Origin of the sequence: Asticcacaulis sp. (assembly GCF_035497195.1) — a bacterium.
GTDB lineage: Bacteria > Pseudomonadota > Alphaproteobacteria > Caulobacterales > Caulobacteraceae > Asticcacaulis.
Genome location: NZ_DATJDZ010000019.1, coordinates 230,687 through 285,992 on the forward strand (window position 1 = coordinate 230,687; position 55,306 = coordinate 285,992).

56 protein-coding genes (1 of these 56 only partly in view) are annotated in these 55,306 nt (G+C 59.3%); 30 read left to right on the forward strand and 26 right to left on the reverse strand.

What is annotated here, in order from left to right:
* The 4 genes from VL130_RS11970 to VL130_RS11985 all read left to right on the forward strand — a co-directional run.
* Positions 1 to 586, forward strand: partial view of a peptidoglycan-binding domain-containing protein gene (locus VL130_RS11970; protein ID WP_325363151.1) — the 3' end only. 695 nt of this gene lie to the left of the window's left edge; the window shows 586 of its 1,281 coding nt (coding positions 696-1,281); its start codon lies off the left edge, out of view; it ends in the stop codon at positions 584 to 586.
* Positions 587 to 674: 88 nt separating this feature from the next.
* Positions 675 to 3,551 carry a beta-galactosidase GalA gene (gene galA, locus VL130_RS11975; protein WP_325363152.1) on the forward strand — a complete coding sequence of 959 codons (2,877 nt, stop codon included), beginning with the start codon at positions 675 to 677 and terminating at the stop codon, positions 3,549 to 3,551.
* A 52-nt stretch (positions 3,552 to 3,603) separates the two neighbouring features.
* Positions 3,604 to 4,047, forward strand: coding sequence for a hypothetical protein (locus VL130_RS11980; RefSeq protein ID WP_325363153.1), 444 nt, complete (start codon positions 3,604 to 3,606; stop codon positions 4,045 to 4,047).
* A 241-nt stretch (positions 4,048 to 4,288) separates the two neighbouring features.
* Positions 4,289 to 4,549, forward strand: coding sequence for a hypothetical protein (locus VL130_RS11985; RefSeq protein ID WP_325363154.1), 261 nt, complete (start codon positions 4,289 to 4,291; stop codon positions 4,547 to 4,549).
* Here the strand turns inward: VL130_RS11985 and radC are convergent.
* A complete protein-coding gene (gene radC, locus VL130_RS11990) occupies positions 4,546 to 5,307 on the reverse strand; it encodes a RadC family protein (RefSeq protein WP_325363155.1) in 762 nt (253 codons plus the stop codon). The two genes, VL130_RS11985 and radC, sit on opposite strands and share 4 nt — an antisense overlap.
* A 21-nt stretch (positions 5,308 to 5,328) precedes the next feature.
* Positions 5,329 to 6,147 carry a type I methionyl aminopeptidase gene (gene map / locus VL130_RS11995; RefSeq protein WP_325363156.1) on the reverse strand — a complete coding sequence of 273 codons (819 nt, stop codon included), beginning with the start codon at positions 6,145 to 6,147 and terminating at the stop codon, positions 5,329 to 5,331.
* 160 nt (positions 6,148 to 6,307) lie between these two features.
* Here map and VL130_RS12000 point away from each other — a divergent pair, with 160 nt between their 5' ends.
* Together VL130_RS12000 and VL130_RS12005 are read left to right on the forward strand one after the other, a co-directional pair.
* Positions 6,308 to 7,159 carry a division plane positioning ATPase MipZ gene (locus VL130_RS12000; protein ID WP_325363157.1) on the forward strand — a complete coding sequence of 284 codons (852 nt, stop codon included), beginning with the start codon at positions 6,308 to 6,310 and terminating at the stop codon, positions 7,157 to 7,159.
* Positions 7,159 to 7,620, forward strand: coding sequence for a molecular chaperone DnaJ (locus tag VL130_RS12005; RefSeq protein WP_325363158.1), 462 nt, complete (start codon positions 7,159 to 7,161; stop codon positions 7,618 to 7,620). Before VL130_RS12000 ends, VL130_RS12005 begins: the two co-directional genes overlap by 1 nt.
* A gap of 143 nt (positions 7,621 to 7,763) precedes the next feature.
* Here the strand turns inward: VL130_RS12005 and VL130_RS12010 are convergent, their stop codons facing one another.
* Complete coding sequence (locus VL130_RS12010; protein WP_325363159.1) at positions 7,764 to 9,206, reverse strand: D-alanyl-D-alanine carboxypeptidase; 1,443 nt, start codon at positions 9,204 to 9,206, stop codon at positions 7,764 to 7,766.
* A 540-nt stretch (positions 9,207 to 9,746) separates the two neighbouring features.
* Between VL130_RS12010 and VL130_RS12015 the strand changes: the two genes are divergently transcribed.
* From VL130_RS12015 to VL130_RS12035, 5 genes are all read left to right on the forward strand, one after another.
* Positions 9,747 to 10,184 carry a TIGR01841 family phasin gene (locus tag VL130_RS12015; RefSeq protein WP_325363160.1) on the forward strand — a complete coding sequence of 146 codons (438 nt, stop codon included), beginning with the start codon at positions 9,747 to 9,749 and terminating at the stop codon, positions 10,182 to 10,184.
* A gap of 297 nt (positions 10,185 to 10,481) precedes the next feature.
* Positions 10,482 to 10,811, forward strand: coding sequence for an ATP-dependent Clp protease adapter ClpS (gene clpS, locus VL130_RS12020; protein ID WP_325363161.1), 330 nt, complete (start codon positions 10,482 to 10,484; stop codon positions 10,809 to 10,811).
* Positions 10,812 to 10,989: 178 nt separating this feature from the next.
* Complete coding sequence (gene clpA / locus VL130_RS12025) at positions 10,990 to 13,305, forward strand: ATP-dependent Clp protease ATP-binding subunit ClpA (protein ID WP_325363162.1); 2,316 nt, start codon at positions 10,990 to 10,992, stop codon at positions 13,303 to 13,305.
* A gap of 156 nt (positions 13,306 to 13,461) precedes the next feature.
* A complete protein-coding gene (locus VL130_RS12030) occupies positions 13,462 to 14,658 on the forward strand; it encodes a hypothetical protein (RefSeq protein WP_325363163.1) in 1,197 nt (398 codons plus the stop codon).
* A gap of 71 nt (positions 14,659 to 14,729) precedes the next feature.
* On the forward strand, positions 14,730 to 15,728 hold the full coding sequence (locus VL130_RS12035; RefSeq protein ID WP_325363164.1) for an LLM class flavin-dependent oxidoreductase: 999 nt from the start codon (positions 14,730 to 14,732) through the stop codon (positions 15,726 to 15,728).
* On the opposite strand, the gene VL130_RS12040 is transcribed toward VL130_RS12035, so the two are convergent.
* Genes VL130_RS12040 through VL130_RS12050 form a run of 3 tightly spaced genes read right to left on the reverse strand, consistent with a single transcriptional unit; the run spans position 15,729 to position 18,579 of the window.
* Positions 15,729 to 17,480, reverse strand: a complete 1,752-nt coding sequence (locus VL130_RS12040) for a DUF4153 domain-containing protein (RefSeq protein WP_325363165.1) — start codon at positions 17,478 to 17,480, stop codon at positions 15,729 to 15,731.
* 47 nt (positions 17,481 to 17,527) lie between these two features.
* A complete protein-coding gene (locus VL130_RS12045; RefSeq protein WP_325363166.1) occupies positions 17,528 to 18,151 on the reverse strand; it encodes a histidine phosphatase family protein in 624 nt (207 codons plus the stop codon).
* Positions 18,151 to 18,579, reverse strand: coding sequence for an HIT family protein (locus VL130_RS12050; RefSeq protein ID WP_325363167.1), 429 nt, complete (start codon positions 18,577 to 18,579; stop codon positions 18,151 to 18,153). The genes VL130_RS12045 and VL130_RS12050 overlap by 1 nt, the downstream gene beginning before the upstream one ends.
* 76 nt (positions 18,580 to 18,655) lie before the next feature.
* Here VL130_RS12050 and crcB point away from each other — a divergent pair, with 76 nt between their 5' ends.
* The 4 genes from crcB to VL130_RS12070 all read left to right on the forward strand — a co-directional run bounded on the left by crcB (position 18,656) and on the right by VL130_RS12070 (position 21,600).
* Positions 18,656 to 19,063, forward strand: coding sequence for a fluoride efflux transporter CrcB (crcB, locus tag VL130_RS12055; RefSeq protein WP_325363168.1), 408 nt, complete (start codon positions 18,656 to 18,658; stop codon positions 19,061 to 19,063).
* Positions 19,060 to 20,067, forward strand: a complete 1,008-nt coding sequence (locus VL130_RS12060) for an RluA family pseudouridine synthase (protein ID WP_325363169.1) — start codon at positions 19,060 to 19,062, stop codon at positions 20,065 to 20,067. The genes crcB and VL130_RS12060 overlap by 4 nt, the downstream gene beginning before the upstream one ends.
* Positions 20,068 to 20,165: 98 nt before the next feature.
* The gene (locus VL130_RS12065) at positions 20,166 to 20,852 is read left to right on the forward strand and encodes an HAD-IA family hydrolase (protein WP_325363170.1); all 687 of its coding nucleotides are present in this window, start codon (positions 20,166 to 20,168) and stop codon (positions 20,850 to 20,852) included.
* Position 20,853: 1 nt separating this feature from the next.
* A complete protein-coding gene (locus tag VL130_RS12070; protein WP_325363171.1) occupies positions 20,854 to 21,600 on the forward strand; it encodes an ATP12 family chaperone protein in 747 nt (248 codons plus the stop codon).
* Between the two features lie 74 nt (positions 21,601 to 21,674).
* Here VL130_RS12070 and VL130_RS12075 read toward each other — a convergent pair whose 3' ends face one another.
* Both VL130_RS12075 and VL130_RS12080 read right to left on the reverse strand, forming a co-directional pair.
* Positions 21,675 to 22,004 carry a DUF962 domain-containing protein gene (locus tag VL130_RS12075; protein WP_325363172.1) on the reverse strand — a complete coding sequence of 110 codons (330 nt, stop codon included), beginning with the start codon at positions 22,002 to 22,004 and terminating at the stop codon, positions 21,675 to 21,677.
* 46 nt (positions 22,005 to 22,050) lie between these two features.
* Positions 22,051 to 23,190 carry a GNAT family N-acetyltransferase gene (locus VL130_RS12080; protein ID WP_325363173.1) on the reverse strand — a complete coding sequence of 380 codons (1,140 nt, stop codon included), beginning with the start codon at positions 23,188 to 23,190 and terminating at the stop codon, positions 22,051 to 22,053.
* Between the two features lie 123 nt (positions 23,191 to 23,313).
* Here VL130_RS12080 and VL130_RS12085 point away from each other — a divergent pair, with 123 nt between their 5' ends.
* Positions 23,314 to 23,967: a tetratricopeptide repeat protein gene (locus tag VL130_RS12085; protein WP_325363174.1), complete on the forward strand. Its 654-nt coding sequence runs from the start codon at positions 23,314 to 23,316 to the stop codon at positions 23,965 to 23,967.
* Between the two features lie 20 nt (positions 23,968 to 23,987).
* Here the strand turns inward: VL130_RS12085 and VL130_RS12090 are convergent, their stop codons facing one another.
* Positions 23,988 to 24,458: a RidA family protein gene (locus tag VL130_RS12090; RefSeq protein ID WP_325363175.1), complete on the reverse strand. Its 471-nt coding sequence runs from the start codon at positions 24,456 to 24,458 to the stop codon at positions 23,988 to 23,990.
* A gap of 248 nt (positions 24,459 to 24,706) precedes the next feature.
* On the opposite strand from VL130_RS12090, the gene VL130_RS12095 reads away from it, so the two are divergent.
* Complete coding sequence (locus VL130_RS12095; protein ID WP_325363414.1) at positions 24,707 to 25,072, forward strand: response regulator; 366 nt, start codon at positions 24,707 to 24,709, stop codon at positions 25,070 to 25,072.
* A 3-nt stretch (positions 25,073 to 25,075) separates the two neighbouring features.
* The gene (locus VL130_RS12100; RefSeq protein ID WP_325363176.1) at positions 25,076 to 26,449 is read left to right on the forward strand and encodes a PleD family two-component system response regulator; all 1,374 of its coding nucleotides are present in this window, start codon (positions 25,076 to 25,078) and stop codon (positions 26,447 to 26,449) included.
* Between the two features lie 177 nt (positions 26,450 to 26,626).
* On the opposite strand, the gene rpmG is transcribed toward VL130_RS12100, so the two are convergent.
* A complete protein-coding gene (gene rpmG / locus VL130_RS12105) occupies positions 26,627 to 26,794 on the reverse strand; it encodes a 50S ribosomal protein L33 (RefSeq protein WP_018079812.1) in 168 nt (55 codons plus the stop codon).
* A 213-nt stretch (positions 26,795 to 27,007) separates the two neighbouring features.
* Between rpmG and VL130_RS12110 the strand changes: the two genes are divergently transcribed.
* The gene (locus VL130_RS12110; protein ID WP_325363177.1) at positions 27,008 to 27,577 is read left to right on the forward strand and encodes a hypothetical protein; all 570 of its coding nucleotides are present in this window, start codon (positions 27,008 to 27,010) and stop codon (positions 27,575 to 27,577) included.
* Between the two features lie 286 nt (positions 27,578 to 27,863).
* Positions 27,864 to 29,441, forward strand: coding sequence for a hypothetical protein (locus VL130_RS12115; RefSeq protein ID WP_325363178.1), 1,578 nt, complete (start codon positions 27,864 to 27,866; stop codon positions 29,439 to 29,441).
* Positions 29,442 to 29,447: 6 nt separating this feature from the next.
* On the opposite strand, the gene rnr is transcribed toward VL130_RS12115, so the two are convergent.
* Positions 29,448 to 31,832 carry a ribonuclease R gene (rnr, locus tag VL130_RS12120; protein WP_325363179.1) on the reverse strand — a complete coding sequence of 795 codons (2,385 nt, stop codon included), beginning with the start codon at positions 31,830 to 31,832 and terminating at the stop codon, positions 29,448 to 29,450.
* Positions 31,833 to 31,881: 49 nt separating this feature from the next.
* The gene (locus tag VL130_RS12125) at positions 31,882 to 32,352 is read right to left on the reverse strand and encodes a response regulator (RefSeq protein ID WP_325363180.1); all 471 of its coding nucleotides are present in this window, start codon (positions 32,350 to 32,352) and stop codon (positions 31,882 to 31,884) included.
* A gap of 158 nt (positions 32,353 to 32,510) precedes the next feature.
* Here VL130_RS12125 and VL130_RS12130 point away from each other — a divergent pair, with 158 nt between their 5' ends.
* Together VL130_RS12130 and VL130_RS12135 are read left to right on the forward strand one after the other, a co-directional pair.
* The gene (locus tag VL130_RS12130) at positions 32,511 to 33,998 is read left to right on the forward strand and encodes a sensor histidine kinase (RefSeq protein ID WP_325363181.1); all 1,488 of its coding nucleotides are present in this window, start codon (positions 32,511 to 32,513) and stop codon (positions 33,996 to 33,998) included.
* Positions 33,999 to 34,022: 24 nt separating this feature from the next.
* Positions 34,023 to 34,478 (forward strand): response regulator, encoded by a 456-nt coding sequence (locus VL130_RS12135; protein WP_325363182.1) that lies wholly within the window; start codon positions 34,023 to 34,025, stop codon positions 34,476 to 34,478.
* Between the two features lies 1 nt (position 34,479).
* On the opposite strand, the gene VL130_RS12140 is transcribed toward VL130_RS12135, so the two are convergent.
* Positions 34,480 to 35,175, reverse strand: a complete 696-nt coding sequence (locus tag VL130_RS12140; RefSeq protein WP_325363183.1) for a DUF1345 domain-containing protein — start codon at positions 35,173 to 35,175, stop codon at positions 34,480 to 34,482.
* Between the two features lie 95 nt (positions 35,176 to 35,270).
* Between VL130_RS12140 and VL130_RS12145 the strand changes: the two genes are divergently transcribed.
* The 3 genes from VL130_RS12145 (at position 35,271) to bla (ending at position 38,848) form a co-directional block, all read left to right on the forward strand.
* Positions 35,271 to 35,723: an SRPBCC family protein gene (locus VL130_RS12145; RefSeq protein WP_325363184.1), complete on the forward strand. Its 453-nt coding sequence runs from the start codon at positions 35,271 to 35,273 to the stop codon at positions 35,721 to 35,723.
* A gap of 99 nt (positions 35,724 to 35,822) precedes the next feature.
* Positions 35,823 to 37,910, forward strand: a complete 2,088-nt coding sequence (locus VL130_RS12150; RefSeq protein WP_325363185.1) for a S9 family peptidase — start codon at positions 35,823 to 35,825, stop codon at positions 37,908 to 37,910.
* Positions 37,911 to 37,942: 32 nt separating this feature from the next.
* Positions 37,943 to 38,848 carry a class A beta-lactamase gene (gene bla, locus VL130_RS12155; RefSeq protein ID WP_325363186.1) on the forward strand — a complete coding sequence of 302 codons (906 nt, stop codon included), beginning with the start codon at positions 37,943 to 37,945 and terminating at the stop codon, positions 38,846 to 38,848.
* On the opposite strand, the gene VL130_RS12160 is transcribed toward bla, so the two are convergent.
* From VL130_RS12160 to VL130_RS12170, 3 genes are read right to left on the reverse strand one after another with little or no spacing between them, the layout of a single operon-like run.
* Positions 38,845 to 40,227, reverse strand: a complete 1,383-nt coding sequence (locus VL130_RS12160) for a protein adenylyltransferase SelO family protein (RefSeq protein WP_325363187.1) — start codon at positions 40,225 to 40,227, stop codon at positions 38,845 to 38,847. The two genes, bla and VL130_RS12160, sit on opposite strands and share 4 nt — an antisense overlap.
* Complete coding sequence (locus VL130_RS12165) at positions 40,220 to 40,603, reverse strand: hypothetical protein (RefSeq protein WP_325363188.1); 384 nt, start codon at positions 40,601 to 40,603, stop codon at positions 40,220 to 40,222. Before VL130_RS12165 ends, VL130_RS12160 begins: the two co-directional genes overlap by 8 nt.
* The gene (locus VL130_RS12170; protein WP_325363189.1) at positions 40,594 to 40,965 is read right to left on the reverse strand and encodes a cystatin domain-containing protein; all 372 of its coding nucleotides are present in this window, start codon (positions 40,963 to 40,965) and stop codon (positions 40,594 to 40,596) included. The genes VL130_RS12165 and VL130_RS12170 overlap by 10 nt, the downstream gene beginning before the upstream one ends.
* 56 nt (positions 40,966 to 41,021) lie before the next feature.
* Here VL130_RS12170 and nhaA point away from each other — a divergent pair, with 56 nt between their 5' ends.
* The gene (nhaA, locus tag VL130_RS12175) at positions 41,022 to 42,221 is read left to right on the forward strand and encodes a Na+/H+ antiporter NhaA (RefSeq protein WP_325363190.1); all 1,200 of its coding nucleotides are present in this window, start codon (positions 41,022 to 41,024) and stop codon (positions 42,219 to 42,221) included.
* On the opposite strand, the gene VL130_RS12180 is transcribed toward nhaA, so the two are convergent.
* Complete coding sequence (locus tag VL130_RS12180) at positions 42,218 to 44,023, reverse strand: long-chain-acyl-CoA synthetase (RefSeq protein WP_325363191.1); 1,806 nt, start codon at positions 44,021 to 44,023, stop codon at positions 42,218 to 42,220. The two genes, nhaA and VL130_RS12180, sit on opposite strands and share 4 nt — an antisense overlap.
* A 206-nt stretch (positions 44,024 to 44,229) precedes the next feature.
* Here VL130_RS12180 and VL130_RS12185 point away from each other — a divergent pair, with 206 nt between their 5' ends.
* Entirely contained in the window at positions 44,230 to 44,667 is a 438-nt protein-coding gene (locus VL130_RS12185; protein ID WP_325363192.1) for a glycine zipper domain-containing protein, read from the forward strand.
* A gap of 221 nt (positions 44,668 to 44,888) precedes the next feature.
* Here VL130_RS12185 and VL130_RS12190 read toward each other — a convergent pair whose 3' ends face one another.
* The 4 genes from VL130_RS12190 to VL130_RS12205 all read right to left on the reverse strand — a co-directional run bounded on the left by VL130_RS12190 (position 44,889) and on the right by VL130_RS12205 (position 47,475).
* Entirely contained in the window at positions 44,889 to 45,434 is a 546-nt protein-coding gene (locus VL130_RS12190) for a hypothetical protein (RefSeq protein ID WP_325363193.1), read from the reverse strand.
* Between the two features lie 204 nt (positions 45,435 to 45,638).
* Positions 45,639 to 46,136: a GNAT family N-acetyltransferase gene (locus tag VL130_RS12195; RefSeq protein ID WP_325363194.1), complete on the reverse strand. Its 498-nt coding sequence runs from the start codon at positions 46,134 to 46,136 to the stop codon at positions 45,639 to 45,641.
* The gene (locus VL130_RS12200; protein WP_325363195.1) at positions 46,136 to 46,417 is read right to left on the reverse strand and encodes a DUF1778 domain-containing protein; all 282 of its coding nucleotides are present in this window, start codon (positions 46,415 to 46,417) and stop codon (positions 46,136 to 46,138) included. The genes VL130_RS12195 and VL130_RS12200 overlap by 1 nt, the downstream gene beginning before the upstream one ends.
* A gap of 140 nt (positions 46,418 to 46,557) precedes the next feature.
* Complete coding sequence (locus VL130_RS12205; RefSeq protein ID WP_325363196.1) at positions 46,558 to 47,475, reverse strand: hypothetical protein; 918 nt, start codon at positions 47,473 to 47,475, stop codon at positions 46,558 to 46,560.
* Between the two features lie 285 nt (positions 47,476 to 47,760).
* Between VL130_RS12205 and gatB the strand changes: the two genes are divergently transcribed.
* Positions 47,761 to 49,320, forward strand: coding sequence for an Asp-tRNA(Asn)/Glu-tRNA(Gln) amidotransferase subunit GatB (gene gatB, locus VL130_RS12210; RefSeq protein WP_325363415.1), 1,560 nt, complete (start codon positions 47,761 to 47,763; stop codon positions 49,318 to 49,320).
* A gap of 110 nt (positions 49,321 to 49,430) precedes the next feature.
* On the opposite strand, the gene VL130_RS12215 is transcribed toward gatB, so the two are convergent.
* On the reverse strand, positions 49,431 to 49,649 hold the full coding sequence (locus VL130_RS12215; protein ID WP_325363197.1) for a hypothetical protein: 219 nt from the start codon (positions 49,647 to 49,649) through the stop codon (positions 49,431 to 49,433).
* A gap of 158 nt (positions 49,650 to 49,807) precedes the next feature.
* On the opposite strand from VL130_RS12215, the gene VL130_RS12220 reads away from it, so the two are divergent.
* Together VL130_RS12220 and VL130_RS12225 are read left to right on the forward strand one after the other, a co-directional pair.
* Entirely contained in the window at positions 49,808 to 50,746 is a 939-nt protein-coding gene (locus tag VL130_RS12220) for an ABC transporter ATP-binding protein (RefSeq protein ID WP_325363198.1), read from the forward strand.
* Positions 50,739 to 52,064 carry an ABC transporter permease gene (locus VL130_RS12225; RefSeq protein WP_325363199.1) on the forward strand — a complete coding sequence of 442 codons (1,326 nt, stop codon included), beginning with the start codon at positions 50,739 to 50,741 and terminating at the stop codon, positions 52,062 to 52,064. The genes VL130_RS12220 and VL130_RS12225 overlap by 8 nt, the downstream gene beginning before the upstream one ends.
* Positions 52,065 to 52,155: 91 nt before the next feature.
* On the opposite strand, the gene VL130_RS12230 is transcribed toward VL130_RS12225, so the two are convergent.
* The 4 genes from VL130_RS12230 to VL130_RS12245 all read right to left on the reverse strand — a co-directional run bounded on the left by VL130_RS12230 (position 52,156) and on the right by VL130_RS12245 (position 54,968).
* Entirely contained in the window at positions 52,156 to 52,431 is a 276-nt protein-coding gene (locus VL130_RS12230; RefSeq protein ID WP_325363200.1) for a hypothetical protein, read from the reverse strand.
* Between the two features lie 286 nt (positions 52,432 to 52,717).
* Positions 52,718 to 53,188, reverse strand: a complete 471-nt coding sequence (locus tag VL130_RS12235; protein ID WP_325363201.1) for a hypothetical protein — start codon at positions 53,186 to 53,188, stop codon at positions 52,718 to 52,720.
* Between the two features lie 38 nt (positions 53,189 to 53,226).
* On the reverse strand, positions 53,227 to 53,787 hold the full coding sequence (locus tag VL130_RS12240) for a hypothetical protein (RefSeq protein WP_325363202.1): 561 nt from the start codon (positions 53,785 to 53,787) through the stop codon (positions 53,227 to 53,229).
* A 158-nt stretch (positions 53,788 to 53,945) separates the two neighbouring features.
* Positions 53,946 to 54,968, reverse strand: a complete 1,023-nt coding sequence (locus tag VL130_RS12245; RefSeq protein ID WP_325363203.1) for an RcnB family protein — start codon at positions 54,966 to 54,968, stop codon at positions 53,946 to 53,948.
* Positions 54,969 to 55,306 lie beyond the last annotated feature (338 nt).

Sequence of the window (55,306 nt, forward strand, 5' to 3'; positions counted from 1 at the left end):
CCTGAGCTGGCCCGGCAAATATCAGGACGGGACGCCGGAAGCGGCCAGCTATGAGCCGCGCGACCCGTCGATCTGGTGCCTGAAGGTCGTGCCGGGCGTCTATGAAGACCGCACCACGCGCGTCGAGGTGGCGCCGGCCAGCATCCGCCGTATCGAAATCCCGGCGGAGACGCGTCAGGTCCGCCATACAGTGATCGATGCGCCGGAACGCTACGAAGAAGTGGTTATTCCCGCCGTGATGGAAAAGCGCCGCGTCCGCCGGGTGACGCAGGAAGCCCGCACGGAAACCTATACCGTGCCGGCCGCCTATGATGATGTGACCCGCGAGCGCATCGTCGGCGCGGCGGAACCGGTGTGGCGCGAAGTCATCTGCGGCAAGAACACTTCGCAGCAGAAGGTCATGGAGGTGCAGCGCGCCCTGGCCGCCAGGGGCTATAATCCCGGCCCGATCGATGGCCAGCTTGGCCGCCAGACGGTTAGCGCCATGCAGAAGTTCCAGGCCGATAACGGCTTGCCGCAGGGGCAGCCTTCGGTCGAGGCCGTGCAGATGCTCGGCGTGCCGCTGGTGCCGCTCAATCGGAATTAAAATACTACAAAAAGGGGGCCGCGGCGCGTTTTGGGGTTCAAAACGCGCCGTTTCCATGTCTATCCTCTGGAAAAAAGGGAGCGGACATATGAATCGTCGGGAACTATTCAAGAGCGCCAGCGCACTGGCCGTGGCCGGATTTCTGCCGAAAATGGCCTTTGCCAGCACGAACGGACCGGACGACCCCAATACGGGACCGCGCGAAACCCTGTTGCTCGACAAGGGCTGGCGGTTCCATGATGGCGATATCCCCATGCCGGTGCTGATCACCCACGACCAGACCTATAATGCCGCCAAGGCCGGCCGGGCGCTCGGCGCCGCCAGCCCATCCTATGACGACAGCGACTGGCAAGAAGTCACCCTGCCGCACGATTTCGTCAGTTTCCAGTCGATCGAAAACGGCACCAATGTCGACCAGGGGTACCGCCGGCGCGGCATCGTCTGGTATCGCAATCACCTGAAGTTCTCGAACGCCGATCGGGGCAAGCATATCGAACTACAACTCGACGGCATCGCCACCTTCGCCACGATCTGGTTCAACGGCACGCTGGTGGCGCGCAACTGGAGCGGCTATAATTCGACCTATATCGACCTGACGCCCTATGTGATCTATGGCGACGGCGACAATTCGCTGGTGGTTCGTGTCGACGCCACGGCCATGGAAGGCTGGTGGTATGAAGGCGGCGGCATCTACCGCGACGCCTGGATCGTCAAACGCAACCCGGTCCATATCGTGACCGACGGCGTGTTCGCGCATCCGGTGCCTGACCCGAAAAGTCCGGCGGACTGGAAAATCCCTGTTGAAGTCATGCTCAATAATGCCGGCAAGTCCGCCACCGAGGTGACGGTGGTGAGCGAACTGTGGGATGGCACCATCGGCCTGCTGGCGACGGAAAAGACAACGGCGACAGTCGCGCCGCTTGGTAATGCCGTGGTCCGACTTGATCTCTTCTATAATCGTCCGCGCTTGTGGAGTCCTGCCGATCCTCAGCTTTATAGAGTCGAAACCTATATCCTGAACGGCGACAAACGCCTTGATGCCGTCACCGCCACCTGCGGCTTCCGCACCGAGCGCTTCGACGCCAAAACCGGCTTCTATCTCAATGACAAGCCGCTCAAGATCAAGGGCGTCTGCCTGCACCAGGATCATGCCGGGGTTGGCTGCGCCGTGCCGGAAGGTGTGCTCGATTTCCGCCTGCGCAAGCTGAAGGAATTGGGCGCCAACGCCATCCGCTTCTCGCACAACGCCCAGAACAAGACCCTGATGGACGCCTGCGACCGCCACGGCTTCCTCGTCATGGCCGAGAATCGCAACTTCAACGCCTCGCCGGCTTATCTCGAACAACTTGAATGGCTGGTCCGCCGCGATCGCAATCACGCATGCGTCTTCCTGTGGTCGGTGTTCAATGAAGAACCGATGCAGGGCACCGAGCAGGGCTATGAGATGGTCCGCCGCATGAGCGCGGTGGTGAAGGCGCTCGATACCTCGCGTCCGGTCACCGCCGCCATGAATGACGGCCTGTTCACCGCGCTCAATGTCTCCGATGCGGTGGATGTCGTTGGCATCAATTACCAGCAGCATCAGTATGACGCCTTCCATGCAGCGCACCCCGATATCCCGATGTTCTCCTCGGAAGACACCTCCGCCTTCATGACGCGCGGCGAGTATAAAACCGATACCCAAAAGCACATCATGGCCAGCTATGATGATGATGACGATGCCGCGCCGTGGGGCGAGACGCATCGTGCCGCCTGGAAGGAGATTTCGGCGCGTCCCTTCGTCGCCGGCACCTTTGTATGGACCGGCTTCGATTACCACGGCGAGCCGACGCCGCATACCTGGCCGACCAACAGTTCCTTTTTCGGCATCATGGATCTGTGCGGTTTCGAGAAAACCGCCTTTTCTATCCATCAGGCGCAGTGGATCGATGACAAGCCGGTGCTGGGACTGGCGCCGCACTGGAACTGGCAGGCGGGCGATAAGGTGCGGGTCATGGCCTGTTCGAATCTCGATGAGGTCGAACTATTCGTCAATGGCAGGTCCGCCGGTCGGCAGGCCGTTGACCGGCTGAACATGAATTACTGGACGGTCGATTATGCGCCTGGCTTTATCGAGGTGCGCGGCTATAGGGGCGGCAAGGTCGTGTCGAAAGTACGCAACGAGACAACCGGAAAAGCTGTCGCGCTAAGGCTTGTGAAAGACCGCCAGACCCTGACCGGCGATGGCCGGGATGCCATGCCGGTTCGTGTGGAAGCGATTGACGCCAAGGGTCGGGTGGTGCCTGACGCCAATCATAAGGTGACGTTCGGCGGCACGGCGGCGATCATTGGCCTCGGCAATGGCGACCCCAACTGCCTGGAAGCCGAGAAGGGCGATACGCGCTCATTGTTCAATGGCCTGGCGCAGGTCATCATCCAGGCACCGGATATGGCCGGTAATCCGGCCGGGCTTGTCAATCTTGTGGCGAAAGCTGACGGACTGAAGCCGGCCAATATCGAAATCCGGTTGGACGCGCCCAAAGTCGCGATCCCGCATCAGCCAACGACGGCGCCGATGATGGTGCTCGATAGCTGGTTCCGCGCGCCGGACGCCACTGAACGCCCCGACCCCAACCAAAAGGCCGCCGATACCGATATGAATTCCTGGGCGTGGTTCCGGCCCGGAGAGCTTTTCGGTGCGGCGAAAGCTGACGGTTACAGTCTGGTGGCGGCCAACTATACGCCCTTCGCCAGTGTGCAGAAAGCGGGCGGCAGGATCACATTCGCCAGCATTACCGGCGCCTGCGAAGTCTATCTCGATGGCCAGCCGATCGGTAAAAAGGATGACCCGGCGCCGGGGCCGCTGACCGTCACGATCCCGCCCTTCGCGGGTGCGCGCCGCCTGAGTATCCTGTTCAAGGTGACGACGGGGGCGCCTTTCGGCTTTGGCGATCTTATTCGCGTCGGTGGGCCACCAGGTGCTTGAAACAGGTTTGTCAGGGGACTAGCCTCGGTCGAGTCGTTTTGGAGTGTCCCGCATGTTTGATCTCAACAGTCTCGATCCGTTCATCGGTTACTGGTCTGGTGAGAGCGAAATCGCTCCCAATCCCTGGTCGACAGGCGGCACGAAACGCGGGCGTTGGGGGGTTCGCTTCGACACTGCCCGCAAGAACGTGATTTTTAATTACGAACAGAGTGGGGCGGACGGCGCGGGTTTCGATGGGCACGGTGTTTTTTGCGCCGATCCGGATTCCGAAAACCTGTACGGATTCTGGTTCGATGACCGGGGCTTTCCCCCTTTCAATCCCTTGCGGGGACAGTGGCAGGATAACCGCCTGGTCCTGCTCAATGAGACGCCACGCGGGCATGGGCGCTGGACCCTGTATGTCGAACAAACCGTGCTTCACTATGAGATTGAAGGGCATATGCCTGAGCAAGAGGCCTATTCGGATATATTGCGTGGGCAGTATCATCGCACTTAGGGTAATGCGGAGAACGCCTTGTCTGTAAGGCTTTTAACCGTCCTGACCAGGCGTTTTTGGGGTGGAAATGAATATTTTGTGTCTGGCCCTGGGCGGTTTCGCTATCGCCACCGCATCAAATACGGGCTAGAGTCCGCCATGCTGGCCTCATCCTCCCCGAAGCCGGCGATAGCGTAACTGTCAGAATGGCCGGCGCTTTAGCGCTTTGCCGTTGGGCCGGGCTAATTTCACGAGGATTACAGTGAGCACCAGATTATACGATACGGCCTGGGTCAGTGTTGAAGGCGTAGAACAACCTCTCCAGGTACAAAAGGACCGGCGCAATCCGGCGGCCTTTATCGTTGGCGACTATTCATACGACATCGATGGGCGGCCTTTGGCGTCGCAAGGCGCGGTGCCGAAGATACTGAACCTGCACAGCCTGCAATCCGCCAAGGAAGCCGGCCTGAAGATCAATATCGATGTCGGCGCGGCCTATCCTGAACCGCGGGACTTCCTTTAAAACGCCCCGATTTGTTTGAGGCTGGCCACGCCTTCGCGGCCGATGATCAGGTGATCATGCACGGTGATCTTGAGGGGTTTGCCGGCCGCCACGATCTGCTTGGTCATATCGATATCGCCCTGGCTGGGCATCGGATCACCACTTGGGTGGTTATGGACCAGGATCACCGAGCTTGACGACAGTTCCAATGCGCGGCGCATGATCTCGCGCGGGTAGGCCGGTGCGTGATCGACTGTGCCGTGCCCCATGATTTCGTCGGCGATCAACTGGTTTTTCTTGTCAAGAAACAGGATGCGGAATTGCTCGCGCGGTTCATGGGCCAGTGTCACTTTCAGGTAAGAGACCAGCGCCGACCATGAAGATATCACGGTCGAGCGTTTCAGCGGTTCGGCCACCATGCGGCGGGTCGCCTCGAACATCAGCGCCAGATCGAGCGCGATATCGGCGGTCATGCGCAGGGCCTTGCCCTTGTTATCGACCGCCGAAACCTGCAACATGTCTTCGAGCGGCGCCGAAAGCGCGGCGGGCAGCGAACCGAAGCGCGCCAGCAGCGCCTTGGCCAGCGGCTTGACGTCGCGCTGCGGGATCGAGCGGAAGAGAAACAGTTCCAGCAGTTCGTAATCGGGCAGGGCGGACACGCCGCCAAGCCGTGCCCGGTGGCGCAGACGATGGCGATGGCCGCCATGATCGGGCAGGGGGATCGGCTCCGCTGCCGTATCAAAGAAGCTCGCGGCTTCTTCCAGTGCGTCGTCGGCCATGATCCCCCCCGTTTCGACGTTTTATCCCAGGACGGGGAGCGGCCTGAACTGGCCGGTGGGCGAGGCGGTGAACAGTTCAACGCCGTCGTCCGTCACGCCGCAACTATGTTCGCATTGAGCGGTCAGCATCTTGTCGCGCGTCACGGCGGTCCAGCCATCGTTCAGCACCTTCACATCCGGCTTACCGAGATTGATCATCGGCTCGACGGTGAAGAACATACCTTTTTTAAGCACCGGACCGGTGCCGGCCTTGCCGAAGTGCAGGACATTGGGATTGTCATGGAACACGCGACCGACGCCGTGGCCGCAGAAATCACGCACCACCGAACAGCGCTGTCCTTCCGCATATTTCTGGATGGCGGCGGCGATATCACCAAAGGTATTACCCGGCTTGATCTGCGCCAGGCCGAGCGCCATGGCGTCGTAGGTGACATCGATCAGGCGCTTCGCCTTGGGCGCCACAACGCCGACCTCATACATGCGCGAGGTATCGCCGTGCCAGCCGTCGACGATGCAGGTGACGTCGATATTGGCGATGTCGCCTTCGCGCAGCGGCTTGTCCGACGGGATGCCGTGGCAGACGACGTGGTTGGGCGAGATACAGACCGTATGCTGGTAGCCGCGATAAAACAGGCAAGCCGACAGCCCGCCATGGTCGGCGATGAATTCCCGCGCCAGGTCGTCGAGGTACGCGGTTTTCACGCCGGGCACCACATGGGGGATGAGCATGTCGAGGCATTCGGCGGCGACGCGGCCGGCCTTTCTCATGCCGGCAAAATCCTCATCAGTGTGGATTCGGATCGTTTCGGAGCGGAGCATATAGTCGGAATCTGTGTTCATGGTGGCAATATAGTCCGGTCGCGACACTAAATCCAGTGGCCAACAAGACAACTTACCCACGTCAAAATTTAACCTTTGGTTAACCGGCCTCTGGCGGCAGGACACGGATCAGCCTAAATGAGGCGGTACCACTGGGGTGTAAGGTGGGCGGGAGCGAATAATGTCTGATGCGCGTATTCTGGTATTCGGTAATGAAAAAGGCGGGGCGGGGAAATCGACCGTCGCCATGCACGTCGCTGTGCATCTGTTGCATCAGGGCAAGCGCGTGGCCTTTATAGATCTCGATCTGCGCCAGCGGTCGCTCGGCCGTTTCTTCTCCAATCGCGCCAAGTGGGCGACGGCCAACGAGAAAGACCTGCCGATGGCTTTCGAGCCGCACCTGCACGACAAGCCGGCGTCTCTGCTGACCGTGCCGGAAGCCGAGGCGCGTCAGGCGTTTGATCGCGCGCTCGATGAAGCCATTGAAAACGCCGACTATATCATCGTCGATACGCCGGGCGGTGATCACGTCCTGTCGCGCCGCGCCCACGCCGTGGCGCATCTGATCATCACGCCGATGAATGACAGCTTTATCGATTTCGACCTGCTGGGTGAGGTCGATCCGGTGACGCTCGATGTCAAGCGGCCGTCGATCTACGCCGAGACCGTATGGAATTCACGCAAGCAACGTGCCGTCTGGGATGGCAAGTCGATCGAGTGGATCGTCCTGCGCAACCGTCTGGCCGCCAACGAGGCGCGCAATCGCAAGCGGGTGGACGAGCGGGTTCAGGCGCTCGGCAAGCGCGTCGGCTTTGAGGTACTGGCCGGTCTGCGCGATCGCGTGATTTACCGCGAGTTGTTTCCCTTCGGCCTGACCGTGGCCGATCTGTCCGGTGATATCCGGCCGGTGGCGGTGTCGCTGAGCCATATTGCGGCGCGGGCTGAACTGCGCGCGCTGATGGGATCGCTTGGCCTCGAAGCCGGCGAGGAAGTGCCGCATGAGGCCGGCGACCTGGAGGCGGCGGACGCCTGATGGTGTGGGTAGTCGGGGCCATCGCTGTTTTCCTGTTCCTGGCCTGGGTCGGGAAGCAATCGCGTCTCGGCAAGATTGGTGTCGGGCCGTGGATTCGCCAGTTCCGCACCCTGCGCAGTGTGATCAGCATGGGGCTGCTGGTTCTGGGTGTGACCATGCTGATGCGCGGCCTGGTGTGGCAAGGGCTTGTGGCGTTTCTGGTGTCGTTCGTTTTGGGCGGCAGCGTGCGTTATCAGACCTACTTCCGCCAACCGCAGGCACCGGCGACGGCTGCCAGCTACAGCCCTGAAGAGATCAAGGCTTACAACACGCTGGGCCTGGCTATCGGCGCCGACAAGAAGACTGTCAAGGACGCGTGGAAGCGCCTGATGAAGGCCGCGCATCCGGATCAGGGCGGCGATGTGGCTCGCGCCAGTGCGCTGAACGCGGCGCGGGATGTGTTGCTGAAACGCCGTCGCTAAACGAATGGGGTTTGGGGCCCGCGGCCCCAAGTCTTCTCTCTTTCCAAATAAAAGCCCGGTCCAAAAAGACCGGGTTTTTCTTTGGAATAAGGCAAGATTTATGGGGGCACAGCCCCCGGGGGCGCCGAGCCAAACCCCATTCGTTAGGCGTCAGGCTTGATCACCATGCAGTCGAGGTGTTTGGCCGAGATGCTCTTGCAGGCCGCCGACGCCTGCGCCTTGGTCAGGGTGGCGAAGCGTGTGCGATACCAGCCGTTATCGTTCTTGCTGATGTCGGTGGTGCCGGTGGCCAGATGCTGACTGAACTTCGACTTCATCTTCTTAGCCCAGTCAGTGGCCAGGCTCCTGTCCTTGAAGGCGCCGATCTGCACAGCATAAACCGCTGTCGGGTCCTTCTTTTTCTTGCCCTTGGCGGCCTTGGCCGCAAGTTCGGCCTTCTTCGACTTGGCCGTCGGCTTATCCGCCGTGGCGACCTTCACTGCCGGCTTCTTGACGAGGGCAACAGTGTTGGTGGCGGCGCTCAGGGTCTGGACCACGGCCGGCGCCTTGATCGTTGCGCTGGCGCGCTGGACATTATCGTCCGTCGCATTGGCCTGTTCGCTGCCTGCCAGGGTTTCACGCAGTTGCGCGTCGCTGAGGGGCGAACGTCCGCCGACAGTCTGACCATTGTCGGCCAGGATCGTGTAGGGCTGAGGGCCGTCGGGCATCCGCGCTTCGGCATCCATTGCGCGGGTAAATTCGTTCTGAGCGATCTCGATCTTCTCGCCGCGATCCCGGCGCGCGATGACCTCGAAACCGGTGTTCATCAAGGCGGTGACGTGCTCGCGGCGCTGGGTCTTGTTGGAACCGCCCAGCATGACCGCGATCAGGCGGTGGTTATTGCGCACGCCGGAAGCAACCAGGTTATAGCCGGCGGCATTGGTGTAGCCGGTCTTCATGCCGTCGATGCCCGGCATACTGCGCAGCGGGTTGTGGTTGACATAGGTGCGGCCGCGGAATTCCTGCGAGGGCAGGTTGAAATAGTCGTAATACTGCGGATAGTCGCGCATGACGGCGCGCGCCAGAATGGCCAGGTCGCGGGCGGAAGATATCTGGCGCGGATCAGGCAGGCCGTTGGCGTTGACGAAACGCGTCTGCGTCATGCCCAGGTTCTGGGCGCGGATGGTCATCATGGCGGCGAAACGCTCTTCGGTGCCGCCGACCTTCTCAGCCAGGGCCACTGCCAGGTCATTGGCCGAATAAAGCGCGATCAGCCGCATGGCGGTATCGACATCGATGGTGTCGCCGGGCTTGAGATAGACCTTCACCGGCGCTTGCGAAGCGGCGTGGGCGCTCATGGTGATCTGGTCGGTCGGCTTGAGGGTGCCGTGCGCCAGGGCGTCGAACGCCATGTAGAGCGTCATGATCTTGGTCAGCGAAGCGGGATAACGGGCCGAGTCGGCGCGCTGAGCGTAAAAGACCTCGCCGCTCTGCGCATCGACCACGATGGCGGCGTAGCGGGCATTGCCCGTCAGATCCTGAGCGGCGGCCATCTGCGGCAGGGCGACCACGAATATAGCCGCCATCATGAGCGCAGCGGTTTTCACGCGGTTGCGCCCGTTTGAAAGTGTCTCGCCAGCCCGTTTAAATATCCGCCCGATTATACGCATCAAAGCTATCCTCAACTCGTTACACACGCGATTAGTTTGCCGCCGGACGCCCTAAAACAAGAAAACCCGTTCTTAAAAATAAGAAAACCCAATTCCTAAAAATAAGAAAACAATGTGTTCTCAATGTGAGCGCTATAACATCATAACGTCAGAGGGTTATTCTGTCGTGAATTTTCCTTAACCAAACCTTAAGCTCACCGCATCGTGACCGTTCCCGGGCCATTCGGCGCTGGTTCTGCGGGTTTCACCATGCGATACAACCAGCACGTTCATCAAGATGCCAAGAAACTCCCATATGAGGGGAATTCTACTGTTGCGTTGATTGTAAACTTTTTGTGCACCGCAACATAAAGCTTGACCGTATGTTGCAACTGCGTTATATCAACCATCAACCGGGCAGAAGGTCCGATATCCAAGCGTAATGTTCAGGGATGTCGGGGGATTGGCCCACGCATCATATATGAAAAGGAGTTACCTATGTCGGAAGCTGCTGAAACCGTAAAAGCCACTGTCGAAAAGTTCACCACCGCCGGTAACCAGGCGTTCAAGGACGGCGTTGAAAAGACCCTCGCCGGCATCAACGAAGCCAATGGCCTTGCCAAGGGCAATGTTGAAGCCGTTGTCGAGAGCCTGACCGCCGCCACCAAGGGCGCGGAAACGGTCGGCGCGCAAGCCATCGCCTTCTCCAAGAAGAACTGGGAAGAAGCCGTGACGGCCGCCAAGACGCTGCAAGGCGCCAAGAGCATCCAGGAAGTCATCGAGCTGCAATCGAAGTATGCCAAGTCTTCGATGGAAGCCTATGTCTCCGAACTGAACCTGCTGACCGAAACCCTGTCGGCCTCGTTCAAGGACACCTTCAAGCCGATCAACGCGCGCATGACCGCCGCTGTTGAGAAGTTCCAGTCTTATCGTTAAGACTTCGACCTTCGGGTCCGGTGATTTTAAAAACCCCGCGCCTTGATTGGCGCGGGGTTTTTCCTATTTGGGACTTTCGCTGGCGCGGGCGGACACATGATCTGTCATGCGAGATAGCAATCTGTGATCGCATCCCATTATGTTTTTGAATTTAGGCTCTTAACAGCGCGGCCATTTGGACTATCTTGTAATCAAGCGACTCCGTCATATCTATTAGCGGAGGGTGCGATAAGCACCACAGACACAGAACATATTGAGATGAGACGGGTTTTGACAGACAAACGGCAAGAGACAGTCATGGCGGCTGACAAGGGCACGGTGACGCGCCCCGGCCAGGCGCCCGGCCTGCTGATCGACACCAAGCCCAAGCCGCAAAAGCCCTCACTTTATCGTGTTTTGATCCTGAACGACGACTACACGCCAATGGAGTTTGTGGTTTACGTGCTTGAGCGATTCTTCAATAAATCACGTGAGGAGGCGACGCTGATCATGCTGCACGTCCACCAGACCGGGGTAGGGGTCTGCGGCGTGTATACCTACGAAGTGGCGGAAACCAAGGTGGCGCAGGTCGTCGATATGGCCCGCCGCCATCAACATCCGCTTCAATGTACTATGGAGAAGGATTGAAGAGGGGAAGAGTATAAAGACGGCCGGGATTTTATCTGAATTCTATCTACAGAATTCAGATCAGGTTCAGACTGAAAGGGCCAGGATCAGCATGGTTAATGTCTTAAACCACGCGTTAAGATTTTGGGCACAGAGTTTGAGTTGAGTAACAGCGTTTCAAGTTTTATCGGAGGTCGTCATGCCGTCATTTTCCAGCGCATTAGAAGAGACCCTGCACCGCGCAGTGGGTCACGCCAATGCCCATCATCATGAATATGCGACGCTTGAGCACCTCCTGTTGGCCCTGATCGACGATGTCGATGCGGCGGCCGTCATGAGTGCCTGCAACGTCGATCTCGCCAAGCTGCGCACCGCGCTTGACGCCTACATCGAAACCGACCTGAAATCACTGGTCGAGCCGCAGTCGGAAGAAGCCAAGCCGACGGCCGGTTTCCAGCGCGTCATCCAGCGCGCCGTGATCCATGTCCAAAGCTCAGGGCGCGATGAAGTGACCGGCGCCAATGTCCTGGTCGCCATCTTCTCCGAACGCGAATCGCACGCCGCCTTCTTCCTGCAAGAGCAGGAAATGACGCGCTATGATGCGGTCAACTATATCGCCCACGGTATCGCCAAGAAGCCCGGCGCCTCCGAACCCCGCGTCGTGCGCGGCGCAACGGAAGATAACGCCGGCTCGGAAGACAAGGCCAAGGGCGGCTCCACCGATGCGCTCGCCGCCTATTGCGTCGATCTGAATGAAAAGTCACGCCACGGTAAGGTCGATCCTTTGATCGGTCGCGCCGCCGAGGTCGAACGCGCCATCCAGATCCTGTGCCGCCGCACCAAGAACAACCCGCTGCTGGTGGGTGATCCGGGTGTCGGCAAGACGGCCATCGCCGAAGGTCTGGCCAAGAAGATCGTTGACGGTGAAGTGCCTGACGTTCTGGCCGGCGCCACCATCTACTCGCTCGACATGGGCACGCTTCTGGCCGGCACCCGCTATCGCGGTGACTTCGAGGAACGCGTCAAGCAGGTCGTCAAGGAACTGGAAGCGCACCCCAATGCCGTCCTGTTCATCGATGAGATCCATACGGTTATCGGCGCCGGCGCCACCTCCGGCGGGGCGATGGATGCGTCCAACCTGCTGAAACCGGCGCTGGCGGCTGGTTCGCTGCGCTGCATGGGATCGACCACCTATAAGGAATATCGTCAGCACTTCGAGAAGGATCGGGCGCTTGTCCGCCGCTTCCAGAAGATTGACGTCAACGAGCCGACGCTCGACGATACGGTCAAGATTCTGCGCGGCCTCAAGCCCTATTACGAGACCTTCCACCATCTGAAATACACCGACGCCGCCATCAAGTCGGCGGTGGAGCTGTCGGCGCGTTACATCACTGACCGCAAGTTGCCCGACAAGGCGATCGACGTGATCGATGAAGCCGGCGCCTTGCAGATGGTCCTGCCGGAAAACAAGCGCCGCAAGGTGATTGGTCCGAAGGAAATCGAGTACGTCGTCTCCAAGATCGCCCGCATCCCGTCGAAGTCCGTCTCGCGTGACGACACCACGGCCCTGCGTGACCTGAAGGCCGACCTCAACCGCACCGTTTTCGGTCAGGACGAGGCCATCGAGCAACTGTCAACGGCCGTCAAGATGGCCCGCGCCGGCCTGCGCGACCCGCAAAAGCCGGTGGGCTGCTATCTGTTCTCCGGCCCCACCGGCGTCGGCAAGACCGAGGTCGCCAAGCAACTGGCCGCCACTATGGGCGTCGAACTCCTGCGTTTCGACATGTCGGAATATATGGAGCGTCACACCGTGTCACGTCTGATCGGCGCGCCTCCGGGCTATGTCGGCCATGACCAGGGCGGTTTGCTCACCGATGCCGTCGATCAGCAACCCCACTCGGTTGTCCTGCTCGATGAAATCGAAAAGGCGCACCCGGATATCTACAATATCCTGCTCCAGGTCATGGATCATGGCCAGTTGACGGATGCGGTTGGCAAGAAGGTCGATTTCCGCAATGTCATCCTGATCATGACCACCAATGCCGGTGCTTCGGATAACCAGAAGAACTCGATCGGCTTTGGCCGCGAGAAGGTGACGGGCGAAGACGAACAGGCCATCAAGCGCCTGTTCACCCCGGAATTCCGCAACCGTCTCGACGCCATCGTCACCTTCAAGCAATTGAAGCCGGAAGTGATTTCGCAGGTTGTCCAGAAGTTCATCATGCAACTGGAAATGCAACTGGCCGACCGTCACATCTCGATCGAACTGACCGACGAAGCGGCCGCCTGGCTCAGCGAAAACGGTTACGACGAACTGTATGGCGCCCGTCCGCTGGCTCGCGTCATCCAGGAGAACATCAAGAAGCCGCTGGCCGACGAAATCCTCTTCGGCAAGCTGGTCAAGGGTGGTCATATCCTCGTCAAGCTGACCGATGGCAAGATTGCTTTCGACATCACGCCCTCGCAAAAAGGCGGTGCCGACAAGGCCGGTTCCAAGGCCGAAATCGTAGAGTAGGGGCAGCAGGGGGCCTGCCCCTGCACCCGATACGCTGACAGCGTGTGTTGAAACGTTGGTGGTTAAGTAACAAAAGCCCTTCGGTGCAAACCGGAGGGCTTTTTTGTCGCCAAGCTGTGGGCAATCTGGCAGACATGTCATAAGCGGAGGGGGAATATGGCCGGGACAATTATTTATCCGAGAATCTATGCCTACGGGCTGGTAGCCAAGAGCCTATGGGGCGCTTCATCATGCCTGCTTTTTGTTGGCGGTGTTGCTGGTGTTATGTTTGCCCACCAGATATTTCCCGAAACGAAGGTGTTGTGGATTGCTCAGGCAGGTTGCGCCTTCTTGTTGTTGGTTGGCTTGGGAGCTTTGCTATCGACCTTTCGCGGAAAACTTGTTCTTTATGCCGACCGATTGAAATACTACGGCATGTGGCGTACAAGAATAGTTCGCTTGTCTGAAATCGAGCGTACTGAGCGTGCTTTACAGCAATATGGTCACTTTAACATTACGCTTGTGCTGAAAAACCGCCGTAACGTGCGCATCTGCGATTTTGGCAAGATGGACGATGTTTTGGCGGATTGGCTGAACGCCTTGCCAAATGCAGAAGTTGAAGCTGAGGTAAATCGGCAGGAGCGTTTACTGGCCAACCCGGCATTTGGTGACACACCGGAAGAGCGTGAGCATAGGATAAACCGTGAAGCCAAACTGATCAGCTATGCAGGCTATGCGGGGTGGGGTATCGGTCTTTGGGGCTTCGTGCATCCTCAACCTTATAATATCTGCCTGCTCTCCATGATCACGGTGCCTGGCTTGGCTCTAATTCTCTTGATTTTTGGTCGGCGGCGCTGGTTGTTGAATGAAGACAGCGAAAGCGGCCGATTGGGACTCAGCCAGATCGTTTTTTTACCGGTCCTAGCTCTGTTCTTGCGCGTATTCCTTGACGAGCAATTGTTGGACTGGAGGTCGCCACTTTTGATAGTTGCGGTTGTCACTCTGTTGCTGATCATCTTGGTTAGCTGGATCGAAAACCGGTTTAATCCCAAAGTGATGTGGGCGACCGCAATCATGTACGGCCTCTATGCGTGGTCCAGTCTGGTATTTCTGAATGACTACCTTGATCACGAGAAGCCAAAGACGGTGACGGCGCAGGTACTGGACATGAGCATTTCCACGGGAAAAACGACGACATATACGCTGAACCTGACAGCTTGGGCGCAACATAAAAGCAGTGACGAAGTGACAGTATCATCAACAATTTATAAGCGCCTCCATAAGGGCGATCAGGTATGTATCAAGTTATACCCGGGTAAGTTTGGTTGGGCCTATTACTATGTTAATACGTGTCCTGTATCGCGCAGGCCATGATGAATGATCGCGGTCGTCTCTCGCAATCGTAACCGAAACGCCTACATAAGCTCCACACAATGGAGCTTCGCATGATACCCTTTTCCATCCTCGACCTGTCGCAGATTTCCGAAGGCAGTAGCATTTCCGATGCGCTGGCTAATTCGGCAAGGATGGCGCAGGGCGCGGAAAGCGCGGGATATAAGCGTTACTGGCTGGCCGAACACCACGGCATGCCCGGTATCGCCTCTGCGGCGACGGCCATCGTTATCGCCCATGTCGGCGCGGCGACCAAAACCATCCGCATCGGTTCTGGCGGCATCATGCTGCCGAACCATTCGCCACTCGTGATCGCCGAGCAGTTCGGCACGCTGGAAGCGCTCAATCCTGGCCGTGTTGACCTAGGCATCGGCCGCGCGCCGGGCACCGATATGATGACGGCCCGCGCTCTGCGCCGCAATATGGACGCCGGCGTCGAGAGTTTCCCGAACGATATCATGGAATTGCAAAAACTTCTTGGCGAACCGGATGAAGGTCAGCGCATTCTGGCCGTGCCGGGCGCCAATAGCCATGTGCCCATCTGGCTGCTCGGTTCCAGCCTGTACAGCGCGCAACTGGCGGCACAACTGGGTCTGCCATACGCCTTCGCCTCGCACTTCGCGCCGGAACTTTTGTTCGACGCGCTTCAACTTTACCGCACCCATTTCCGGCCGTCGGCGGCGCTCAACAAGCCGCACACCATGGTCGGCGTCATGGGCGTGGCGGCCGATAGCGACGCCCAGGCCGAATTCCAGTTCACCTCAATGCAGCAATCCTTCGCCAACCTGCGCCGCAATGTCCGTGTGCCGTTCCCGCGTCCGAGCTATGACGCCGTGGCCAGCCTGACGCCCGACGAAAACACCATGATCGATCATATGCTGCGTTACGCCATGGTCGGTTCACCGGCCACGATCGAGAAGCGCCTGGGCAGCTTTCTGGAGCAAACCCAGGCCGACGAACTGATTATCTCCATGCCGATCCACGACATCGGCGCGCGACTGAAATCGGTGGAACTGTTCGCTAGTCTGCCATTTATGCAGAAGGTTGCCTGATCAATCGATACTCATGCCATGAGCTTCAGCTTCCTTTTGATCGTTGATACGCAATTGTTTAGTTGTGCCGATTTTCAGATCGTCATAGGTGCGTGGCGCCACTGAAATCTGCCCGCTTTTGAAGTCTGCACGTTGATCTTCAGTGAGATAGCTGCGTGACAGAAGGCGCCATTTTCCCTGTTTGACGAAGACGGTGAGTTTCTGATCGTCGAGCAGAACAAGTTCATCAGTTTTGTCGTGGTTGAGATCGACCAGCGCTACCTGACAGGCGATTCCGGCGGTGGCGCAATCGGGCAGGTCTTCATCGGATGCGAAGGCTTGGGTCATGAAATCGGCCGGAATGGTCGCGCTCTTCGGGAAGACCACGATCATCTGTTTCGGGTCGGGCGTTCGCACCTCCAGCAAACCGGCTTCCGAAGCCGGGACATAACGGTTGTCATCTTTTAGCGCGGTCGTCTTGATCGCGGCTGTACGGATAACATCCGTCTTGCCGCTTTTGCTCAAACGCTTGAGTTCATCCCGCCCATAAGTGCCCGTTTTAAAGCGCAGAACGCGCCAGTCGAACTTGTCCGGCGCCACCTGACCGCTGTTGACGCGCTCGGCTTGCGATGACGCGCTGAGGCGATAGGGATCAGCGATGGGCGTCAGCACAGCAAAGCAGATGGCCACCATGACAAAAGCCAGTCCGATATTGACTGGCGCCAGCAGGTGCAGCCAACGGCCCTTTGGCATCACCGCGGCCGCCGCATAGCCCAGTCCGTAAAGCACGGCGATAATGACGCCCACCAGCGCCATGACCCGCTCCGGCGTCAGGCCGTATTGCGCGATCCGCAGCCACAGGGACCAGGCTGCCAGGCAGGAGAACACCAGCAGCAGTCCGCAGGCGATCCGCGCCGACCAGCGCAGGATGATATGCGCGGTGCGGTCCTCATCCCCCTGCTGCCAGGCGGCATTGATCAGCAAAACCAGCGCCACGCAGCCGGCCAGAAGCGACGCCGTCGCGGCCTTAGTCTTCCATAGTGGCTCCAATCCGCTGAAACACAGGGAGACAGCGAACAGCAGGCCGATCACCGCGATCACCGGCAGCAGCCACGACAGCACGCCCAATACCAGGGCGCGGAAATTGTGCATCAGCTTCGGCTGGACATCGCCGAGATTGACCGAGGCGGCGATCGCCAGCCCTGAAATCGGCCAGCTGAAATATTCATTGCCGAGCAGGTCCTTGAACCACGAAAAGCCGATAAAGCCGAGCAGGGTGGCGCCTAACCACAGGATCGCCCAGAACAGGGCGGTGAAGAGCACGCTCAGGGCCAGTTGCACGCCGCGTTTCCACGCTTCGTCGAAATAGAGACCATAGGGCGCGATCGGCTTGCCGGCCTGATCAGCGCTGGAAACCAGTTCGTGGCTGATGAACAGGAAGGGATAGATCAGGAAGGACAGGTTGAGAAAGAACGGGTTATAGTCGGTATCAAGATTATGCGCGGCACGGTTCCAGGCGATCAGCGCGATCAGGCCAAGGGCGATCACGCTCCATATGGCCATACTGAGCCGTTTCATCGCGCCGGCGCCGGCCCACAGGATAAAGGCACCCAGGATCAGGGTGCTGGTCAGCACCTGCGCCCATATCGGGATCTGCTTGCCCTCAAGTGCATCGAAACTCTTGATCAGCCAGGCGATGGCCAGCCCGAAAACCAGCCCGACCGCCAGACGGACGATCAGCGCTTCATTGGCTTTCAATGATTGATTATTCATGGTGTTTCCCCGCTTTGATCAGGCGTAACATGAATTCGCTGCAGCGCCTAGATGCGTCCCATGGTCGTCTGGGCGTTGTAGATCTGCTGGATCGGGGCGTTGTCCGGATCGAGCGGCACCATCCGCCATTTGTCACCCTCAGCTTCAAAGCGCACCGGCGCGGCATTGGGACTGGAATACATGTCGTTGAGGAACTTGCGTGTCACGGCGCGGAAGGGGATGCCGTGGAAGACGAACAGACACTTGCCGGTTTCGCGGTAATCATTGACGCAGGCATAAACCCGGTCGATCACTTCCGGCAGGGGTTCGGCGTCCCACGGGTAATGCTTGCCATCGACATCGGCTTGCGGGTTCATATATTCGCGCATGTCCTCGCGGTGCTGATGGACCTCATCGATCGTCATGCCCTCGAACTGGCCGAAATTGCGCTCGATCAGCCGGCCGTCGATCACCGGCTCCAGTCCGCTGGCGGCGCCGACGATCCGGGCCGTTTCCAGAGCGCGGGAGAGGGGGCTGGCAATGATCTTTGTAATGCTCTCGCCCGCCAGTACCTTCGCCGCCACATGGGCCTGCGCGCGCCCGGTTTCGTTGAGCGGAATGTCGGTTGAACCCTGGAGGCGCATCTGCACGTTCCAGTCGGTCTGGCCATGGCGAAGGACGTAAAATGTCATTACAGTTTCGCTTTAATTTTTGCGGCCAGATCATTCAATTCATTGATATCCGCCATCTCACCGCCATGTCTGCCAAGCGTTGCATTGGCCCAGATCGGTATGACGTGAAAGTGGATATGGAAGACGGTCTGGCCCGCCGGTTCCCCATTGAACTGCGCGATGCGAATGCCGTCCGGCATCAGCGCGTCGCGCACGGCCCGACCGATGGTCTGGGTCTTGACGATCAGGTCCTGCAGATCATCCTGCGCGATATCGAACAGGTTACAGGCCGGCACCTTGGGGATCACCAGCGTATGGCCTTTCGATTGCGGAAAGGCGTCCATAAAGCTCAGGGTTCGCTCATCCTCATAGACCTTTACCGACGGAATATCGCCGCTCAGGATTTTGGCGAAGATGTTTTTCGGATCGTATTGGGCGGAAAGGCTCATGATTTACCTGCAATTTGTGCTGATTCCGAGTTTAGAGGACTATGATAACAAGGCCAAGAGGGGTATTAGCTCGGCAATGTTTAATCTCGTACTTGTCATGCTGGGTGGCGCTTTTGGCTCTGCGTGCCGCTATCTGCTCGGTCGCGCCACTGCCGTGTGGTGGCCGCACGAACAGTGGCCGCTGAATCAATGGCCGCTGGGCACCTTCCTGGCCAATGTCATCGGTGGCCTGCTGATGGGCCTGCTGATGGGCTTGCTGCTTGGGCCTCTCAAGGGGATGTTCGATACCGAACGCGCCCGTCTGCTGCTGGGCGTCGGTGTCCTTGGTGGCTTCACCACCTTCTCCTCGTTCTCACTGGAAACCGTCCAGATGTTGGAACGCCGCGCCTACGGGCTGGCCGCCGGCTATGTGACCCTCTCCGTTATTCTCTCTGTTGCCGCTGTGGCTGTCGGCATGATCCTTATCCGAAAGTTTGCCGCATGACCGTCAAGGAAGTCAAAACCCTCTATATCACCGATGGCGAGGACGGTATCCGCGTTGACCGCTTCTTCAAGCGCCGCTGGCCGCACCTCAACCATGTGCAACTCAATAAGCTGTTTCGCTCCGGCCAGGTCCGCGTCGATGGCAGCCGGGTGAAGGCCGATACGCGCCTCGCCACCGGCCAGACCATCCGCGTCCCGCCGCTGCCGGATGCCCCCGATGTCGATCAGCAGAAGCGCGAACGCGCCATGCTGTCGCCGCAGGAAATCCGCTTCGCCCATTCTTTGGTGCTCTATGAGGACGAGGACGTCATCGCCCTCAACAAGCCGCATGGCCTGGCCGTGCAGGGCGGCACCAAGACCAAGAACCATATCGACCGGTTGCTGTCGGCCTGGGGCGAGGGGCTGGAACGCCCGCGCCTGGTTCACCGTCTCGACCGCGATACCTCCGGCGTGCTGCTGCTCGGCAAAAGCCCGCAGGCGGCAGCGCGCCTGTCCGGCGCCTTCGCCAAGCGCCGCGCCAACAAGACCTACTGGGCGCTGGTCGTCGGCAACCCCAAGCCGGAAGACGGCTATATCGACGTGCCACTGATCAAGAAGGGCTTCCACGATCGCGAAATCGTCCAGCCGGCCGAACCGAACGAAGTGGGCGCCGAACAGGCCGAGACGGAATATGTCACCATCTCCCGCGCCGGTCCGCGCGTGACGTGGATGGCGCTGCGTCCGCATACCGGCCGCACCCACCAGCTTCGCGCCCATATGCAGGCCATCGGCCATAGCATCCTTGGCGATCCGAAATACGGCAATGAGGCCAGTGCGCAATTGTCTGAAGGCCTGGGGCTGCAACTGCACCATCGTCGTATCGAACTGCCGCACCCGACCAGCGGCACACTGATCGTTGAAGCGCCGCTCGATAAGGTCATCAAGGCCGGCTTCGACCGTTTTGGTTTTGATGAGCACGAGGCGGAGGTTGATCCGTTTGCCAATCAGAAGAAAAAGAAGCGATGAGTTTGTCTCCAAAGACCAATCCTTCATTGGGCTTTGGCAAGCACGACCGTGCGCCCGAGCCTTTGCGAGGTAAGCCCGCGCGGCTTGAGCGCAAAAGAATGGCTGTATGGGACGTCGATGGGACGCTGATCGACAGCCGGTCGTCAATCTTCCGCGCGGCGGTCGAGGCCGCTCATGCGATCAATATTGATCCGCCGACCTATGATGACGTACGCGCCATCGTTGGCGTGTCGCTGTTCGATGCCCTGGCCATGATGCGCCCTGATCTCGATCATGAAACCATCGCCGCCTATACCCACGAATTCCAGCAGACCTTCCTGCGCTTTCATGCCGATCCGGATTTCAGCGAGGACCTCTATCTTGGCGCCGAAGATACCCTGCGCGCCCTGAAAGCCGAGGGCTGGCTGATCGGCATGGCCACCGGCAATTCGCGTCGTGGCGTGACCCGCACCGTGGCCAAACATGGCTGGGGTGATCTGTTCGACGTTACCTTTTGCGCCGATGACGGCCCCTCCAAGCCGCACCCCCACATGCTCCAGCGTAATCTCGATGTGCTCGGTGTCGCCACACATGAAGCGGTGATGATCGGTGACGCCAGCCACGATATGAAGATGGCCCGCAGCGCCGGTGTGAAGGCTATCGGCGTCTCCTGGGGATTCCATACGGTGGAGGAACTGCAAGGGGCTGGCGCGCATGAGATTGTTCATGACTTCACCGAACTGAAGACGCTTCTGGATGCCTTCGAGCCGGAATTAATGTCTGAACCCAAACGCGCAAGATATTGAAATGACATACGAAGCCAAAGCGCCCGATAAAAAATCCGACTCCCTGGGCTTCCGCCCAAAACGCTTCTGGGGTGGCACAGCCACCATTGAAATAGACGGTGGCTTTGGCGTTGCCCTCGATGGCCGGCCGGTGAAGACGCCCAAGGGCAAGCTTCTGGTCCTGCCAGGCGTGGCTTTAGCGCAGCTGGTTGAAGCCGAATGGGCGGCGGTCGGTGAATATGTCGATTACGAAGCCATGCCCCTGACGCGCCTCAGCTTTGCTTCGGTCGATCGCATGGGCGAGGTGCTGGACGACACGATCACCGAGGTGCTGCGTTACGCCGAAACCGACCTGCTGTGCTATCCTACCGAATATCCGGCCGCCTTGCAGGCCCGCGAAGACGCCGCCTGGCTGCCAATCCTGACATGGGCCGATGAAGCGCTTGGCCTGCCGTTCATCCAGAACCGCACGATTGTTCACAAGCCACAACCGCCGGAAACCCTGGCCAGGATTCAATCATTGATTGTTGCCGCCACGCCTTACGAGCAAGCGGGGATCATGCTGGCCATTCCGTTGCTCGGTTCGGTGGTGCTGGCCCTGGCCCTGTGGCGCGGGCATCTGAGCGGCGAGGCGGCATTTCATGCCTCGCGCATCGGTGAAGACTTCCAGTCGGAAACCTGGGGTCGCGATGAGGAAGCCGCCAAGCGCGCCGCCAGCATGTTGATTCAGGCGCAAAGCCTGGAAATCTGGTTCAGGGCGCTGATTTAACTCTCCTCCCCTGCGTAGCGGGGGAGATGTCAGCGCGAGGCTCGAAGAGCCGGTGTCGCTGACGGAGGGGGCTTTCAGACGAGTCCCGCTTGTTTCCGGCGCTTGCCAAGCTGGCCAGTCAGCCACAGAAAGAACATGTGGTAGTCGCCGGCGAAGGACCACAGCGGATATTTGAAAGTGGCCGGGCGGTTATGCTCGATAAAGAAATGCCCGATCCAGGCACAGCCATAGCCGGCGATCAGGCCCGCCAGAATCCATAAAAGATTGCTGGTCCATACGGTCAGGATCAAGGCCACGATCCCGAACGCCGAGCCGAGATAATGCACGGCGCGCGTGGCGGGCAGGTTGTGTTCGCTCAGGTAAAAATCGAAAAAGGCGGAATAGGTTTTATAACGTTCGGCCATGATCTCATCTCCTTCGCCCATCTTACCACGATTTAAGATTTCAGGCTTATTCCCCCTTTTTGAACGGCGAAGCCTCTTCGGCCAGCATCTGCATTTGCTCCACGACAGCCTCGCGTTCGCGGGTCAGATAGGCTTCCACAGGCGCGCGCAGGCGTTGGTCGCGGATATAGTGCGCCGAATAGACCGGATTGGGCAGGTAGCCGCGTGACAGCTTGTGTTCGCCCTGCGTGCCAGCCTCAACGCGCTTCAGACCGCGGGCAATAGCGAAATCGATGGCCTGATAGTAGCAGACCTCGAAATGCAGAAAGGGGATGTCTATCAGTGTGCCCCATTGCCGGCCGTAAAGCGTGTCACCGCCAATAAAATTGATGGCCCCGGCCACCGCCTCATTGCCGTCATAGGCGAAGACCAGCGCCAGTTGATCGCGCATGGTCTCACGGATACGGCTGAAAAATTCCCGCGTCAGATAGGGGGCGCCCCACTTGCGGTCATAGGTGCTCTCGATAAAGGTGTACATCTGGTCGAGATGCGTCTCGGTGATTTCGTCCCCGACATGCCAGCGCAGATCAAGCCTTGACTGAACATCGCGCCGCTCGCGCCGGATGACCTTGCGCCGGTTGGAAGACAACTGCGCCAGGAAATCATCGAAACCGGCATAGCCATTATTGTCCCACCAGAACTGCTGGTCCTGGCGTTGCAGCATCCCCATCTCGCCCATCATTTTCCATTCGTCCTCGCGCGGAAAGGTGATGTGCAGGGAGGAGAGTTTGTTACTGTCGCATAGCGATATCGCCGCCTGCGCCAGGGCCTGCCGCACTTCGGGATCGGGCGAGATCAGACGGGCGCCGGTCACCGGCGTGAAGGGGATGGCGCCTTGCAGTTTGGGATAGTAATCGCCGCCGGCCTGTTCGTAAGCCCGCGCCCACGACTGGTCGAAGACATATTCGCCCATCGAATGGTATTTGACATAGAGCGGCATGACGCCGCGAATGATGCCGGCCTCATCGCTCAGACTCAAGTGAACCGGTTGCCAGCCACTGGCCTGGTCAACGCATCCCGTCGCTTCTAGTGCATCAAGATAAGCAAAAGATGTGAAGGGGTTATCGTTGTCTCTTAGCTCATTCCATGCGCTTTCGCCGATATCGCCGATGCGGTTATGGAGTTTGAGTGTAAGGGAGGCGGTCATGGGCCGAATATAGGGGCAATCCGCTCAAAACCTATACGCTTTCCTGCGGCGCATAACAGTTTTTGTCACGTGCAGGGCAAGTGGGGGAGAGGTAACCTGCCACTATAGTCGGAGCGCTTTCCCATGACCTTACGGCCTCTATTGTTTCTTCCCTTGCTGCTCACAGGCGCAATCGCCGCGCCGTCGCTGGCGCAAAACGATTACAACGATCAGAACCGGGAACGTGAGCACCGCCAGCAGGTTCAGCGCGACACGGATAACCATTATGACTCTCTGGCGGCCGATAACCGGGCGCGACTGGAAGCCGAAGCTCAGCAGGCCGAACGCGAGCGCTGGGCCGATTCCTATAGCTCAGGCCCGCAGGTCGAGGATACACCGGGGCAACGCATTGTGCGCGCCGCGCGTAATGGCGATCCGAAATCGATGTTCATCGTTTCCGCCAACTATTACGAAGGCGGCGACGATTTCGAGCCTGATCCGGCTAAGGGCCTTTTGTGGCTGCGCCGGTCGGCCGAGGCCGGCTATCCCGAGGCGCAGATGACCCTGGCGTCCCTGCTGGTTCAGGGGCAGGAAGTGCCACTGGATAAAACCGAAGCCGCTTACTGGGCGCGCCGGGCCGCCGATCAGGGCTTCGCCGCCGGCCATATGATGCTCGGCATGATGTTTGAGAACGGCGATGGCGTGGCGCAGGATATCGACCAGGCGCGCGCCCATTATCAGAAGGCGGCCGATGGCGGTTTCCCGCCGGCGCAGGCGCGACTGGACGCCCTCAACTAGACCCTGGCGGCGACCAAATCTTACCGGCGATCCGCCACTTCGATAAAGGCGTCGATTTCGACGGCGAATCCGAGCGGAATCTTGTACATGCCGACGGCTGAGCGGGCGTGCTTGCCGGCATCACCGAGCGCCGCCACCATCAGGTCGGAGCAGCCATTGATCACCTGCGGGATATTGTAGAAGTCCGGTCCGGCCTGCACGAAGGCGTTGAGCTTGATCACCCGCACCACATTATCGAGATCGTCACCGGCCGCGGCCTTCATCTGGGCCAGCAGGTTGATGGCGCACAGGCGGGCGGCCTCGACACCCTGTTCGACCGTGACGTCGACGCCGACCGTGCCCTTGATGCCGCCACCCGCGTCATTGGAGAGCTGGCCGGAGATGTGGACGTGATTCCCGGTGCGGACAAACGGCACATAGTTGGCGACGGGCGCGGTCGGGACGGGCAGGGTGATGCCCAGGGCGCGCAGACGGTCTTCACATTTCGACATGAGGGGAATCCTGCTATCATAAGGGTGTTGCGCCTGAAACCGACGCGGGCTGACGATAGCTATAACCGATTTACCTTCTGCTCGACCACCCCCATCTTTACCTTTTGTTACCTTCCCCTTCACCTGAGCTTAAGAGAGTCCGTGTAGTCTGGCGGTATCAAAAGCCGGACACGCAAAGCGACCGATTCGGCGAAAACGACTGATGGCTACGGGGTCAGAGAGCTGACATGTTTGAAGGTTTGGGTATGATACAAAAAAAAGTTCTCATTGTTGAGGACAACGAACTCAACATGAAGCTGTTTCACGACCTGCTCGATGCGCAGGGCTATGAAACCTTCCAGACCGGCGAAGGCCTGTCCGCGCTTACGCTTGCCCGCCAGCACCGCCCCGATTTGATCCTGATGGATATCCAGTTGCCTGAAATCTCTGGCCTCGAAGTCACCAAGTGGCTGAAAGAGGATGATGAACTGTCGCACATTCCGGTAGTGGCCGTGACGGCCTTCGCCATGAAAGGCGACGAGGAACGTATCCGCGAGGGCGGTTGCGAGGCCTATATTTCCAAGCCGATTTCCGTCACCCATTTCCTCGACACGGTTCGCCGCTATCTGGGCTAAGACATGACCGCGCGCGTCCTGATCGTTGACGACATCGCCGCCAATGTGCGCCTGCTCCAGGCCAAGCTGGAGGCTGACTATTACGAAGTCCTGACCGCCGCCGACGGCCATACGGCCATCGCCACTGCCATTGCCGAGCAGCCCGATATCATCCTGCTCGATGTCATGATGCCGGAGATCGACGGCTATGAGGTCTGCCGCCAGCTTAAAGAAAACGCCGAAACGCGCCATATCCCCATCATCCTGATCACGGCGCTCGATGGCCGTGAGGACCGTCTGTCGGGCCTGGAAGCCGGCGCCGACGACTTTCTCACCAAGCCGGTCGATGATGTGGTGCTGATGGCGCGCTTGCAGGCCCTGGTGCGCCTGAAGCAGATGGTCGATGACCTGCGCGCACGCGAATCGTCTTCCCGCCGCGCCGGCCTGATCGATCAGGAACTGTATGCGCGCCAGATTTCGGCCACCGGTAATGTGCTGATCCTCGACGACAATATCCGCCAGGCCGAACGCCTGATGGTGCAACTGGGCGAAGACCATCGCTGCGCCTATGAAACCGATCCGGCAAAGGCGCTGAAAATCGCCGCCGGCCGGGTCGATCTTGTCGTGCTCAATCTCACCGCCAAGGCGTTCGATCCCCTGCGCTGGGTGGCGCAACTGCGCACCCATGAAGCCACGCGCCAGCGGCCGGTCCTGGCCATCATCAATGCCGATGAGCGGAAAGTCATGCTCAAGGCGCTGGAACTGGGCGTCAATGACGTGGTGCCGCGCCCGGTCGATATGCTTGAACTGCGCGCCCGCGCCAAGACCCAGATCAAGCGCAAGCGCTATGGCGATTTCCTGCGCGATACGCTTGATCGGTCTCTGGAACTGGCGATCACCGATCCGCTGACCAACCTGAACAACCGCCGCTTCCTCGATCACCACCTCAATCTCGCCATGGCCCGGCATAACCGTGGGGCGGGGGAAGATGTTGTGTCGGTGCTGATGCTCGATATCGACTTCTTCAAGCGCGTCAACGACACCTACGGCCATGATGCCGGCGATGAGGTGATCCGCGAATTCGCCCGCCGCCTCAGCCTCAATGTCCGCGCCATCGACATGCCCTGTCGTTTCGGCGGCGAGGAGTTCGTGGTGCTGATGCCTGGTACCGATCAGGCAGATGCCCTGCATATCGCCGAGCGCGTCCGCTCACAGGTGGCCGATACGCCGTTTACGCTGGCCGATGGCCGCTCGCTCGATGTCACGGTATCGGTCGGTGTCGCGACCTCACGCGGTCTGGGCGATTCACCCGAAGGCCTGCTCAAACGGGCCGACGAGGGGGTTTACGAGGCCAAGCAGTCCGGCCGCAACCGCGTGATTGTTAAAGCGGCGGCTTAAGTCTGGACTTTCCCCTCTCTCCACATGTGGGGAGAGGGGATTTAGAGGCGACAATCCTGTATGTACCAAAAGCCAGACGCAAAAAAGCCGCGCCGAGTATAGGGGGAACTCAGGCGCGGCTTCCTTAAAAGCCCACCGGCGGGGGGATGCCGATGGACAAACGTGCAGAGGGCTGGATTACTTAATCTTGCCTTCTTTGAATTCGACGTGCTTGCGCACGACCGGATCGTACTTCTTCAGCACCATCTTTTCGGTCTTCGTGCGGGCGTTCTTCTTCGTCACGTAGAAGAAGCCGGTGTCCGCCGTCGAGTTCAGGCGGATCTTGATGGAGGCTGGCTTTGCCATGACTTAAAGTCCTTAAGGTTCGGGTGCGGACCAAAAACATCTGTCATGGAACGCAAATAAACGAGAGGGGCGGAAAATACTCACAGAACGTCATAAGTCAATGGACAAATGACCCTGACGGGCGTTTTTTCGCTGTAAGAGCGCCATAGACGCATTTTTGCCGTGAAGGTCAAGCTATCTGCCCTCAACTTCGCTGTTTTCGAGACAAAAACCATGAAACGATTCCTGACCGCTGGCCTCTTCGTCTCCGGACTGATTCTGGCAGGTTCCGCCTTCGCCGCCGATAAACCGACCGGCTACACGTCGCCGGCGCCGCTCAGCCTGAGTGCTTCGGCCGGCGAGACCAATACGGCGAAGTCCGATCCGCTGACCGATGTCACCCGCGTCGATCTCGTCGTGCGCCTGAAATGCGCCGATGACAATTGCGCTACGGCCGCTTTCGGCCTGTCGATCGATGACGAACAGGGTGAGGCGGCGGCCCTGACTTTTACCGCCACCGAGGACGGCAAGTTGCAGGCCAGGGTGACCAAGGTCGGCGGCACGGGCGAAGAGGCGGTTCAGGCCTATAAGATGTCCCCCAAGCCGGGCGATAGCTTCGACCTGCGTATCCATTGGAGCAACGGCAACCGCGTGACCTTCGATCTCTACGGCAGGAACCCGGTCACGGGCCTGGAAACGCTGGAAAGCCACGATATCCAGTTGGATGCCGGCATCAGGCAGCTCTCAATGCGCGCCTCCGGTGGTGATCTGACCCTGGAGAAGCAAAGTTATAGCTTCCGTTGAGTGAACCGAAGTGTATTCGCAGATTTTGCCGTATTTTCAAGCTCTATGCCGCGGTTATCAGGTAACCGGATAACCTGTCATGCGTTATCAGCCTTGTGATGTTTTTAGCACGCGCCACCTTACCTTTGCAGGCAGAAGCGCCAGGGTGTTCGCAACTCTTGCCTAAGTTGTCATTTAAGCGTTAATTATCGTTAATAAGGGTTTCCATGCAATGGAGACAGGCAAGTTGGCCTGTCGTGCGCTTCTTTTTGCAATGTTTGCCTAAAGCCGGCTTGGGGGGAAGGCTATGGCGAACAGGAAGCTGATCAAAGACAATTTCGATCTGAAACACCATGACGGATCGTTGGCTTTTGTCGATAAACTCAAGGGTGAGCCGACATGGCAACTCAATGAGTTGGGCATTTTTTTGGTTCTGAATGAGCCGGCTACGAATGCGGATAACGATCCGACTGGCGAAATTCATGAAATGATCCGCCTTCTCAAAGGCAGTGAATGGACCTGTTTTGAGGAACAGGTTCTGAAACCCTATTCAAGTCATAGCACCCCGGCGGCATCGCTAGCCGTCGGAGGCGCCGAGGCGCAGCGTCAGACCGTTATATCCGGTATTTCACCGGCGATAACGATTAAGCAGTCTTTGGCGAAACAGGCAGAGCAATTTCCGGATATAGTCGAATTCAGAACCTTTGGTGACAAAACCCTGCGCGAAGGCGCTTTCGCCTGGGCCTTGGGCATTATTCGCAATTATGGCGCTCTGCTTGACGAACGCGCCAACGCGGCAAGTCACAGCGAAAGGAAAATTTTAATCTGGCTCTGGTGGGGGCTGCTGGCCATATTTCTTTTAAGCAACCTCATGGATGCAGGGCCGCTGATGGCGCGGCTGCATAAGCATTGGGCAGATTTTCCATTGTTTCCGCAATGGTCATCGATCGCCATTATCCTTTTGCGTGGCTTTGCGGTCTTTTTGACCATGATCCTTGCCGGCGGCATTTGTTTGCTCATCCGGCACTATCATTTTCATGCGGTCAACAAATTCAAAAAGGCGCTTACAACCTTTGAAAATATCACTCACCAATCGAGCCTGCACATCGGCGCGGTTATGAAGGTGCGCCGGGAGAAGCTCGATCATCTGCATGATGATCTTTGGGCGGCGGCTATCACATTCAAGGAGGTGCATTGGGGGGAAGGTCATAAACAGGAACACGCCACGAAATACAGGCTATGGACGCAGACACGAAGCAAGTGCATCCGTGCGGCGATGTGGGTTAATGGCCGGCGAAAAGGCCTGGATGATCTGCTGATTAACCTGCACAACTATATCCTTATGGGCTATGCCGCCCAAACCGCGCGAGCCGAGTTCAAGGCGCATTTCACGAGCACGCCCTGGGAACCGAAGGAAGGGCGGTGGAAATTATTTCGCCAGCATTCGGTCGTTCATCTGTGGGGCGATTGGGGCAGGGACAAGGTAATTTTCATCAAATACCGAGCATGGTCACGTCTGTGCCGGATTTTATGGGTTCTTCTGGCGGCATCGGTGGCGGCCGGTTTTTCGATCTGGCTATTCGTTCTGCGCTATCGCTACGATGCGGCGGCCATATCACAGTCATGGTTTGCTGAATTGGCCTGGGTGCTCTTAGGCCTGAAACTGGCCGCCCTTGCCGTTCCCATCCTGTATGGCGTAAAACAGATATATAGTCTGGCCGCCAGGCTGGAGGCGCCGGATGAACCGAAACTTATCATCGAGAACCTCAAGGGCGCCATGCCGGACGAAAGATACACGGCCTTGCAGGTTCTGGAGAAGGCGGTGACGGAGCTTGTCGAGCATGACGCCAACCGCCTGTTGACGGAAGAGGACAAACACCACTGATAAGCCCTACCTTTTCTTTTTCTTCTTCGCGTTCTTGGCGCCTTGCGGGATGAACCCCTTGGGACGGCCGCCGGTTTTCGGACCGGGCTTGCCGGTTCTCGGTTGAAAGGCCTGACCCGTGCGCGCCCGAACACCCAGACGGGCGCGCGGCGCGTACGGATCGGCCGCTTCGGGTTCGCTCAGCATCTTGAAGACCAGCCCGCCGGTGATCGGCATGGCCTCCATCAGTTCGACCTCGATATTTGTTCCCAAACGCCAGCGTTCGCCTGAGCGCTGACCGATCAGGGCGTGCTGCACGTCATCATGGACAAAATAGTCATTGCCCAGGGACGACACGGGGATGATGCCGTCGGCGCCGGTCTCACTCAGCTTCACGAACAGGCCAAAGCGCGTCACCCCAACGATGCGGCCCTGGAAGGTAGCGCCGACCTTGTCCTGTAAAAACGCCGCGATATAGCGTTCGATGGCCTCGCGCTCGGCCTTCATCGAGCGGCGCTCGGTCTCGGTGATATGCTCGGCGGTGTCCTTCAGCGTCTTGATCTCGTAATCGGTCAGGCCGTCATCACCCAGCTTGAGGGCGCGGATCAGTCCGCGGTGGACCACAAGGTCGGCATAACGGCGGATCGGCGAGGTGAAGTGGGCATAGTTGTCGAGATTAAGCCCGAAGTGGCCGTAGTTCTCCGGCGAATAGTGCGCCTGCATCTGGGTGCGCAGCACCACCTCGTTGATGATCTCGGCGTGCGGACCATCCTTCTGGCCATCGAGCAGGGCGTTGAAACGCTCGGTACGCGGCGGTTCACCCTTGGTCCACGGCAGGCCGAGCGTGGCGAGGAAGTCAGCCAGATTGCCGATCTTCTCCAGCGACGGCGCTTCGTGGACGCGGAAGATCAGCGGGGTCTTGTGCTTTTCCAGGGTTTCAGCCGCCGAGACATTGGCCTGGATCATCATCTCTTCGATGAGCTGCATGGCGTCCAGACTGACGCGCGGCTCGATCTTGACCACCTTGCCGTCGGCGTCGAGCGTGATCTTGCGCTCCGGCGAATTGATATGCAGCGGCTGGCGGATATTGCGGCCGCGTGTCAGGCAGGCATGGGCCTCCCACAGCGGCTTGATCAGGGTTTCGACCAACGGGCCGGTCTTGTCGTCCGGATTGCCGTCGATGGCCGCCTGTGCCTGCTCGTAGCTCAGCTTGGCGGCAGACCGCATCAGCCCGCGTACGAACTTATGGCCGATCTTCTTGCCGGCGGCATTGAAAACCATGCGCACGGCCAGCGTCGCCCGGTTCTCGCTTTCCTGCAAGCTACACAGGCCTGACGACAGCACATGCGGCAGCATCGGCTCCACACGGTCGGGGAAATAGGTCGAATTGCCCTTGTCGCGCGCGTCCTTGTCGAGCGAGGAGCCGGGCGTCACATAGTGCGCCACATCGGCGATGGCGACCCAGACGATATAGCCGCCGGGATTGGCTTCGTCCTCGTCGCGGTGGGCGTAGACGGCGTCGTCGTGGTCCTTGGCGTCGGAAGGGTCGATGGTGATGAAGGGCAGGTCGCGCAGGTCGGTGCGCTTGCCGAGGCCGGGCGCTTTCGCCGATTTGGCTTCAAGCTCGGTATCGGCATTGAAGCCGATAGACAGGCCGTGGCTGTGGATCGACATGATCGAGGCGACCTTCGGCTCGTCCTCCTTGCCAATGACCTCGATCACCTTGGCGGGCTTCGGGCCATAGCGGGTGATGCCGCCAACCGGGGCCGCCACCACGACGTCACCATCCTCCAGCGCATCAAGGCCCTGTCCGGTGAGGATGTAGTTTTCCCTGGTCTTGCGGCTGACCGATTCCAGCCGGTATTCGGTCGCACCTTTGCGCTGGCGGCTGATCCGCACCACGCCAACCACCTTCGGCGCCCCCTGGTCGAGCACCTTGATCAGGTGCGCCACCCAGCCGTCCGAGGTTTTCTCGAAGCGGGCAAAAATACGGTCGCCGACGGCCGGCGGTGTCTGGACAGTGGTTTCCTTCAACGGGGCGAGGCGGGCCAGCGGCGCCTTCACCTTCTCGTCGGGTTTGCCCCACTGCACCCACAATTCGCCATCGATATCCGCCTCGACCACCTCGCAGACGCCGGTATCGGGCAGGGCGCCGACCGCGCCAAAGGTCTTGCGGCCGCGTTTGTCGAGATGGCCGGCTTCCGAGAGATATTTCAGGCGCTGGCGCAACAGCCGGCGGTCATCGCCCTTCAGGCCGAACTGTTTGGCCAGGTCACCGACATCCAGCTCGCGATTGGCGACCAGGGCGTCGAGCAGGGTCTGGTCGTCGGGCACACCCCTGGATACCTTGGTGACTGGAGATTTCGGCGGTTTGGCGGCGCGGGGCACGCGGGGGAATTTGCTCATGGCCATAATGTAAGGGAGACTCAACGCCTAGGCCATCCCCTGCACGACAAAATCCTTACGCGAAGGCGGCCGGCGGCTGGTCGGGCGGCAATTGCATCAGGGTGAACCAGTATTGTTCAATGCGCGACACGATATCGTCATAGGCTTCGGCATCCAGCGGCTTGGTGATGTAGCCATTGGCATGGCGGTCGTAGCTGGCGGTCACGTCCATGTCGGCGCTGGAACTGCTGAGCACGATCACCGGTATGCGTTTGAACTGCGGGTCTTCCTTGACCGTTTGCAGGAAGTCCTGACCGTGCATGTGCGGCAAATTGAGATCGAGCAGGATCAGGTCAGGACGGGCGGCCTCGGCGTGCTCGCCTTCACGGCGCAGGATGCTCAGGCCCTTTTCGCCGGTCTCCGCCACCACGATATCACTGGCCAGGTTGGCGCGCTTGAAGGCCCGCCGGGTCAGCACCGCGTCGCCGCGATTGTCCTCAACCAGCAATACCTGCGCGGCGCGCGCCCTGTCTGCGATTCGGCTCATGCGACTCTCCGCCCCTGTACATTTTACGCAAATGTGTCGGCTATTTTCGGCAGGGTCGCAAGCGGTTTCCGTAAAGATTTAGTGCGTTCAAAATCAGGACTTACACTCCAGGTGCGCTTTGATGTAAACCTTGTTAAGAACGGGGAGGCGGCGGGGATATGGATCATGAGATGAGTGGCAATGGGTTCATACCGCAAGGTGCGAACTTCCTGTGGGAGCCGGGTCTTTTGTGGCTGCATGTCCTGTCGGACCTCGGCATAGCGCTCACCGCTTTCGGCATGGGGCTGGCCTTGCTGTATATCCGCACGAAGCGCCGCGACCTGGCCATGCGCAACCTGTACATCATATTCGCCATTCTGAGCGGGCTGACGGGCATACTGGCGCTGAGTGATATCTGGCTGATGTGGCGTGTCGATTATCTGGCGTTCGGTCTGTTCAGGCTGTTTTACGCCGCCGTTTCCGTGTGGTGCCTCATGGCGGTGCTGCTCACTGTGCCGCGCGCCCTGGCCCAGCCCAATACCAAACAACTCTCCCAGGCCAATGAGGCCTTGGAAACCCTGTACCGGCAGAGTGAGGAGAGCAGCCGCACCGTCGTGGATAATGTGCTCGACGGCATCATCACCATCGATGAGCATGACCGCATCCGCAGTTTCAACGCCGCCTGCGAAGACATGTTTGGCTATCAGGCCAGCGAAGTGATCGGCCAGCCGATTTCGCTGCTGATGCCCGATCCGACCTACAGCGAACATGAACGATACGTCAGCGAATATCTGCCGATCGACGCTGGCGCGCGCGAGGTCCAGGCGCGGCGCAAGGACGGCGACATGTTTTCGGCCGATCTTTCGGTCAGCGCCTTCGAGATTGATGGCAAGCCGCACTATACCGGTATCATCCGCGATATCACCCGCGCCAAGCAGGCCGAGGCGGCGCGGCAGGCCCTGTTGCGGCGCCTGACCGATTCGAATACCGAACTGGAGCGCTTCGCCTATGTCGCTTCGCACGACATGCAGGAACCCCTGCGCATGGTGCTCAATTTCAGCCAGATCGTCGCCAAGGACTATGCCGACAAGCTTGACGACGAAGGCCGGGAATACCTCAAGATCATCGGCGATTCGGCCGGGCGGATGCGCGACATGGTACAGGATTTGCTCGAATATGCCCGGCTCGACAAGGAAGGCGCGCGCTTCGGCCCCGTCGACCTGCGCACCGAACTGGCCCATGTGCTGGAAAACCTGCGCACCATGACGAAGGAAAGCCAGGCTGTCATCACCTATGACCGGCTGCCGGTCATCACCGGCAATGGCGTGCAACTGATGCGGCTTCTGCAAAACCTGATCGCCAACGCCATCAAATACCAGCAGCCAAAGCGCCTGCCGGTCATCCACGTCGGTTGCACGGACGAGGGCGAACACTGGCAGATATGTGTGCGCGATAACGGCATGGGCATAGAAAAAGCCTTTATCGAGCAGATATTCGAACCTTTCCGGCGGCTGCATAGCTGGGACGGCATCCAGGGCACCGGCCTTGGCCTGTCGGTCTGCCGGAAGATCGTCGAGACCCACGGCGGCCGTATCTGGGCGGTCTCGGAACCCGATGTCGGCAGTACTTTCTTTTTCACCATTCCGAAAATCCCCAAATCCGCGTAAACTATTCGCCTGGGAGCACAGACAATGGCCAATCTGCTTATTCGTGAGGGCCGCGCGGCCGAGATCATGCTGGTCGAGGACAATCGCGGTGACGCCATGCTGGCGGCGCGCGCCTTTCGTCAGGCCGAGATCGAGAACAACCTGACCGTGGCCGAAACCGGCGAGAAGGCCCTGGCCATGCTGCGACGCGAAGGCGAATATGCCTCAATGCGCCTGCCTGATCTCATCCTGCTTGATCTCAACCTGCCGATGATGAGCGGCAAGGACGTGCTGACGGCGATCAAGGGTGACGACGCCCTGCGCCACATACCGGTGATCATCCTGTCCAGTTCATCGGCGGCGCCGGATATTTCGGGCAGCTACGGGCTTCATGCAAACGCCTATATCGTCAAGCCGCTCAACCTGGAGAATTTCAGCGACGTGGTGCACTCGATCGAGCAGTTCTTCTTCATGCTGGCGGTGTTGCCGGTGGCGGATTAGGCTATTTCGAGATCAGCGAGGCGGCGATATTAATGGTCAGGGCCAGGACAGTGGCGTTGAAGAGATAGGCCGCCACGCAATGGATCAGGCCGATGCGGCGCATATTGGTGGTGGCGAAATCGACATCCGCCGTCTGGCCTGACGTGCCGATGACGAAGGCGAAATAGAGAAAATCCATATAGTGCGGCGCGTCGGTGCCCGGAAAGATCAGTACGGGCTGGCCCGAATTGCGCGGCTGTTCGGCATAATAGCCATGCGCATAGTGGAAGGCGAAGGCGATATGGATATAGGTCCATGAGGTGATCAGGGTCAGGCCGGAGAGGGCGATATGCCAGGCCTTGGCTGAATCGCTGACATTTTGCGTGGTCGCCAGTTCGCCGACAATCGCGACGAAACTTAAGGTCGCCGCCAGAATCGATATCAGCAGAATCACCCCTTCGCCGTCATCGTAGAGATGGGCATGGCTTTTCAGGCTCTCATGATCGGCGGTTATCATGGCGTGCAGGGCCAGGGCGACATAAAGGACGGTAAAGCTGTTCCAGGCGATCAGCGAGGCGGTGATACCGTTCATCTTCGTCAGGAACAGGCATCCGGCCAGAACAACAAGTCCAATAACGACTGACAGGATCAACTGGGGCTTCTGGCGCAGGTAGCGAATGACGTGGAGGTCGAAAAGACCGGTTTTAGCTGTGGTCATGTGACTCTTGTGCTTGTCAGTTGGCGGGCCTATGTTAGGCTCCCTGATCCGGCGTTTGTCAATTTTACCTTTCCAGGGAGGAACAGGGTCCGTTCATGGCGATCAGTTTTAAGCATGGTATCGATTTGCCGCAGTCCCCGCATGAGGTTTTCACACTTCTGGCTGATTATTCCAAGGTGCCGCTGTGGCTCAAGCGCTGTGAAGGCGTGGCCAAGCAGAGTTCCGGCCCGAACAAGGTGGGCGACAAGCTGCGCTATGCCTATTGCGAAAGCGGCCGCCACGGCCTGATGGACGGCGTGATCACCGCCTACGAACAGGATCGCCATATGGCCTATCGCTATTATGACAAGATGATGCAGGTCATTGTCGAATTCAGCATGGAGCCGAACGGCGAAGGGACGCGCCTGACCCATCATATCGACATCACGCCGCATTCGTTCATGGCCAAGCTGATGTCGCCGATGTTCAAGATGAAACTGCCGAAGCAGACGGTCCAGACCACGGAAAACATCCGCGCCCTGCTGGCGAAGGAATCCGTGAGGGCCTGAACATTAAAATTCGGCAATGTTTTTGCCCCGGCGCTCGACAAGCGCGCCAAAGGGGGCTTTAACACATACCAACTCGTAACAACTGACACAGGTTGGTCCATGTTCTTCAAATCCAAATTCACCGCCGCGCTGCTCGCCGGTTCGGTCTCGCTGATGGCGCTCTGTGGCGTTTCCCATGCCGCGCCCCTGACCTACAGTGAGATGATCAGGCTCGACCGCATCAACAGCTTCAAGCTCGATCCGACCGGTCGTTATGCCGTCCTCAGCATCCGCGTCACCGACATGGACAAGAACAAAGGCGTTAACTCGATCTGGCTGAAGGATCTGACCCAGCCGGCCAAACCGGAAATCAGGCTGGCGGTCTCCGAAGGCGGCGCGTCCAATGCGCAGTTTGGCCCGGATGGCGCGATCTATTTCATCTCCGGCCGCGGCGAGGGCGGCACCGACCAGGTGTGGAAGACCGACCTCAGCGGCGCCACCGCCACGCAGGTGACCAAGTTGCCGCTCGACGTCCAGGCCTACCAGATCACGCCGGACGGCAAGGGCATAGTTGTCGGCCTGGCTGTTTTCCCTGAGTGCAAGGGCAGCGAGATCGCCTGCACGGTCCAGAAGCAGACCGACCGCAAGGCCGACAAGTCTTCCGGCACGGTCTATGACAAGATCTTCGTCCGCCACTGGGACACCTGGGCCGATGGCACCCGCAACCACCTGTTCTACGTGCCGCTGGCCGGTGGCGACGCCGTGGCCCTGACCGACGGATATGACGGCGATGTCCCCTCCAAGCCCTATGGCGATGAAGGCGACTACACGATTTCGCCGGACTCGAAGACCGTCTGGTTCTCGGCGCGCGAAGCCGGCAAGTCCGAACCGTGGAGCACCAATTTCGACATCTACTCCGTGCCGGTCACCGGCGGCGCGCTCATCGATCATACGACGGAAAACAAGGCCTGGGACGGCACGCCGCGCGTCTCGCCCGATGGCAAGACCGTCGCCTACCTCGCCATGAAGCGTCCCGGTTTCGAGGCCGACCGCTTCGGCATCATGCTCATGGACGAATCCGGCAAGGCGCGTGAACTGGCCCCGGACTGGGATCGCTCGGTCGCCGGCATGCAGTGGTCGAAGGACGGCAAGAGCCTGCTGGTCGATGCCGATGATATGGGCAAGCACATCCTGTTCCGGGTCGATGTCAAGACTGGCAAGGTGACGCCGCTGACCAAGGGCGGCCATACCAGCGCTTACGCCGAAACTCCGCGCGGCATGGTCTTCCTGCAGGACAGCCTGAACCGGCCCTCGACCTTCTACCAGGCGAAACCGAAAGCCGCCTTCCTCGATGACGGCGCGGCCAACCTGACCAAATTCGATGCTGTGCTGGGTGGCCTGACCACCGGCCAGTACGAGCAGTTCAGCTTCAAGGGCTGGAATAATGAAGACGTCCACGGCTATGTCATCAAGCCGGTCGGCTATGAAGAGGGCAAGGCCTATCCGGTCGCCTTCCTGATCCACGGCGGGCCGCAAGGCTCGTTTGGCGACGGCTGGTCCTACCGCTGGAACCCGCAGACCTATGCCGGCGCTGGCTATGCGGTGGTGATGATCGATTTCCACGGCTCGACCGGCTACGGCCAGGCCTTTGAGGACGCCATCTCGCAGCATTGGGGCGACCGTCCGCTGGAAGACCTGCAAAAGGGCTGGGCCTTCGCCCTCGATAAATACAAGTTCCTCAACGGTGACAAGGCCTGTGCGCTCGGTGCGTCTTATGGCGGCTTCATGGTCAACTGGATCGCCGGCAACTGGAAGCAGCCGTGGAAGTGCCTGGTGACGCACGATGGCGTCTTCGACTCGCGTAACATGGGCTATTCCACCGAGGAACTGTGGTTCGAGGAATGGGAGCAGGGCGGCGTGGTCTATGACGACCCGGCCAAGTACGACACCTTCAATCCGGCGCTTCACGCTAAGGATTGGTCGGTGCCGATGCTGGTCATCCATTCCGACAAGGATTACCGTATCCCGGTCGAGCAGGGCATCGGCGTCTTCACCGCGCTCCAGCGCCAGGGTATCGAATCGGAATTCCTGCGCTTCCCGGATGAAAACCACTGGGTTCTGAAGCCGGCTAATTCGATCAAATGGCACGATACGGTGTTCAACTGGCTCGATACGCATATTGGCGACAAATCCGAAGGTGCGAAGTGATTTCGCGGCGGGGGATATTGATCGGAGGCGCGGTGGTTACGACCGTCGCGCTTGCCGGTTCTTTGGCCGGCTGCTCTGAAAAGGTCACGCAGGCGCTCGGGTTTGCTCAGCGCATGATTGAAATCCAGAAGCGCCACGGCGGCCGGGTCGGGGTTTCGGCGTTGACGGGCACCTCTACGGCCAATGCCGAAGCCAATGGCTCCCTCAGCATCCAGTCGACCGAGCGTTTCGCCATGTGCTCTACCTTCAAATGGGTGCTGGCGGCAGCCATCCTCCAGCAGGTCGGCCAGGGCAAGCTCAAGGTCACGGATCTCGTCAAATACGGCAAGAAAGACCTGCTCGAATATGCGCCGACCACGACGGCCAATGTCGCCAGGGGCCAGATGACCATCGGCGCCCTGTGCGCGGCGGCGGTTTCGCTCAGTGACAATACAGCGGCCAACCTCTTGCTGCCGCTGATCGGCGGCCCGGCCGGCCTGACCGCCTTTGTGCGCGGGCTTGGCGATACGGTGACGCGCTTTGACCGCACGGAGCCTTCGCTCAACACCAATATAGACGGCGATGAGAAGGATACCACGACGCCGGAAGCGATGAGTACATTGCTGCGAACGGTTTTTACCGGCACGGTGCTCAAGCCGGAAAGCCTGACGTTGCTCAAGGACTGGATGGTGGCCACGACCACCGGCAATGCCCGCATCCGCGCCGGTGTGCCACAGGGCGCGGTGGTAGCCCACAAGACCGGCACCGGTGAACACAATGCCACCAACGACGTCGGGGTTGTCTGGCTCCCCAATAAGCCGCCGGTCTTCCTGTCGATCTATACCTCCGGCGGTACACTCGATGCTGACGGCCGTAATTCGGTCATCGCCGATGTCACCAAGCTGGTTTTCGATACGCTGAGTTTTGTCGAAACGCTGGACAAGGCCGCCTCGGCTTAAAGCGCCTGCCGGTAAGTCTCGATGGCTGCCAGTTTGGCCTCGAACAGGGACCAGTCATCTTCGAGTGCGATCTGCGCCCAGATGGTTTCGATTTCGTCGATCAGCAGGGTTTCCGGATCGGGCTGTTTGAAGCGCAAGTGGTCGAGCTTTTCCGGCGCGGCAGGATCGTAGGTTTTCAGGATGTCGTGGAAGGCCGTGAAGGTTTCGCCGCTGTAGCTGACGGCGCGTGGACCGGAAAGGGCGCGTGTCTCGCTGATCCGGCCGCCGAACCAGTCGTAGAACAGGCCCTCGAAGCTGCCATCCGTGCGCAGGTCGGCGAGGAAGTCATAGAGGGCCATCACCAGAGGCGCATTGTCGGGCTTTGGCGAGATATTCAGCCGCTGGCAGATGGCCAGGCCGAGTTCGCGTTCATAGCGGTCATTGAAGGCGTTGAAGCTGGCGATCAGCGGGTCTGGCTCGGTGATCAGCGTCAGGCAACGCCCCAACTGGCCGAGGTTCCACAGCACGGCATCCGGCTGCCGGCCATAGGCGTAAAGGCCGGTCTGGTCGAAATAGGCGGCGGTGAAGGCCGGATCGTAATAAGGCAAAAAGCGGTAGGGGCCGTAATCGAAACTTTCGCCGGTAATGTTCATATTGTCGGTATTGAGGACGCCATGCACGAAGCCGGCGGCCATCCAGCTTGCGGCCAGTCTGGCGGCTTGCGTCACTACAGCGTCGAAAAGTGCGGTGGCGTCGGTGCAATCCGGATAGTAGTTGGCCAGGATAAAGGCGACCAGATCGCGCATTGTCTCGGCGTCATTGTGATAGGCCAGCCGCTCGAAGGTGCCGAAGCGGATATGGCTGTGGCTCAGGCGGACGAGTACCGAGGATCGCGTCGGCGAGGGTTCATCGCCGCGCATGAGTTGCTCGCCGGTCTCGATCAGCGAAAATGACTTTGAGGTCGGTACGCCCAGCGCTTCCAGCATAGCTGTGGCCAATACCTCGCGCACCCCGCCTTTCAGGGTCAGCTTGCCGTCGCCGCCGCGCGACCACGGCGTCTTGCCGGACCCCTTGGTGCCAAGGTCGAGCAGGCGGTCACGGTCATCGAGCAGTTGTGCGAACAGGAAACCGCGTCCGTCGCCAAGATCGGGATTGTAGTGGCGGAACTGGTGACCGTGATAACGCAGGGCCAGCGGGATCGGTTGGTTGTCGGGCAGGGGCTGGAAGCGGCCGAAATGGGCGATCCAGTCGGCGGCGGTCAAGCCTTCCAGACCAACGGTTTGCGCGGCGCGCTGATTGCGGTAGCGCAGGAGCGTCTGCGGGAAATCGGCGGCCGCCACGGCGTCATGCAGGGCGAGTTGGCTCTGTTCGAGCCGGGGGGCGGGGCGGTAATCAGCCATTGAAGCTGCAACTATTGACGCGGGTCCAGGATTTCAACTGATAGGCCTCGCCGAAGGGCTTGAAAATCTTTGTCATGATCAGGCGCGACGGTGCTTTGGCGATCTTGCTTTTTACACGCAAACAAAGTGCGTAGGTTTTGCCGTCGACCAGTTGCTGTTTGGCGACAACAATATCGATAAGCGTCACGGGACGTGTATTCACGGCAAAGTTGGCGGCAGCTATGACCCCGCGATCAACGACGGGCACAGCATTAAAACCGCCCAGGTTTTCAGGCTGGATGGGGATATCAAAAACTGTTTCTGCGCCAACGGCCGCTGGCAATACAAGATAAATTATCAGAGTCACCCGAAGGGCGGCTTTCATAATCAGTTGCATGTTTTCACGTCTTGCCATGAGGTCAGCTTGTAGCGTTTGTCGAGGTCGCGGAAAACCTTGGCGGCGACGAACTTGCCGCCGGTCAAAAGGCCGATCTTGTCCGCTTTCACGCTCAGGCACAGGCTGTAATTGACGCCGGCGACGATCTGCTGGCGGGCGGAGACGATCTTGTCCAGTCTGACCTTTTTCGGTGCGGCCGAAATGGCGAAATCAGCGGCGGCTTTAATATCCGGATCATCGACGGACGCCTTTTGGTAGCCACCGACGATCGGCAGGGGCGCTTCAACTGGCGTCTGGGCGCAGGCCACTGACGCCAGCATCAGCAGGGCGGGGGCGACGAGGGTAAGGCGCGGTAATATCATGGTGTTCAAATCCGGTTTCACTTGGCTATAGCAGGCGCGGCTGTTAGAAATCCATCATGAAAACACCGGCGCCCCCAAACACATCATTGAACAAATCCCTGCTTGAATTCCTCAAAACGGAGGCCGGTTCCGGCACGCTTCTGGCCATCTGCGCCGTGTTGGCCATAGTGTGGGCCAATTCCCCCTTCGCCGAAAGCTATTTCGCCTTCATCCACACCCATTTCACCCTGTCCATCCTTGGCTGGAGCCTCGATGAAAGCGTGCTCGAATGGACCAAGGAAGGCCTGATGGCCATCTTCTTCTTCGTCGTCGGGCTGGAAATTAAATACGAGATATTCCGTGGCGAACTCTCCAGTCCGCAAAAGCTGGCCCTACCGGTCATCGCGGCGATCGGCGGCATGGTGGTGCCGGCCGGGTTCTATGTCCTTATCAATCTCCTGCCGGGCGGTGATCTGCACGGCTGGTCAGTACCTATGGCGACCGATATCGCCTTCGCCCTGGCGATACTGGCTCTGGTGGGGAAGCGCCTGCCGTCCTCGCTGCGTGTGTTCCTGCTGACCCTGGCGATTGTCGATGATCTCGGCGCCGTCATGGTCATCGGCATATTCTACAGCCACGGTTTCCATGTCGGATATCTGGCGGCGATGGTGGCCTTACTGGCGATCATGGCGGTGGTGAAATTCGTCATCCGGTCGTCTGTGGTCCTCTATATTCTCTATGCGATCCTGTTCGTGCTGATCTGGGCGATGAGCATAAAATCCGGCCTCGGCCCGTCGCTGGTCGCCGTCATGGCCGCTTTCTGCGTCACGCTCGATCCGGCGAAAAACGGCGAACCGGTGCTGAAAGAGGTGCTGCATCATGTGCACCCCTATGTCGCCTTCCTCATCCTGCCCTTTTTCGCCTTCACCGCCTCCGGCTTCTCGCTGGCCGGCGCCGGCTGGCACAGCCTGAGCGATCCGCGCTTTCTGGGCGTGACCCTCGGCCTGTTCGCCGGCAAGCAACTGGGTATCTTTTTCGCCGCCTGGCTGGCCGTGCGGATGAAGTTCGCCGCCATGCCAGAGGGCGCGACGGCTTATCAGCTTTATGGCGTCTGCCTGCTGTGCGGCATTGGCTTCACCATGAGCCTGTACCTGGGCGCGCTGGCTTTCCCGGCGGGTGATGAAGCGGCGCAGATCGCGGTCAAGTCAGGCGTGGTGCTGGGTTCGCTGCTGTCCGGCGGGCTTGGCGCGCTGTGGCTATCGCGGAAGACAGTTTAAAGCCGCAGCTTGCCCGTGGTGATATCTTCGATCAGTTCTGTCGTCAGCGGCACGTAATCCTCGCCGTGGCAGACGAAGATCGGGTCGGTCGTCGCGGTGATATCGTAACCCACCTTGATCAGGTCCATCTTCTTATACTTGAAGGTGCCGGTGGTTTCGGTATCGTGCAGCATCCGCACGAAACGTGGCCGCGCCCATATCGGCAGCTTTGAGTCGATGTAGTTCTTGAACACCTTCAGGTCAAAGCCTTCGCGCGCGATGATCGCCGCCATGCCGGCCTTGCCGTCGTGGTTCGGCACCGGTACGCCGTAGATGATGGCCTCCTCGACGCCGGGGGCTGCCGCTGAATATTCGGCCACTTCCGAGGTCGAGACGTTTTCGCCCTTCCAGCGGAAGGTGTCGCCGATGCGGTCGATGAAATAGAGATAGCCGGCCTTGTCCTGCTTCATCAGGTCGCCGGTGCGGAACCACTGGTCGCCTTTTTTGAAGACGTCGGTCAGCACCTTTTTCTGCGAGGCGGCCTTGTCGGCATAGCCGGTATAGGAATGGCGGGCGTCATGGGCGATCTGTCCGATGGCTTCGCCGATCTCCCCCGGCTTACATTCGTAGCACAGGCCATTGGACTGGCGATCAGGCATCTCGCTCTCGACATCAAAGCGCACCAGCCGGACATTGAAGCTCTTCTTGAGCAGCTTCGGCACGCGGGCGATGGCGCCGGAATGGCCGTCGAGGTTGAACAGCGACACATTACCTTCGGTCGAGCCGTAGAACTCCATCACCTCTTTGATGCGGAAGCGGGACTTGAAATGATCCCAGACTTCCGGCCGCATACCATTACCGAAGGCCATGCGCACCTTGTGCTTCGTCTCGTCTTCCGGATTGGGCGCCGGCGGCGAATTGACCAGATAGCGGCACAGCTCGCCGATATAGACGATATGGGTGATCCCTTCGCCACGGACATCGCTCCAGAACTGGCTGGCGGAAAACTTGCGTTTCAGCACCACGGCACCGCCATTGAGCAGGGCGGCGCCGACGCCGCACAGACCGCCCGTGGCATGATAAAGCGGCAAAACGCAGTAGAGCTTGTCGTCGGGCTTCATCTGGGTCAGACCGGCGAAGGCCTTCATGTAGAGCTGGGCGCGGGCGTTGGAAATCTTGGCCGCCTTGGGCAGGCCGGTGGTGCCTGACGTGTAGATGTAAAGGGCGATGGTATGGGCGGTAAGCGAACTGCGGAAGGCGCGATCGGGCCGGACGCTGGAAACGCCCTTGAGCGCGGTATCGAGGCTGCGGCAGTTCTCGGTTTCGCTTTCGCGCGGCAGATCAAGCACCCACAGGGCCTGGTGGCGCTCGATCTGGCTTTCGACCGCCTGGAAGGCGTCGCGCGTCGTCTGGTCGACGATGGTCAGGCTGGCCACCGAGATATTGAGGCAGTGCGCCAGGCCTGTGCCGGACAGCGAATTATTGATCAGGGCGGTGATGACGCCGATCTTGTTGAAGCCGATCCAGATAGCGAGGTAGTCGAGCCGGTTTGGCAGGAACAGGGCCACGGTATCGCCGGGCTTGAGGCCGCGCTGGCGGCCCCAGTGGGCATAGCGGTTGGCGGCAGTGTCAAGCTGCTGATAGGTGAGGGATTTTCCCTCGAACTTGACGGCCAGATTGTTCGGCCATTTGGTGGCGGCCGCTTCGAAATCGTCGCAGACCAGATCGTGCGAATCCGGGTTGACCGGCTTGACCCACTTCAAAATGCGCAGCAGGCGCTTCATGAAGATGAAATCACGCTTGATATTGGCGGCGAGACCCATGCGCTTAAACTCCCGGCAGATACGGCTATATGCCGTTTACTATGAGCGTAAGGTATAGCCGAATCGTTACCGGTAAAGCGCAAATTCGTGTCAGGCGCTATTTTCTCTGACGCAGCCGTAACGGAACTCAGGTATAATGTGTCATGCAAATACCATAATGTTCCTGATATTCGGCGCCAATAGCCAATTCACGCATGGAGTCTCATATGTTTTCGTCCCTCAAGGTTTTCGCCCTGGCCGCCGGCGCCGTTTCGCTGATTGCGGGGGCTGTGGCGCCGATGACCGCCTCGGCGCAGAGCTATGACGGCTACTGCTACGTCAAGAAGGCGGACCTGGCCGGCAAGGACGCCGCCATCGGCGCGGCGGCTGGCGCCTTGGCCGGTGGCCTGCTCGGCAAGAAGGGCGACAAGACCAAGACGGCCGTGATCGGCGCGGCGGTCGGCGGCGCGGCCGGCTATGTGGTCGGCAAGAATTCGCACGAAAAGATCCGCTGCCGTGGCGCGAACTATTATGTCTACACCAAGGGCTATTATGAGCCGAACCCGCGTGCCGATCACAAGGTCGTCTATTTCGAGGACCGCCCGGCGGGCATGAACTATTACTATATCTCGAAGGGCAAGGTGCTGCGCTACAAGCACCGCTAATACACCGGTAAGTTTATGTGCCTTTGGCCCCTTTTGCGGACACGCGGAAGGGGCTTTTTGTTTTGAAGTTTAAGGTCTCCCCCTCTTGGAGGGGGAGCTTGGAAATTGCGTCAGCAATTTTCAAGAGGGGGTAAAGGCCACAAGCGCTATATTCAACACTGGTTGTTACCCCTCCGTCGCGGACAAGCCGCGCACCTCCCCTCCAAGAGGGGAGGATCTATTTAAGGCGGCGTGGCGTTCAGTTCCATCAGCAGGTCGCGGCCGAGGCCGAAGGTTTGCGCCAGATTTTGATAGGGCGTGTCGCGGCCGGTGGTGGCGGTGGGTTTCGCGGGTCGCTTGGCCGGGGCGGGTGTCTCGCCGCGATCCATGGCGTCGAGCAGGGCTTCCATATCGTCCAGGGCGGCATCGAGCGTGGCGCCGTCGCTGTCTTCGGCGGGCATATCACCAGCGTCGATCTCGTCATCGTCATAGCTATAGACGAACGGGGCTTCCGTTTCGGGCGCGCGAACGGGGGCGGCCGGACGGATGGAGAGTGCCGTGGTTTGCCGGTGTCCGGCGGGTGTGTGCGCCTTGACCTTGGTGAACAACTGGACCGTGACGCGATCGGCGGTGCCGAGGCAGCGCATGGCGCGGTCGCCTTCCAGCCAGGATTGCGGCTTGGGCAGGGTCTTGATGGTCTCCATGATATCGTCGGACAAAGCGCGCAACGCCGCCCGCCGCTGTTCAAGCGGCGAGAGGTTGGTGGCGATGTCGTTCCTCATGTCCATGCGGATATGATGCGGGCGTTTTCAGGAGCGTGGATAAGATTGGTTTTCTCCTCCCCTGATTTATCGGGGGAGGTGTCGAGCAAGCGAAGCGCGTCGAGACGGAGGGGGCCTCTTACGGATGGGGTTAAGCCCCCTCCGTCAGCGACACCGGCTCTGCGAGCCTCGCGCTGCCACCTCCCCCGCTTCGCAAGGGAGGAGGAAGGGTTATGACAACGCTTTTCTCAGGTCGGACATAGTTGCTATCAGCATCATGTCGTCGGCTGGGGAGCGGATAAAGTGGTAGCGCTCGTAAAAGGCGCGGGCCTCTTCCGAAAGCGCATGTATCAGCATGGCCCGGATACCCAGGGTCTCGGAAGCGGTCAGGGTGCGACGAATGGCGTCGATGAGCAGCGCGCCGCCGAGGCCCATTTTCCGGGCAGACAGGTCGGTTGCCAGGCGTCCCAGAATGGCGGCAGGCACCGGATCGGGGATATTGCGGCGTATCTTGCCGGGTGCCTGGGCGTGCATGATCGAACCGACGGTCAAGGCATAATAACCGACCACGCGGTTTTCGCGGCTGACGACAAATGTGCGGGAGGTGCCTAGCGCTTCATTGGACAGGGCGCGTTGCTTGAGCCAGAGATTGAGTTCGGGAACGCCGCAATCGAAGTCGGATATATCGAATGCGAGGGATAGCGGCCTGGGTGGCTCAAGGCTCGGCATCAGCCGTCCCAGGGCGCCTTGCGCGCCGCCAGTTCACGTAAGTTAGGCATGTCGCGCGGCGGGGCGTCGAGCAGGCGGTTGAACTCGGCCCACTGTTCGTCATTAAGCAGGAAGAGGCGGCGGTCGGCGAGGGTTTCTTCGGCGGCGGTCAGGCTCTGGTCGAGGACAAATTCGCTGACGGTTTTGTGGCGTGCCCTGGCCGCCTGTTCGAGCAGGCTCTTGGCTGCCGGCGTCATGCGCAGGTCAAGGCGGGCGGTTTTGGCGCGGGCATCATCGGGCATGGCGAAGCTCCTTTGTAAGGGAGTTTACTGTACGGATGATGTACGGTCAATGAAGTTGTGCATTCCATTTCATATAATGTCACCATAATTCAGCACATGATCTGTCTTAGATGGCAAGATAAGCCGACCCATTACTTGTTTTATTTCGGGGCGGACTTAAGCGGATTGTCATAAGGGACTTTCACACTTTGCAACCAAGGCTCCAATATATCAGCTTTGTTAGCGGGTGGATAAGTCACTTCGTCGACTTCATTCCAGAAAACAAACCGTAAAGTGTCCTTGTCCCGGATCAAAAGCCCTTTTTCAAACGAACCCACAATTCTGACATTGGATAGTGTTGTGCCCTTTACAATAGTAGCCGCTTGCCCTTGATCGTAATCAGACAGGGCTACATAGCTTGCCCACGCCGTAATTAACCAACAGCTTGAGCCAACCAGTAAGATGAAACCTATAAATCGGTTTTCTTTAAGTACGTACAGGAGCCCGAACGACGCGCCAATTAAGGCGCTGCTTGCACCGAGGTAAGAATATATCGAATAAATGGGATCTGCGGTCTGTGAGCTAATAGCCGGGCCGATAACCGCGCAAATTCCCAATATCGCCATCAGTCCCGTAAATATTCCTACGAGGACCTTTCTCGCACGAAGAATTTTCCTGCGAACATTGCGTGTCAGCAGCCAAAGGCGATAGGTCTTCCTAGAAATTCTGCTCTGTTCATAGTAAGGAGCGCCGATCAACCTTGCATTCAGTAGCGTGATTTTTTGGTGAATGCGAAACATTGCATGTATCGCCGTCAACTGCGGATGCAATGTCACATACATGATCGCGCCGATCGCGCCAACGCCACCGTAAAGAGGAGCAAGTCTGACGATTTCAGAGCTATAGTCTGAAACTGTAAGAGGCACCGCACGAATTGAAATTAGAAGGGCGGCGAAATAAGCGATTTCGTAAATTATGGCGCTTGCCACCAATACCGATAGTGCCGCAACAATTATGGCTTGAAATTTTTCAACCGGCCAAGACATCGGATGGGCCAAGTTTAGTTTAAATCTCCGCATTCGTACCCCTTGCTGCGATTAATATAAAACGACGCAATTCTCGCTTGTTGTGACACAAGTGGATAATACCATCTGAACAACTGTCGATCTACATTTTTGCTAGATGCCTTGCCTAAATCAACCTTAAGTTTTTTGACAATTTAATTGATGTGATTGGATTGCTTTAAGGCAATTCAGAGATTTGGGTTTTCGTCTAGCTTAAGCGAAAAAGCCCTTTATGCCGTCGGCTTTGCCCGCTATATCCACCCTATGACACATACCGCTTCTCCTCTCGATTCCGGCCGCGTGGCCGATCCCAGCAAACTGATCCAGGGCCGGACCGGCCTGTGGGAAATCGTTATGGGCCTCGAAGTCCATGCGCAGGTGGCTTCCAATACCAAACTGTTTTCCGGCGCCAGGGTCGGCTTCGGCGCCGGCCCGAATGAGCAGGTCAGCCTCGTTGACGCCGCCATGCCCGGCATGTTGCCCGTGCTCAACAAGTACTGCGTGGAGCAGGCGGTGAAGACCGGCCTTGGCCTGAAAGCCGAGATCAACCGTTTCTCGCGCTTCGACCGCAAGAACTACTTCTATCCCGACCTGCCGCAGGGCTATCAGATTTCGCAACTCTTCCACCCGATCGTGGGCGAGGGCGAGGTGCTGGTCGAGCGCGATGACGGCACCAGTTTCACCGTGCGCATCGAGCGGCTGCACCTGGAGCAGGACGCCGGCAAGTCGATCCACGATCTCGACCCCAACGCCACCTATGTCGACCTCAACCGCGCCGGCACCGCCCTGATGGAAATTGTCTCGAAGCCCGATCTCAGGTCTTCGGACGAAGCCGTTGCTTATTTCAAGAAACTGCGCACCATCCTGATCTATCTCGGCACCTGTGACGGTGACATGGAAAAGGGCAATATGCGCGCCGACTGCAACGTCTCGGTGCGCCGCGTCGGCGAGCCTTTCGGCACGCGCTGCGAGATCAAGAACGTCAACTCGTTCCGCTTCATGCAGCAGGCGATCGAATTTGAGGCGCGCCGCCAGATCGAGATTCTGGAAGACGGTGGCACCATCGATCAGGAAACGCGGCTGTTCGACGCCGTGAAGGTCGAGACGCGCTCGATGCGTTCCAAGGAAGAGGCGCACGATTATCGCTATTTCCCCGATCCCGACCTGTTGCCGGTCGAACTGGAAGAAGCGTGGATCGAGGATATCCGCAAATCGCTGGTGGAGCTGCCGGACGACAAGAAGGCGCGCTTTATCTCGCAATACGGGCTGAGTTCTTACGACGCGCAGGTGCTGATTTCCGAACAGGACCGAGCGGATTACTACGAGAAGTGTGTTGCGAATGGTCAGCCAGTCGGCATGATAAATCGAACATTGCCTAGTGCGACCCGGCAACTTTTGGGAGAAGCCGGCGAAGCACAGTTTGCGAAACCTATTCGAGACCCGAAGCTAGTCGCCAATTGGGTAACTAATGAATTGCTGGCCCGTTTAGCAAAGGACGGTAAAGACATTGTGGATTCGCCGCTGCCGCCCGAGCAGATCGCCGGTCTGGTGGAGCTGATCGAGACCAATGTGATCTCGTCCAAGATCGCCAAGACGGTTTTCGAGCACATGTGGGAAGGCAAGGGGACGATCACCCCGGCCGAGATCGTGGAAAAGCACGGCCTCAAGCAGGTGACCGATACCGGTGCGATTGAAAAGGCGATCGACGAGATCATCGCCGCCAATCCGGACAAGGCGGCGGAAGTGGCGTTGAAACCGCAGGCGCTGGGCTGGTTCGTCGGGCAGGTGATGAAGGCCACCGGCGGCAAGGCCAATCCGGCGGCGGTCAATGAGTTGCTGAAAAGCAAGCTGGGGTTATAAAGCAAGAACCCCCACCACCAACGCGCAAGCGCGCGTCGGTCCCCCTCCCCAACGAGTTGGGGAGGTATAAGAGTTAAAGCCTCCGCATGCAGGTGCGGGGGCTTTTTTCGTTACTGGCTCATGTTGGAAGACGACATGGGCGCCATCGCATCCGACGACATGGACGAGGACGACATGGCCATATTGTCGCCGCTGGCCATAGGCGCCATGGCGTCGGCGGAAGAGGACGACATTTCAGACATGGCATTGTCGGTTTTCGGCGGGGCGGAGCAGGCGGTGACGGCGACGAAGGTCAGGGCAAGGGCGGCAAAAGCGAGCGTGCGTTGCATGGGGATTTCCTCAGATGGGGTTGGCGACAGCCGGGCGCTGTCTGAAAAGGAGATACGCGGCAGGCGCGCCGGCGGTTACACGGTCGTTTTTTAATTTGCCTTAATCTGGTGCAATCGCGGCGCGAATAGGTATAGTGCGCGAAACCGGGAGGGGACAGATGGACAGCGCGTTAAGTCTGGCGGGGGTGAGCAAGCGCTTCGGCGATTTCGAGGCTGTCAGCGAACTCAGTTTCGAGGTGAAGCGCGGCACGATCTGCGGCTTTCTGGGGCCGAATGGCGCCGGCAAGACCACCAGTGTGCGGATGATGCTGGGGCTTTCGGAAGCGAGCGCCGGACGCATAGAGGTGCTGGGGCGGCCGGCGGGGCAGGCGCTCGACCGGATCGGCTTCATGCCGGAAGAGCGCGGACTGTATCGCAAGATGACGCCGGTCGATGTGATCGTCTTTCTGGCGGGCTTGAAAGGCGTGAAGGCCTCGGTGGCGCGGTCGCGCGGCAAGGCCATGCTGGAAGCGCAAGGGCTGGGGCCTTTCATGAACAAGCAGATACGCTCGCTTTCCAAGGGCATGTCGCAGAAGGTGCAGCTTATTTCCTGCCTGGTGCACGAGCCGGAACTGGTGATCCTCGATGAGCCGTTTTCGGGGCTGGATCCGGTCAACCAGCAGGGGCTGGAAACGGTGATCCGCGATCTGGCGAAGCAGGGGGCGACGGTGCTGTTTTCCACCCACGTCATGCAGCACGCCGAGCGTCTGTGTGAGCAGGTGGTGCTGCTGGCGAAGGGCCGGAAGGTCTTTGAGGGTACGCTGAAAGAGGCCAGAGCCGCGGCGCCGCGACATCTCGATCTGGAAGGGGCGCTGCACGAGGCCGATTTGCTGGCCCTGCCGGGGATCGCCGCGGTGGCCGATATGGGGGCGGCGGATGCCATTGAAAACGGAAAAGATCGGGCGCACCTGTGGCAGTGTCATTTGCAGGCCGGGCATACGGCGCATGAGGCGCTGAAAGAGGCCTTCCTGCGCGGACTGGATGTGCGGCGGTTCGAGGCGAAGGAGCCGAGCCTGCACGAAGCGTTTATTGTCTTGACCGGAGGCGAGCATGAATAAGACCTTTCTGATCGCCCGGCGCGAATACCTGGCTTTTGTCCGCACGGTCGGCTTCTGGCTGTCGCTGTTCACCCTGCCGCTGATCCTGGGATGCAGCATCCTTATCCCCATTCTGATGCGGCACTCGGCGCCGGTGGAGACGGTGGCGATCCTCGACCTGAGCGGCGATCATATCGAGGGGGCCATAGCTGAGGCGGTGCGCGCCCATGCGCCGAAGCCGGGCGTTTTTGATGATGGCGGGCTGAGGCTGGCGCCATTGCCGGCGGGATTGTCAGCGGATATGCCGGCCAGTGAGGCCGAGGCGAAGATACCGGCGATCATCGGCTCAGGGCAGGTGGCGTCGATCATCGTGGCGACGGACAGCGGCGACAAACTGCATTTCCGTATCTGGTCGGCGGATGGCCACAAGGGCAAGGTGGAAAACCTGATCCTGTGGGATCTGCATGGCCTGCAATATTTCAAGCTGGCGGGGATGCACGGCATTGATCATGGCCTGGCGCATGACATGCGTGAGTCGCGGGCGGATATTGTCAGCCTGACCCCGGCCAGCGCCGACGCGCCGAAAAAGGACGGGTTCGCCGAAGGGGTGCGCGAAAACGGCGGGCGGTTCCTCGGCATCGGCATCAGCTACCTCACCTGGATCACGATCTTTTCGTCATCGATGATCCTGCTGGGGTCGGTGATCGAGGAAAAATCAAGCAAGGTGCTGGAAGTGCTGCTGGCCTCGGCCTCGACCGAATCGCTGCTGGTCGGCAAGGTTCTGGGCGTGGCGGGGGTCATGCTGACGGTCTCAGGGCTGTGGGCCGTGACGGCTTTTGCCCTTAGTACCTATGGGTTCAACGCCATGCCGGCCGAGACCTCACGCGAGATCGCGGCGGCGATATCGGGCCTGCTGTCGCCTGTGCATGTCGCCCTGTTGCTGGCCTATTTCACCGGCGGTTACCTGATGTTCGGTGTGTTTTTCGCCGCGGTCGGGGCTTTTTGCGAAACCCAGAAGGACGCCCAGGCGATTATCGGGCCGATGACCATCGTGCTGATGATCCCGATGATGACCATGCAGGTGGCCTTTACCTCGCCGGACCTGCCGATGCTGCAATATATGTCGTGGTTTCCGCTGTTCACGCCGTTCCTCATGCCGCTGCGGCTGGCCCAGCCCCTGCCGTGGTACGAGATCGCCGGCACCCTGGCGGGGATGGGCGTGGTGGCGCTGATCATGATCGCGGTCGGGCGGCGGGCCTTCAAGGCCGGGGCGCTGACCGGCGGCAAGCTGAGTTGGGGCATGTTGTTCCGGATCGCCACGCGGAAGGCCTCAAATTGACAAGCAAAACCCCCGGCGCTTTTGCACCGGGGGTTTTTTACACCCTCTGACCCGTCGGGGGGAGATCAGGTCAGGAGATATGCCGTGTAGCTTATTGGCCGGCGCTCGAAGTGGCGCTGGATTCGCTGCTCGACGATTCCGTGGTGGCCGTAACCGTACCGTCGGCGGCAACTGAAGTGGAGGCCGCTTCGGTTGCGGTGGCGGTTGTGGTGGTGCCGTCAGCGGCCACCGAGGTGGAGGTCGACTCGGAAGATGTCGCGGTTGCGGTATCGGCGGCAGGGGTTTCCTGAGCGACGGAGATCAGCGGAGCGACGCCGAGAGCAGTGACAAAAGCAGCGGCGGCGATGATGCGAATGGAAGATTTCATGTGTATTGCTTTCTCTGGTTGGGGAGGCATTACTGAGATGGATGGCGAATTGTATAATATAATACAAAACAAAAATGCCGATGCTTTACGTCAGTGATGTCCTGCATTCGACGAGGGTGAAAATTGTGTAAGAATGAGGCGCAAATTTGTCTTTGGAGAGGTCTATTTGTGAATATTAGTGATTCGTTAACCGATATTTATGCTCTATTTATTTTTTTATACTGTGGGAATAATCACGCCCTTATAAGGCCCGGTATCCGGTCATGTGACCGGATACCGGTTTTTTTTACTGTACGCGGTCCGGGGCGGGCTGAAGCGGATCATGGATGGGCGGCGGCAGGCTATCGGCCGGCGGGGGAATCAGGGCCGGGGCCGGATCGGCGGGCAGGGCGCCGGTAGTATTGCCGCTCGCATCAGGCAGGTTCGGATTGGGCACGGGTTGGGCGTTTGTCACCGTATCCGCCGGCACCGGAGCGTTGCCGAGCGCGCGGGCCTTGGCGGCCTCCTGCTGGTTGAGCGCGTCGCTGCTGGCGGAATTCAGCGGATCATTGGCATGGTCGCCGGCGGCCACGGCGCGCTTGTGCTCGCGCTGGAGCTGGGCGGCGTGTTCTGGCGTACCCGGTGTCGGCGGTGTATCGGCCTCCTGTGTCGGGCCGGTCGGAGTGGGGACGACTGTGGCCTCCTGGGCCGAGGCGGAAAGCGCTAGCAGGCCGCCGATCAGGACGGCTGCTGGTATGTATGTCTTGACATATTTCATGATGATTACCTCATTTGAGCACTGGAAAGCGCCAGGGCTTATTTCTGTTCAACATCTGCCTTGGCTGTGGCGCTGAGATCGGCCGACGCAGCGGTATCGGCCGCCCCGTGGACCGTATCTCTGGCCTGACCGGTAACGGTGTTCACGTCATGTGTGGCGCTGTTGACGCCAGACGCGGCGGCGCCAGTTACGGCGCCCGGATCAGCCACAACGCGGGTATTGGCATCGGCAGAGACATTTCCTTTGGTATCGCCCCTGGCCTCAACCGCGCCATCAACCTGAGCGGCCCCCTGAACCTGCTGGGTCGCATCTTCGGTTTGCTGGGCCACGGTATTGATGTCCGATTGAACGCGGCTGGTGGTGTTACCGAGGGTGTCCTGAACGCCACCGACGCCGATCTGACCGTTCGCGCTGCCCTGAGCCTGACCCGTAAGGCCGCCGACCGCTCCGCCAACCTGACCGCCGCCGCCGAGAATTTGGGCATTGGCGATGACGGGAAGGGCGGTCAGGCCGGCGGCAAGGGCCAGTACGGCTGTTGTGTTACGCAGACTAATCATGATGTTCTCGCTTTCGATGAGTTGGGCTGGTGTTGGCGGCATTGTCCGGTTCCAGCCCGGCGCAAATGGGGCGAAAAAATAATGGCGTCATGCGCAAAGGGCGCTTTGAAATCAGGATTTCGGGGGTTTTGCTGTTTCGGCGCAAAAAAAAGCCCCGAAACGCGACAGGCGCTTCGGGGCTTGATCGGACGTTTCAGGCTCTAATAGACATCATAGAAGACATCGATGATCTCGCCGGTTGACATATCGACCAGCACGACGTCGCGGCCGATAAAGTAGTAGGCGCAATCATAGGGCGGGGTCGGCAGGCCATATGACAGGTAGTCGTAGATGCGGTAGTCGTAGAAGTAGTCCGGCAGATATTCGCCCGACGTCCAGCGGTGGCCGTACCATTGGTTCGGCACTTGGTAGTAGCCGTAGGTGGGCGCGAAATAATAGCCGAAGCGCACGCCGGAATAGCCGCGGAAACGGTGGTCACGGCGATAATCGAAATGGTGGCGTCCGCCGCCGTTCCAATTGTGATCGCGTCCGCCGCCGCCATTGCCGTTCCAGTTGCCGCCATGACCACCATTGTGGCCACCGTTCCAGTTGCCATTGTGACCATTGCCATTCGAGCCGCCAGTATGGTTGCCGCCGTGGGTATTGCTGTTACCGGGACGACCGCCATTCCAGCCGCCCTGCTGGCCGGGGCGACCACCGTTGTTCCAGTCGTGGCCGCGTCCGCCGCCACTATTACCGGCGTCGCCATGATCACGGCCGCCGCCGTTATTGCCGTTCCCATTATGGTCACGTCCGCCGCCCTGGCCTGCGGTGCCGCCGCCGCCATTGCCGCCTCGGCCTGGACGGTTGCCGCCCTGCCATTGACCGCCCGGCTGTGCGTCCGGTCGTACACCGGTCGGACGTCCGTTACCACGGCCGTCGCCATTGTCGTTGTTGCGCTGACGGTTCATGCCGCTATTGGATGTCTGGCCCCGGTTGGAGGGCTGAGCGCGGCGGGCCGCCGGCGCGGGCCGTGCCGCGGGCGCAGGGCGCACAGCCGGAGGCGGCGTACTGGTGCTGTCATTGCTTCTGGACTGGCCGTCGCCCCGGTTTCCGCCGCCACGGTTGCTGCCGCTATTGCTGTCGCGGTCCCTGGCGTCGGCGTAGGTAGGCGCAACGGCCAGGCCTGCCATCAGCACAAGCGCCAGGCCGGATACGGCCAGATTGGCTAACTTTCTGTTCATTTTCATCCTCACTGTCTGTGCAGATCATCCTCAAACTACAGGAATATGCGGATCTGAGACGCGCGGCGATAAAAATTATCGCGTTGATGCATTTATGACAGAGTGTCCCTGAACTGAAGCTGAACAAAACATGTCGGTCTTAAGACAGATTGCGGCAAGACTCCGATCTTAAAAGACTGTTTATTTGGGGAGGTTGACTGGGCCGGGCGGGTGATTAACTGGAGCCAAATCTATCGCGTTAATGATAGTATTTCTGGTTTATGTAAGTAAGTTAAGTGTAATTTACGAGTTATTTCGTGTTTATACTAAAATATTGATCAATTTTTAACGCATATATA

Bases quoted from the DNA above. Each gene is read 5' to 3' on its own strand.
- VL130_RS12045 (WP_325363166.1), bottom strand. From the start codon at position 18,151: ATGACATTTTACGTCCTTCGCCATGGCCAGACCGACTGGAACGTGCAG.
- VL130_RS12015 (WP_325363160.1), top strand. From the start codon at position 9,747: ATGTCGGAAGCTGCTGAAACCGTAAAAGCCACTGTCGAAAAGTTCACC.
- VL130_RS12070 (WP_325363171.1), top strand. From the start codon at position 20,854: ATGACATACGAAGCCAAAGCGCCCGATAAAAAATCCGACTCCCTGGGC.
- VL130_RS12190 (WP_325363193.1), bottom strand. From the start codon at position 45,434: ATGGACATGAGGAACGACATCGCCACCAACCTCTCGCCGCTTGAACAG.
- VL130_RS12050 (WP_325363167.1), bottom strand. From the start codon at position 18,579: ATGAGCCTTTCCGCCCAATACGATCCGAAAAACATCTTCGCCAAAATC.
- VL130_RS12090 (WP_325363175.1), bottom strand. From the start codon at position 24,458: ATGTCGAAATGTGAAGACCGTCTGCGCGCCCTGGGCATCACCCTGCCC.
- VL130_RS12245 (WP_325363203.1), bottom strand. From the start codon at position 54,968: ATGAACAGAAAGTTAGCCAATCTGGCCGTATCCGGCCTGGCGCTTGTG.
- VL130_RS12180 (WP_325363191.1), bottom strand. From the start codon at position 44,023: ATGGGTCTCGCCGCCAATATCAAGCGTGATTTCATCTTCATGAAGCGC.
- VL130_RS12240 (WP_325363202.1), bottom strand. From the start codon at position 53,787: ATGCCGCCAACACCAGCCCAACTCATCGAAAGCGAGAACATCATGATT.
- VL130_RS12220 (WP_325363198.1), top strand. From the start codon at position 49,808: ATGGACAGCGCGTTAAGTCTGGCGGGGGTGAGCAAGCGCTTCGGCGAT.
- VL130_RS12125 (WP_325363180.1), bottom strand. From the start codon at position 32,352: ATGAGCCGAATCGCAGACAGGGCGCGCGCCGCGCAGGTATTGCTGGTT.
- VL130_RS12160 (WP_325363187.1), bottom strand. From the start codon at position 40,227: ATGGCTGATTACCGCCCCGCCCCCCGGCTCGAACAGAGCCAACTCGCC.
- VL130_RS12150 (WP_325363185.1), top strand. From the start codon at position 35,823: ATGTTCTTCAAATCCAAATTCACCGCCGCGCTGCTCGCCGGTTCGGTC.
- VL130_RS12110 (WP_325363177.1), top strand. From the start codon at position 27,008: ATGAAACGATTCCTGACCGCTGGCCTCTTCGTCTCCGGACTGATTCTG.
- VL130_RS12005 (WP_325363158.1), top strand. From the start codon at position 7,159: ATGGTGTGGGTAGTCGGGGCCATCGCTGTTTTCCTGTTCCTGGCCTGG.
- VL130_RS12185 (WP_325363192.1), top strand. From the start codon at position 44,230: ATGTTTTCGTCCCTCAAGGTTTTCGCCCTGGCCGCCGGCGCCGTTTCG.
- VL130_RS12215 (WP_325363197.1), bottom strand. From the start codon at position 49,649: ATGCAACGCACGCTCGCTTTTGCCGCCCTTGCCCTGACCTTCGTCGCC.
- rpmG (WP_018079812.1), bottom strand. From the start codon at position 26,794: ATGGCAAAGCCAGCCTCCATCAAGATCCGCCTGAACTCGACGGCGGAC.
- crcB (WP_325363168.1), top strand. From the start codon at position 18,656: ATGTTTAATCTCGTACTTGTCATGCTGGGTGGCGCTTTTGGCTCTGCG.
- VL130_RS12170 (WP_325363189.1), bottom strand. From the start codon at position 40,965: ATGATATTACCGCGCCTTACCCTCGTCGCCCCCGCCCTGCTGATGCTG.
- nhaA (WP_325363190.1), top strand. From the start codon at position 41,022: ATGAAAACACCGGCGCCCCCAAACACATCATTGAACAAATCCCTGCTT.
- VL130_RS12195 (WP_325363194.1), bottom strand. From the start codon at position 46,136: ATGCCGAGCCTTGAGCCACCCAGGCCGCTATCCCTCGCATTCGATATA.
- VL130_RS12075 (WP_325363172.1), bottom strand. From the start codon at position 22,004: ATGGCCGAACGTTATAAAACCTATTCCGCCTTTTTCGATTTTTACCTG.
- VL130_RS12100 (WP_325363176.1), top strand. From the start codon at position 25,076: ATGACCGCGCGCGTCCTGATCGTTGACGACATCGCCGCCAATGTGCGC.
- rnr (WP_325363179.1), bottom strand. From the start codon at position 31,832: ATGGCCATGAGCAAATTCCCCCGCGTGCCCCGCGCCGCCAAACCGCCG.
- VL130_RS12235 (WP_325363201.1), bottom strand. From the start codon at position 53,188: ATGAAATATGTCAAGACATACATACCAGCAGCCGTCCTGATCGGCGGC.
- VL130_RS12060 (WP_325363169.1), top strand. From the start codon at position 19,060: ATGACCGTCAAGGAAGTCAAAACCCTCTATATCACCGATGGCGAGGAC.
- VL130_RS12135 (WP_325363182.1), top strand. From the start codon at position 34,023: ATGGCCAATCTGCTTATTCGTGAGGGCCGCGCGGCCGAGATCATGCTG.
- VL130_RS12000 (WP_325363157.1), top strand. From the start codon at position 6,308: ATGTCTGATGCGCGTATTCTGGTATTCGGTAATGAAAAAGGCGGGGCG.
- VL130_RS12085 (WP_325363174.1), top strand. From the start codon at position 23,314: ATGACCTTACGGCCTCTATTGTTTCTTCCCTTGCTGCTCACAGGCGCA.
- VL130_RS12200 (WP_325363195.1), bottom strand. From the start codon at position 46,417: ATGCCCGATGATGCCCGCGCCAAAACCGCCCGCCTTGACCTGCGCATG.
- map (WP_325363156.1), bottom strand. From the start codon at position 6,147: ATGAACACAGATTCCGACTATATGCTCCGCTCCGAAACGATCCGAATC.
- VL130_RS12230 (WP_325363200.1), bottom strand. From the start codon at position 52,431: ATGAAATCTTCCATTCGCATCATCGCCGCCGCTGCTTTTGTCACTGCT.
- VL130_RS12205 (WP_325363196.1), bottom strand. From the start codon at position 47,475: ATGCGGAGATTTAAACTAAACTTGGCCCATCCGATGTCTTGGCCGGTT.
- clpA (WP_325363162.1), top strand. From the start codon at position 10,990: ATGCCGTCATTTTCCAGCGCATTAGAAGAGACCCTGCACCGCGCAGTG.
- VL130_RS12145 (WP_325363184.1), top strand. From the start codon at position 35,271: ATGGCGATCAGTTTTAAGCATGGTATCGATTTGCCGCAGTCCCCGCAT.
- VL130_RS11980 (WP_325363153.1), top strand. From the start codon at position 3,604: ATGTTTGATCTCAACAGTCTCGATCCGTTCATCGGTTACTGGTCTGGT.
- VL130_RS12130 (WP_325363181.1), top strand. From the start codon at position 32,511: ATGGATCATGAGATGAGTGGCAATGGGTTCATACCGCAAGGTGCGAAC.
- VL130_RS12065 (WP_325363170.1), top strand. From the start codon at position 20,166: ATGGCTGTATGGGACGTCGATGGGACGCTGATCGACAGCCGGTCGTCA.
- VL130_RS12115 (WP_325363178.1), top strand. From the start codon at position 27,864: ATGGCGAACAGGAAGCTGATCAAAGACAATTTCGATCTGAAACACCAT.
- VL130_RS12140 (WP_325363183.1), bottom strand. From the start codon at position 35,175: ATGACCACAGCTAAAACCGGTCTTTTCGACCTCCACGTCATTCGCTAC.
- VL130_RS12040 (WP_325363165.1), bottom strand. From the start codon at position 17,480: ATGAATAATCAATCATTGAAAGCCAATGAAGCGCTGATCGTCCGTCTG.
- VL130_RS12225 (WP_325363199.1), top strand. From the start codon at position 50,739: ATGAATAAGACCTTTCTGATCGCCCGGCGCGAATACCTGGCTTTTGTC.
- VL130_RS12030 (WP_325363163.1), top strand. From the start codon at position 13,462: ATGGCCGGGACAATTATTTATCCGAGAATCTATGCCTACGGGCTGGTA.
- VL130_RS12080 (WP_325363173.1), bottom strand. From the start codon at position 23,190: ATGACCGCCTCCCTTACACTCAAACTCCATAACCGCATCGGCGATATC.
- galA (WP_325363152.1), top strand. From the start codon at position 675: ATGAATCGTCGGGAACTATTCAAGAGCGCCAGCGCACTGGCCGTGGCC.
- clpS (WP_325363161.1), top strand. From the start codon at position 10,482: ATGGCGGCTGACAAGGGCACGGTGACGCGCCCCGGCCAGGCGCCCGGC.
- radC (WP_325363155.1), bottom strand. From the start codon at position 5,307: ATGGCCGACGACGCACTGGAAGAAGCCGCGAGCTTCTTTGATACGGCA.
- VL130_RS12165 (WP_325363188.1), bottom strand. From the start codon at position 40,603: ATGCAACTGATTATGAAAGCCGCCCTTCGGGTGACTCTGATAATTTAT.
- VL130_RS12035 (WP_325363164.1), top strand. From the start codon at position 14,730: ATGATACCCTTTTCCATCCTCGACCTGTCGCAGATTTCCGAAGGCAGT.